49 protein-coding genes are annotated in these 55,826 nt (G+C 52.0%); 24 read left to right on the plus strand and 25 right to left on the minus strand.

What is annotated here, in order from left to right:
• The coding region (locus CKO12_RS09065) for a restriction endonuclease (RefSeq protein ID WP_207146321.1) at nucleotides 1–2,641 on the minus strand (2,641 nt) is incomplete at its 3' end.
• Between the two features lie 145 nt (nucleotides 2,642–2,786).
• Here CKO12_RS09065 and CKO12_RS09070 point away from each other — a divergent pair.
• On the plus strand, nucleotides 2,787–3,641 hold the full coding sequence (locus tag CKO12_RS09070) for an SDR family oxidoreductase (RefSeq protein ID WP_200154422.1): 855 nt from the start codon (nucleotides 2,787–2,789) through the stop codon (nucleotides 3,639–3,641).
• 58 nt (nucleotides 3,642–3,699) lie between these two features.
• Complete coding sequence (locus CKO12_RS09075; RefSeq protein WP_200154423.1) at nucleotides 3,700–4,035, plus strand: nucleotidyltransferase domain-containing protein; 336 nt, start codon at nucleotides 3,700–3,702, stop codon at nucleotides 4,033–4,035.
• 136 nt (nucleotides 4,036–4,171) lie between these two features.
• On the opposite strand, the gene CKO12_RS09080 is transcribed toward CKO12_RS09075, so the two are convergent.
• The 3 genes from CKO12_RS09080 to ispA form a co-directional block, all read right to left on the minus strand.
• Nucleotides 4,172–4,951 carry an alpha/beta fold hydrolase gene (locus CKO12_RS09080; RefSeq protein ID WP_242466279.1) on the minus strand — a complete coding sequence of 260 codons (780 nt, stop codon included), beginning with the start codon at nucleotides 4,949–4,951 and terminating at the stop codon, nucleotides 4,172–4,174.
• A gap of 20 nt (nucleotides 4,952–4,971) precedes the next feature.
• The gene (folE2, locus tag CKO12_RS09085; protein ID WP_200154424.1) at nucleotides 4,972–5,811 is read right to left on the minus strand and encodes a GTP cyclohydrolase FolE2; all 840 of its coding nucleotides are present in this window, start codon (nucleotides 5,809–5,811) and stop codon (nucleotides 4,972–4,974) included.
• Nucleotides 5,812–5,890: 79 nt separating this feature from the next.
• The gene (gene ispA / locus CKO12_RS09090; RefSeq protein WP_200154462.1) at nucleotides 5,891–6,784 is read right to left on the minus strand and encodes a (2E,6E)-farnesyl diphosphate synthase; all 894 of its coding nucleotides are present in this window, start codon (nucleotides 6,782–6,784) and stop codon (nucleotides 5,891–5,893) included.
• 185 nt (nucleotides 6,785–6,969) lie between these two features.
• Between ispA and CKO12_RS09095 the strand changes: the two genes are divergently transcribed.
• The 4 genes from CKO12_RS09095 (at nucleotide 6,970) to CKO12_RS09110 (ending at nucleotide 11,748) form a co-directional block, all read left to right on the plus strand.
• Entirely contained in the window at nucleotides 6,970–7,356 is a 387-nt protein-coding gene (locus CKO12_RS09095) for an Hpt domain-containing protein (protein ID WP_200154425.1), read from the plus strand.
• 166 nt (nucleotides 7,357–7,522) lie between these two features.
• Nucleotides 7,523–8,476 (plus strand): response regulator, encoded by a 954-nt coding sequence (locus CKO12_RS15245; RefSeq protein WP_200154426.1) that lies wholly within the window; start codon nucleotides 7,523–7,525, stop codon nucleotides 8,474–8,476.
• Between the two features lie 238 nt (nucleotides 8,477–8,714).
• The gene (ppdK, locus tag CKO12_RS09105) at nucleotides 8,715–11,480 is read left to right on the plus strand and encodes a pyruvate, phosphate dikinase (RefSeq protein ID WP_200154427.1); all 2,766 of its coding nucleotides are present in this window, start codon (nucleotides 8,715–8,717) and stop codon (nucleotides 11,478–11,480) included.
• 28 nt (nucleotides 11,481–11,508) lie between these two features.
• The gene (locus CKO12_RS09110; protein ID WP_242466280.1) at nucleotides 11,509–11,748 is read left to right on the plus strand and encodes a type II toxin-antitoxin system HicB family antitoxin; all 240 of its coding nucleotides are present in this window, start codon (nucleotides 11,509–11,511) and stop codon (nucleotides 11,746–11,748) included.
• A 53-nt stretch (nucleotides 11,749–11,801) separates the two neighbouring features.
• Here the strand turns inward: CKO12_RS09110 and CKO12_RS09115 are convergent, their stop codons facing one another.
• From CKO12_RS09115 to CKO12_RS09145, 7 genes are all read right to left on the minus strand, one after another.
• Nucleotides 11,802–12,413: a PEP-CTERM sorting domain-containing protein gene (locus tag CKO12_RS09115; RefSeq protein ID WP_207146322.1), complete on the minus strand. Its 612-nt coding sequence runs from the start codon at nucleotides 12,411–12,413 to the stop codon at nucleotides 11,802–11,804.
• Between the two features lie 99 nt (nucleotides 12,414–12,512).
• Nucleotides 12,513–14,384 (minus strand): nuclease domain-containing protein, encoded by a 1,872-nt coding sequence (locus CKO12_RS09120; protein WP_200154430.1) that lies wholly within the window; start codon nucleotides 14,382–14,384, stop codon nucleotides 12,513–12,515.
• A gap of 17 nt (nucleotides 14,385–14,401) precedes the next feature.
• Nucleotides 14,402–16,939 (minus strand): hypothetical protein, encoded by a 2,538-nt coding sequence (locus CKO12_RS09125; protein WP_200154431.1) that lies wholly within the window; start codon nucleotides 16,937–16,939, stop codon nucleotides 14,402–14,404.
• Nucleotides 16,940–16,951: 12 nt separating this feature from the next.
• The gene (locus CKO12_RS09130; RefSeq protein WP_200154432.1) at nucleotides 16,952–17,455 is read right to left on the minus strand and encodes a DUF29 domain-containing protein; all 504 of its coding nucleotides are present in this window, start codon (nucleotides 17,453–17,455) and stop codon (nucleotides 16,952–16,954) included.
• 71 nt (nucleotides 17,456–17,526) lie between these two features.
• The gene (lpdA, locus tag CKO12_RS09135; protein WP_200154433.1) at nucleotides 17,527–19,248 is read right to left on the minus strand and encodes a dihydrolipoyl dehydrogenase; all 1,722 of its coding nucleotides are present in this window, start codon (nucleotides 19,246–19,248) and stop codon (nucleotides 17,527–17,529) included.
• Nucleotides 19,249–19,418: 170 nt separating this feature from the next.
• On the minus strand, nucleotides 19,419–21,035 hold the full coding sequence (locus CKO12_RS09140; protein WP_200154434.1) for a methyl-accepting chemotaxis protein: 1,617 nt from the start codon (nucleotides 21,033–21,035) through the stop codon (nucleotides 19,419–19,421).
• Between the two features lie 171 nt (nucleotides 21,036–21,206).
• Nucleotides 21,207–21,428 carry a hypothetical protein gene (locus CKO12_RS09145; RefSeq protein ID WP_200154435.1) on the minus strand — a complete coding sequence of 74 codons (222 nt, stop codon included), beginning with the start codon at nucleotides 21,426–21,428 and terminating at the stop codon, nucleotides 21,207–21,209.
• On the opposite strand from CKO12_RS09145, the gene CKO12_RS09150 reads away from it, so the two are divergent.
• Complete coding sequence (locus tag CKO12_RS09150) at nucleotides 21,427–23,148, plus strand: AAA family ATPase (RefSeq protein WP_200154436.1); 1,722 nt, start codon at nucleotides 21,427–21,429, stop codon at nucleotides 23,146–23,148. The genes CKO12_RS09145 and CKO12_RS09150 overlap by 2 nt on opposite strands.
• Here CKO12_RS09150 and CKO12_RS09155 read toward each other — a convergent pair.
• The 8 genes from CKO12_RS09155 to CKO12_RS09190 form a co-directional block, all read right to left on the minus strand.
• A complete protein-coding gene (locus tag CKO12_RS09155; RefSeq protein ID WP_200154437.1) occupies nucleotides 23,145–24,032 on the minus strand; it encodes an HlyC/CorC family transporter in 888 nt (295 codons plus the stop codon). The genes CKO12_RS09150 and CKO12_RS09155 overlap by 4 nt on opposite strands.
• Nucleotides 24,033–24,040: 8 nt before the next feature.
• A complete protein-coding gene (gene ybeY, locus CKO12_RS09160) occupies nucleotides 24,041–24,517 on the minus strand; it encodes an rRNA maturation RNase YbeY (protein ID WP_200154438.1) in 477 nt (158 codons plus the stop codon).
• A gap of 8 nt (nucleotides 24,518–24,525) precedes the next feature.
• Complete coding sequence (locus CKO12_RS09165; RefSeq protein ID WP_338032727.1) at nucleotides 24,526–25,539, minus strand: PhoH family protein; 1,014 nt, start codon at nucleotides 25,537–25,539, stop codon at nucleotides 24,526–24,528.
• A gap of 126 nt (nucleotides 25,540–25,665) precedes the next feature.
• The gene (locus CKO12_RS09170; RefSeq protein WP_200154439.1) at nucleotides 25,666–27,093 is read right to left on the minus strand and encodes a WGR domain-containing protein; all 1,428 of its coding nucleotides are present in this window, start codon (nucleotides 27,091–27,093) and stop codon (nucleotides 25,666–25,668) included.
• Between the two features lie 103 nt (nucleotides 27,094–27,196).
• Nucleotides 27,197–28,552 carry a tRNA (N6-isopentenyl adenosine(37)-C2)-methylthiotransferase MiaB gene (gene miaB, locus CKO12_RS09175; RefSeq protein ID WP_200154440.1) on the minus strand — a complete coding sequence of 452 codons (1,356 nt, stop codon included), beginning with the start codon at nucleotides 28,550–28,552 and terminating at the stop codon, nucleotides 27,197–27,199.
• A gap of 109 nt (nucleotides 28,553–28,661) precedes the next feature.
• A complete protein-coding gene (gene mdoH, locus CKO12_RS09180) occupies nucleotides 28,662–30,719 on the minus strand; it encodes a glucans biosynthesis glucosyltransferase MdoH (RefSeq protein WP_200154441.1) in 2,058 nt (685 codons plus the stop codon).
• Complete coding sequence (locus CKO12_RS09185; RefSeq protein ID WP_200154442.1) at nucleotides 30,716–31,255, minus strand: hypothetical protein; 540 nt, start codon at nucleotides 31,253–31,255, stop codon at nucleotides 30,716–30,718. Before CKO12_RS09185 ends, mdoH begins: the two co-directional genes overlap by 4 nt.
• Before the next feature lie 5 nt (nucleotides 31,256–31,260).
• Nucleotides 31,261–32,811, minus strand: coding sequence for an OpgD/OpgG family glucan biosynthesis protein (locus tag CKO12_RS09190; RefSeq protein ID WP_242466281.1), 1,551 nt, complete (start codon nucleotides 32,809–32,811; stop codon nucleotides 31,261–31,263).
• A gap of 304 nt (nucleotides 32,812–33,115) precedes the next feature.
• Between CKO12_RS09190 and nifV the strand changes: the two genes are divergently transcribed.
• The 5 genes from nifV to nifM are packed head-to-tail and all read left to right on the plus strand — an operon-like array spanning nucleotide 33,116 to nucleotide 36,491.
• Nucleotides 33,116–34,273: a homocitrate synthase gene (gene nifV, locus CKO12_RS09195; RefSeq protein WP_200154444.1), complete on the plus strand. Its 1,158-nt coding sequence runs from the start codon at nucleotides 33,116–33,118 to the stop codon at nucleotides 34,271–34,273.
• An 11-nt stretch (nucleotides 34,274–34,284) separates the two neighbouring features.
• On the plus strand, nucleotides 34,285–34,827 hold the full coding sequence (locus CKO12_RS09200; protein ID WP_200154445.1) for a hypothetical protein: 543 nt from the start codon (nucleotides 34,285–34,287) through the stop codon (nucleotides 34,825–34,827).
• A 35-nt stretch (nucleotides 34,828–34,862) separates the two neighbouring features.
• Entirely contained in the window at nucleotides 34,863–35,207 is a 345-nt protein-coding gene (gene nifW, locus CKO12_RS09205; RefSeq protein WP_200154446.1) for a nitrogenase-stabilizing/protective protein NifW, read from the plus strand.
• Entirely contained in the window at nucleotides 35,191–35,649 is a 459-nt protein-coding gene (locus CKO12_RS09210) for a nitrogen fixation protein NifZ (protein ID WP_200154447.1), read from the plus strand. The genes nifW and CKO12_RS09210 overlap by 17 nt, the downstream gene beginning before the upstream one ends.
• An 8-nt stretch (nucleotides 35,650–35,657) precedes the next feature.
• A complete protein-coding gene (gene nifM / locus CKO12_RS09215; protein ID WP_200154448.1) occupies nucleotides 35,658–36,491 on the plus strand; it encodes a nitrogen fixation protein NifM in 834 nt (277 codons plus the stop codon).
• Between the two features lie 77 nt (nucleotides 36,492–36,568).
• Here nifM and CKO12_RS09220 read toward each other — a convergent pair whose 3' ends face one another.
• Both CKO12_RS09220 and CKO12_RS09225 read right to left on the minus strand, forming a co-directional pair.
• A complete protein-coding gene (locus tag CKO12_RS09220; RefSeq protein ID WP_200154449.1) occupies nucleotides 36,569–37,015 on the minus strand; it encodes a hypothetical protein in 447 nt (148 codons plus the stop codon).
• Between the two features lie 206 nt (nucleotides 37,016–37,221).
• Nucleotides 37,222–37,806: a hypothetical protein gene (locus CKO12_RS09225; RefSeq protein WP_200154450.1), complete on the minus strand. Its 585-nt coding sequence runs from the start codon at nucleotides 37,804–37,806 to the stop codon at nucleotides 37,222–37,224.
• A 151-nt stretch (nucleotides 37,807–37,957) separates the two neighbouring features.
• Here CKO12_RS09225 and CKO12_RS09230 point away from each other — a divergent pair, with 151 nt between their 5' ends.
• On the plus strand, nucleotides 37,958–38,446 hold the full coding sequence (locus CKO12_RS09230; RefSeq protein WP_200154451.1) for a L,D-transpeptidase: 489 nt from the start codon (nucleotides 37,958–37,960) through the stop codon (nucleotides 38,444–38,446).
• A gap of 58 nt (nucleotides 38,447–38,504) precedes the next feature.
• On the opposite strand, the gene CKO12_RS09235 is transcribed toward CKO12_RS09230, so the two are convergent.
• The 3 genes from CKO12_RS09235 to recJ all read right to left on the minus strand — a co-directional run bounded on the left by CKO12_RS09235 (nucleotide 38,505) and on the right by recJ (nucleotide 42,158).
• Nucleotides 38,505–39,767 carry a glucose-1-phosphate adenylyltransferase gene (locus CKO12_RS09235; RefSeq protein WP_200154452.1) on the minus strand — a complete coding sequence of 421 codons (1,263 nt, stop codon included), beginning with the start codon at nucleotides 39,765–39,767 and terminating at the stop codon, nucleotides 38,505–38,507.
• Nucleotides 39,768–39,831: 64 nt separating this feature from the next.
• Nucleotides 39,832–40,398, minus strand: coding sequence for a ribosome biogenesis factor YjgA (yjgA, locus tag CKO12_RS09240; protein WP_242466283.1), 567 nt, complete (start codon nucleotides 40,396–40,398; stop codon nucleotides 39,832–39,834).
• A gap of 2 nt (nucleotides 40,399–40,400) precedes the next feature.
• Complete coding sequence (gene recJ, locus CKO12_RS09245) at nucleotides 40,401–42,158, minus strand: single-stranded-DNA-specific exonuclease RecJ (RefSeq protein WP_338032728.1); 1,758 nt, start codon at nucleotides 42,156–42,158, stop codon at nucleotides 40,401–40,403.
• Between the two features lie 121 nt (nucleotides 42,159–42,279).
• On the opposite strand from recJ, the gene glmS reads away from it, so the two are divergent.
• The 11 genes from glmS to CKO12_RS09300 all read left to right on the plus strand — a co-directional run bounded on the left by glmS (nucleotide 42,280) and on the right by CKO12_RS09300 (nucleotide 54,747).
• Nucleotides 42,280–44,112, plus strand: a complete 1,833-nt coding sequence (glmS, locus tag CKO12_RS09250; RefSeq protein WP_200154453.1) for a glutamine--fructose-6-phosphate transaminase (isomerizing) — start codon at nucleotides 42,280–42,282, stop codon at nucleotides 44,110–44,112.
• A 148-nt stretch (nucleotides 44,113–44,260) separates the two neighbouring features.
• Nucleotides 44,261–46,546 (plus strand): DUF1631 domain-containing protein, encoded by a 2,286-nt coding sequence (locus tag CKO12_RS09255; RefSeq protein WP_200154454.1) that lies wholly within the window; start codon nucleotides 44,261–44,263, stop codon nucleotides 46,544–46,546.
• A 94-nt stretch (nucleotides 46,547–46,640) separates the two neighbouring features.
• The gene (locus CKO12_RS09260; protein WP_200154455.1) at nucleotides 46,641–47,207 is read left to right on the plus strand and encodes a tetratricopeptide repeat protein; all 567 of its coding nucleotides are present in this window, start codon (nucleotides 46,641–46,643) and stop codon (nucleotides 47,205–47,207) included.
• Between the two features lie 96 nt (nucleotides 47,208–47,303).
• Entirely contained in the window at nucleotides 47,304–48,266 is a 963-nt protein-coding gene (gene accA / locus CKO12_RS09265) for an acetyl-CoA carboxylase carboxyl transferase subunit alpha (protein WP_200154466.1), read from the plus strand.
• Between the two features lie 13 nt (nucleotides 48,267–48,279).
• Nucleotides 48,280–48,987, plus strand: a complete 708-nt coding sequence (locus CKO12_RS09270; protein WP_242466284.1) for a DUF3782 domain-containing protein — start codon at nucleotides 48,280–48,282, stop codon at nucleotides 48,985–48,987.
• On the plus strand, nucleotides 48,981–50,354 hold the full coding sequence (gene tilS / locus CKO12_RS09275) for a tRNA lysidine(34) synthetase TilS (protein WP_200154456.1): 1,374 nt from the start codon (nucleotides 48,981–48,983) through the stop codon (nucleotides 50,352–50,354). The genes CKO12_RS09270 and tilS overlap by 7 nt, the downstream gene beginning before the upstream one ends.
• A 32-nt stretch (nucleotides 50,355–50,386) precedes the next feature.
• Nucleotides 50,387–50,797, plus strand: a complete 411-nt coding sequence (locus CKO12_RS09280; RefSeq protein ID WP_200154457.1) for a hypothetical protein — start codon at nucleotides 50,387–50,389, stop codon at nucleotides 50,795–50,797.
• A 38-nt stretch (nucleotides 50,798–50,835) separates the two neighbouring features.
• On the plus strand, nucleotides 50,836–51,117 hold the full coding sequence (locus tag CKO12_RS09285; protein ID WP_200154458.1) for an HPr-rel-A system PqqD family peptide chaperone: 282 nt from the start codon (nucleotides 50,836–50,838) through the stop codon (nucleotides 51,115–51,117).
• Complete coding sequence (locus CKO12_RS09290) at nucleotides 51,107–52,012, plus strand: HprK-related kinase A (RefSeq protein ID WP_242466285.1); 906 nt, start codon at nucleotides 51,107–51,109, stop codon at nucleotides 52,010–52,012. Before CKO12_RS09285 ends, CKO12_RS09290 begins: the two co-directional genes overlap by 11 nt.
• 4 nt (nucleotides 52,013–52,016) lie before the next feature.
• Complete coding sequence (locus CKO12_RS09295) at nucleotides 52,017–53,168, plus strand: nucleotidyltransferase domain-containing protein (protein WP_200154459.1); 1,152 nt, start codon at nucleotides 52,017–52,019, stop codon at nucleotides 53,166–53,168.
• A gap of 223 nt (nucleotides 53,169–53,391) precedes the next feature.
• Nucleotides 53,392–54,747: a TIGR03013 family XrtA/PEP-CTERM system glycosyltransferase gene (locus tag CKO12_RS09300; protein ID WP_242466286.1), complete on the plus strand. Its 1,356-nt coding sequence runs from the start codon at nucleotides 53,392–53,394 to the stop codon at nucleotides 54,745–54,747.
• Nucleotides 54,748–54,750: 3 nt separating this feature from the next.
• Here CKO12_RS09300 and CKO12_RS09305 read toward each other — a convergent pair whose 3' ends face one another.
• Complete coding sequence (locus CKO12_RS09305) at nucleotides 54,751–55,644, minus strand: S1 family peptidase (protein WP_338032729.1); 894 nt, start codon at nucleotides 55,642–55,644, stop codon at nucleotides 54,751–54,753.
• Nucleotides 55,645–55,826: the final 182 nt, after the last annotated feature.

Consider the following 55,826-nt stretch of genomic DNA (forward strand, 5'->3'; position numbering starts at 1 on the left):
TGCCTAAGCGTTCAGTGAGTCGGGGAAACGCATTGCGGAAAAACTTATCATATAATTCAACGATGATTTTTTGTTTACCGGCAGCGTTATCAATGCCACTGGCTCGCAATTTCACACTGTCATAAAAGCCTTGCAACGTATCGGCTTCTTTTTCTAAATGATGCTCATGCAATACATCCAAAACCGCCTGCATTGCTTTTGACATCGGATTGTGTTGTGTAAACTGATAACCCTCAAATAACGCCGCAAATACCGGTTCAGTGACCAAATGCTGCGCCAACATTTCAATAATATCGCCATCGCTCAAACTATCATTCACATTTGCCCGCAATTCCCGCGTAAATGCTGCAAACGCCGTTTGCTCCACCGTATTTGCAGGATTGGCTAAAATGCTGGTGATGCGCTCAATATGCGTATTGGCAATTTTCGCAATATCATTGGCCCAATCTTCCCAATGATGGCGATTGCCGCATTTTTCTACCAACTTGGCATAAATCGCCCGCTCAATTTCGCCAATTTCAAATTGCAATTCACTTTGATCAGCCGCCGCTGATGATGGCGGTGCCGGGGTGCCAATCGTAAAATCATTGCGTCCGCTCTTCGTTTTTTTACCTTTTCCAGCGGCGCTTTTTTTACCAATTTTATCGGTGATCGCAATCACTTCCATTTTTTGCGGATCGTGCCCAATTAATTCCAATTTATTCACCAACGCATCAAAATGATCGTCATGCGAGCGCAGCGCCTGTAAAACCTGCCACACCACCGCAAAAGTTTTATTATCATTTAACGCTTCGTGCGGTTCCATTCCTGCCGGAATCACCACCGGCAAAATCACATAACCGCGTTGTTTACCGGGCGCAGTCCGCATTACTCGCCCAACGGATTGCACCACATCGACTTGCGATTGACGCGGCGTTAAAAACAACACTGCATCCAACGCCGGCACATCCACGCCTTCCGATAAACAACGGACATTACTTAAAATGCGGCAGGAATTCGCGGGTAAATCCGCTTTTAACCATTGCAATTTATCTTCTTTTTGCGCCGCGCCCATTGTGCCATCGACATGTTCCACTTCGCAGCACAAATTCACCGCGGCCGCAGTAGGTTCATGCGCCTGATATGCCGCCACCACTTGCTGAAACATTGCTTTAATTTGTTTCGAGCTGACTTTGTGGGTTTTAGCGGCTGTGGATTTTTCAATCACCTGACAAAATGCTACCGCTCGCTGCATCGCCGCGCCACCCGTGACTTCACGCCAATCTTGTTTTGACAATGCTTTCCAACAACCGATAATTTTCGCTGCATCATCGACTTTCAAATCGTTATCAGGACTTTTTAACAATTCCTGAATGCGCCGACTCACATAAACCTCATCAATTGAGAGCACAATCACTTTATAATCGACTAACAAACTGCGGCGCACAGCATCAGAAAATGTTAAAACAAAGAATTCTTTCCCATATAACGCTTCATCATCCATTGAACAGAGCGTGATCTTATCTTGTTCTGCTTTCGCTTTTGCCACATCCGCATAAATACGCGGCGTTGCCGTCATATACAACCGTTTCGCAGCGCGTAAATAATTGGCATCATGCACCCGCACAAAAGTACTTTCAGCGGCATCTTCAAAGATCGCGCCAGTGGTGCGATGCGCTTCATCACAAATCACTACATCAAACGCCGGCAATTGATACTGGTGTTGCGCCTGATGCACAACTTCCAGCGAGTGATAAGTGCTAAAAACGACGCTTAAATGCTGCGCATCGTGGCGTTTTATCATTTCCGCCGCCAAACGTTGCGCATTGGTGGTCGCCGGATACCGCAATTCATGCACCAACGTTTGCACTTGATCGGCATTTTTATCCCGTTTTTTGCCGATTTCACTATCCGAACAGACGGCAAAACTATGTAATGGCACCGCGCTTTCTTGTGTCCATTCCGTCAACGTTTGCGCCAATAAATTCAAACTCGGCACTAAAAACAATACACGCCCACCGGCACCAGCAATGGCTTCGGCAATTTTTAAGGAGGCAAACGTTTTGCCCGTGCCGCACGCCATAATTAACTTGCCGCGCTCGGCATGATGAAACCCATGCGTGACTGCTTTTAGTGCCGAGCTTTGATGATCTTTAATCGTTTTTTTGGGTTTTAATACCGGCGCGATGTCAGGATGATAACGGCTCCAATCAAGCTGACTGTTTTCTAGGTCATGTAAATCAATGGTGCTAACTGGTGGCTGCTGATTTTGAAATGCCGCAAATACATGATCGTTCCACTGCGCGGTCGTGGTCACAATCACACGATGCGTAAACGGTTTTTTCCCTGATGCAGTGAAAAAACTATCAATATCATGTTTGCAAATTGTATGATCTGCTGCATAAAATTTGCATTGGATTGCGTGATATTCATTGGTACCGCGAGTTTGCGCGACTAAATCAATGCCGGTATCACGGGCATCAAAATCTGGTCGCAGTTGCGCCCAATCTTTATAACGCCACACTTGGCAATATAAATCGTGATAGGTCGCTTCATGGCGCAAATAGCAAACCATCAATTCCTCAAAATAGGTGCCCTTTTCGCTTTCAGTGTGGGCAATGCTGCGATAATGTGCGAGTAAATTGGTGAGGGCGGACATCATGCAATTCCTGTAAAGTTGTCAATCAGCGCGGCATTAACTTATTTTGCAAAGTATGGTTGAAAAATATGATGCGTTTATGCTTAAATGATTCACCGCGTTGCCTATATCACTCAAATCAAAATTGTTTCACTGTTTATAAAATAACATGTCCACAAATCATCCCCGCTCCATTCTTATCACCGGCTGTTCCAGCGGCATCGGTTTACATTGCGCCCGCCGGTTGGCGACTCGCGGCTGGCAAGTAATCGCTTCCGCACGTCGCGCCGAGTCGGTGGCGCAATTACAACAGGAAGGTCTCACCGCCGTGCAACTGGATTTAGATGATTCGGCCAGCATTCGGGAGGCAGTGGCAGCAACGTTGGCGCTGACTGGTGGCCGCCTCGATGCGCTGTTTAACAACGGCGCGTATGGGCAGCCCGGCGCGGTGGAAGACCTGAGCCGGGCGGTGTTGCGGGCGCAGTTGGAAACCAATCTGCTCGGCACGCACGAGTTGACCTGTCTGGTATTGCCAATCATGCGCCAGCAGGGACACGGGCGCATCGTTCATAACAGTTCCGTGTTGGGATTTGTGCCGCTCGCTTATCGCGGGGCTTATGTTGCGAGTAAATATGCGCTGGAGGGATTGACCGATACGCTGCGTTTGGAACTGCGCGGCACGGGCATTGCGGTGGCGTTGATTGAACCCGGCCCGATTTTGAGCCAGTTTCGCGCCAATGCCCATCAGGCGCTGGTGGCCAACATTGATCGGCAGCACAGCCCACATTGCGCGGCGTATCTCCGCGCTGAGGCGCGATTGACCAAAGCAGGCGCGGCGCAGCCGTTTACGTTGTCGCCGGAGGCGGTGCTGCTCAAATTGATCCATGCGCTGGACAGTCCCCGCCCCCGCGCTCGTTATTATGTCACTGTTCCCACACATCTTTTTGGAGCACTCAAACGGATTTTATCGACGCGGGCGTTGGATTGGGTGCTCACGCAAATCTCAGGCGGCGGGGAGCGGTGATTACCGTTGAATAATTGTTCATCGTTTTTCAGTCATTACCACGACGGGATTTTGAGTGATGTTTCCTGATACTGAAACCACCGATGCGACACAGGCATTTATTAACAGAATTGCTGATCGCTATCCGATTAGCCACGTTATTTTGTTTGGAAGTCGCGCCCGTTTACAGCATCAACCAGAAAGTGATGTTGATCTTGCTATCGTGATGCGCGGCACACCGGAACCACGCACTGCAATTGCATTAGAAATGGCAGACGTAGCCTTTGCGGTTTTGTTAGAAACTGGGATATTGATTGAAGCATTACCGTTATGGGAAAACGAATTGCAATATCCCGATCAATTTAGCAATCCCGCGTTGATTCGGCGGATTTGTGAAGATGGTATTTGGTTATAAAGTTAGGAGTTACGCAGTTGGATGCTAAGTGCCTGATTTTATTGAAACTTGGTTTGTGCAGTGTATGATCGCGTTTTCATAAAAATCAATGACTTAACTTTCAACTGCGTAACTCCTAAAAGTTTATCTTTGTGTTCTAAAACTCTTTTTGCGCGTCACCAGCGCCGAGCAACTCACGCACCCGGTCGGGATGCTCTAACAGCAAATTGTGACCACCGCCTGCGATCACCGTCACTTCTGTTGCTGGGCGCAGCGTTTTCACCTGTTGTGCCAGCGCCACAAACTTCTGATCTGCGCCGCCCACGATCCAGCGCACCCGCCCCGGAAATCGCGCCAGCGCCTCCCAAGTACTCGGCATTGCCGCCAAACCAAACTGCTCCAAACAACGCGCCAATCCTTCCGCCCGCTGGCGCAACCGCCGCGCCCGTTGCTGCGCCACCACTGCTGGCGCGAGCTGGCGCTGCGTTGCAAACAAAGGTTGCTGTTCCCACGCCGTCACAAACGCCTCAATCCCCTGCTCGCGTAACAGCGTGATCCAGGCGCGATCTGCAACGCGGCGTTGATCGCGCTGTGCGGCAGTCGTTAAACCGGGATGGGCAGCAATGATGGTAATTGAACGGAATTGCGTTGGTGCTGCCATTAACAACACCAACGCCATACGCCCGCCGAATGAATAACCAATGAGATGTTCAATTCCGGCGAATTGCGCATTAAGAATTGCAGACTCAGCACTTTTTTTTGACGCCTTCTGCGCCGCAATCCATGCTGAGTAAAAAACAGCGTCTGGCAGTTGCCAGCGAGGAGAGGAACTAGATATTGATAATCCATGCCCCGGCAAATCAATTGCGCAATACGCCGGGTGATTACCAACAATTGGCTGCCAATCGGTATGATCGCCAGTAAAGCCGTGCAGCAACAAACAACGCGGCGCTGAATTCAGAACGCAGCCTCGGTCAATTTGTCGCGGGAAATCAGCGCATACGCAGAATGGTTGTGGATGGATTCAAAATTTTCTGCCTCAACGATATAGGCAGTAATCCGCTCATCTGCATTCAACCGCTTTGCCACATCGCGCACCATATCCTCAACAAACTTGGGATTTTCATACGCCCGTTCTGTCACAAACTTTTCATCAGGACGCTTCAGCAAGCCAAACAATTCTGAAGAGGCTTCTTTTTCCACCAATTCAATCAGTTCTTCCAACCACAGAAATGCTTGTGTCCGCACCTGCACCGTGACATGTGACCGCTGATTGTGAGCGCCATAACGCGAAATCTCTTTAGAACAGGGGCACAAACTGGTGACTGGAATCTGTACCTTCATTTCTAAAGTGGGCTGACCGTGACGAATTTCACCAATAAAGGTGACATCATAATCCAGCAGACTTTCAACCCCCGACACGGGCGCTTTTTTGGTGATGAAAAACGGAAACCGCATTTCAATATGTCCCGCTTCTGATTCCAAGCGTTCTGACATTTCCAGCAGCATTCCTTTGAAAGAATCAACGCTAATTTCGCGCTCGTGATTATTCAAAATCTGCACAAAACGCGACATGTGCGTGCCTTTGAAATCATGCGGCAAATACACATACATATTAAAGGTGGCGACGGTGTGCTGTTCATTGCCGGTGCGTTCGCGGACGCGCACCGGATGCCGAATATCTTTAATGCCAACCTTATCAATCGCAATATGACGGGTGTCGGCACTACCTTGCACATCTGCCATTTCTGGCGTTAAGGCAGGGCAACAAGGTGACGTTTCGAGCGCGTGCTCCATGACTATTTTATCCTGAAAAAAATCGATAGCATTCAGTTGGGGTTGATCGCTTCGCAATGCAAATCACACCTGCCGTTTGCTAATTTTTACGCCCATTTAATGCGCCCGCAATCCAACGTAATGGCTCGGCACTTGCTCCAAAAATCGTCACTGCTTCCAATGCTTGCGCGGTCAATTCCGTTACCATCGTTTTAGCAGTCGCCAGCCCCACTAAAGAGGGATAGGTTGCTTTATCCAACACCTGATCGCGCCCCGCCGTTTTGCCAATCGCTGCCGTTTCGCCTTCCACATCCAACACATCGTCCTGAATTTGGAACGCCAACCCCAAGCATTTGGCGTAGCGATCCAGCCGTTCCGTGCGGTCAGCATCAAGCGCCCCGTGCGCCAAAATGCCCATCTGCACCGCCGCCCGAATCAAGGCTCCGGTTTTGTGAATGTGAATATGCTCCAGCATCGTCACATCCAAAGTTTTCCCTTCTGCCTCTAAATCAAGGGCTTGCCCGCCCACCATGCCGCGAGAGCCGCTGGCACGAGCGAGATGTTCAATCATTGCCACTTGGCTGCGCGTGTCTAAATTCTCTGCCGCTGCCAGCGCCTGAAACGCCAACGTTTGCAGCGCATCGCCCGCCAAAATCGCCGTCGCCTCATCAAAAGCGCGATGACACGTCGGACGCCCGCGCCGCAGATCGTCATCATCCATCGCGGGCAAATCGTCGTGAATCAATGAATACGCGTGAATCAATTCCACCGCACTGGCGGGGCGATCCAGCGTGGCAGCTTCCAAACCGAGCGCCTCGCCGGTCGCATACGTCAACAGCGGGCGAATCCGTTTGCCGCCGCCGAGCACTGCATAGCGCATGGCCTCATGCAGGCGCATCGGCTGCACCGTCACGCGGGGCAACAGCTCATCAAGGCAAGATTCAAGACGCGCTTGGCAGTGCGTCCGATAAGCGTCTAAATTCGTAGCGATCATGGGAATCATCGGAGTGAGCAAAAAATAATGACAAGACAACGCGATATTGCAGATCATCCATTGTCTTGAATCTTGAAATCAACACGGTACCGTAGCCAGATTAGCCGGTCAAACCACCACCCGCCGTGTTGAAATCATGCGCTTGCCAACACACGACCGCAAACACTCAAACTGATTTCACTGATATGAAAGACTTACCGCTACCTGCCGCTTGTTCAAACACCACCACCGCCCTTGATGTCAGCATATTGGCGGCATTGATTGGAGAAAATGACCCGGCGCTGCTGCGCGAGTTGTTAGGCGTATTCCAACGCAGCGCAAGTGCCATTAGCTGTGAGCTGCTGGCAGCGGGAGCGGCTGGCGATATGGCGCAAGTGCATCATTTGGCACACAAATTGAAGTCTCCAGCACGTTCATCTGGAGCGCTGGCGCTGGGCGAATGCTGCGCCGCCTTAGAATTAGCCAGCAAACTGGGCGATGCCGCCGCGCTGACAACGTTATTGGCAGAATTCACGACCGAAATGACCGCAGTGGAGCAGGCATTAGCGCAATTCATTAGCGCCGCGCCTTAAAACAAAAAATTGCACTAATTCAATTTTTTCAATAGACAACTCTAAATAACGGCTTCTGTTTTTAACCGCATCACCTTGACACAGCAACGGACAGATCGTGCTAAACAAAAACTATACTCACTCTTCGATTTTAATAGCTACCGACGAACTTGCCCGTGCTAATTTAGTGAGAAATATCCTGCTGGATGAATTCAAAACAGTTGCCATATCACTTGATCCCAAAACGATTGTGCAAGATTTCAAACAAGCTCAACCGTCAATCCTGATATTAGCTTTTGGAACTTTAGAACAATGCGATCAGTATTATCAAAACTTACAGCAACAATCGAAATCCGTTGCGCGTCACCCGTATCGCACATTAGTATTATGTAATAATGCCGAATTAAAAGCAGTTTATGAATTATGTAAGCGCGACTATTTCAACGATTATGCGCTATTTTGGCCACGCCCAGAAGACCCTTGGCGCTTGTGTATGGCTATTCATCATTTATTGCGGGAATTAGACGCAATGAGTAGCACCGCACCAACTGCCGCACAATTAGCCTTTCCCACCCGGGCGCTGGCAGAGATGGAAAGTGTGGTGGAAAATTGGTTAGAAATGAATCAAACACCACAGATTAACGACACCATAACGCGCTGGCGCACCGAATTAAAAAACACCTTGCGACCATTTATGCTGCTACTGCGCACGCTCACTTCATTAGCGCAGCGCGTCCAAGCCACGATATTGGTTGTTGATGATGACGTGCTGCAATGCAAAATGATTGAAACGATGCTAAAAAATGAACCTTATCGGGTGGTGTTTGCCACCACAGGTTTAGAAGCCTTATCGGTATTGCGCTTGGTGCGTCCAGATGTCGTGTTAATGGACGTGATGATGCCAGAAATGGACGGCATTACCGCCACCCAACGGCTCAAATCCTTGCCACAATTTGCACAATTGCCCGTAATTATGGTGACAGGACGCAATGAAAAAACAGTGGTGTTTGATAGTGTAAAAGCGGGCGCAACTGGCTTTTTAGTCAAACCGTTTGGACGCGAAGCACTCATTACCAAACTGCACGATGCCTTATTAACACCCATCACGCGTCCGCCAAACCTTGATACAGATGAAGAGTGATTGATTGGCAAAAATCACAGCGCGACGCTGTACCGCCACCCGCGCTGCGCACCCGCCGCGCTTTTTTTATGCCCTGCAAACAGTGACTTAACCGCTGGGAAAGTGCGATACAACGCCCAGTCGCCGATTTCATGGTGAGCAACTGCGTCTGAGGTGACAAAATGACGCGCTCGCCTCCATCCGCCGGGTGCGGCGGCGAGCTTTCAGCAACTCCGACGAGAGAGGATCAATTCAACCAATGGCTAATACAAAACACGTTTTTGCATTTGAAGATGGCGATGGAAAAAACAAACATCTGCTCGGCGGCAAGGGCGCGAATCTGTGCGAAATGACGCAGATCGGCTTGAGTGTGCCGCCCGGTTTTGTGATTTCGACGGCAGCCTGTTTGGACTATCTCGCCGCGTCCACGCTGCCAACTGGCTTGATGGACGACGTGCAGGCGCAGATGCGGGCGCTGGAGCAGAAAACCGGCAAAGGTTTTGGCGATTCCGACAATCCGCTGCTGGTGTCGGTGCGCTCCGGCTCGGCGATGTCGATGCCGGGCATGATGGACACGATTTTGAATCTCGGCCTCAACGCCGAGACGTTGCAAGGCGTGATCTGCGCGACTGGCGACGCTCGGTTTGGTTACGACGCATATCGGCGTTTCATCCAACTGTTTGGCAAGGTCGCGCTCGGTGTGCCGGATGCCGCGTTTGATAAGGAATTCGACGCGATTAAGGAAGCCGCTCATGCCAAGCAAGACGTTGATTTATCAGCCAATGATCTGAAAGAAGTCAGCGAGCGCTTCCTCGCCGTCGTGCAAAACGTGACCGGGCATCCGTTCCCGTCCGATCCGTATCAACAGTTGGAAATTGCGATCAAAGCGGTATTCAACAGTTGGGGCGGCAAACGCGCCGTCGATTATCGCCGCCAGTTCCACATCACCCCGGACATGGCCAACGGCACTGCGGTCAATGTGGTGACGATGGTGTTCGGCAATCGCGGCGACGATTCCGCGACTGGCGTTGCCTTCACGCGCAATCCGGCGACCGGAGAAAACAAGCTCTACGGCGAATATCTGGTCAACGCGCAGGGCGAAGATGTCGTTGCTGGCATTCGCACGCCGAAGCCGCTGGATCGCCTGAAAGTGGAAATGCCAGAAATGGCGGATCAGCTTGATGCGCTGCGCGACAAGCTCGAAAGCCATTATCACGAAGTGCAGGATTTCGAGTTCACCATCGAACGCGGCCAGCTCTATTGCCTGCAAACCCGCAACGGCAAGATGAACACGGTGGCGATGGTGCGCACGTCGGTCGAAATGGAGCGCGAGGGCTTGATCACCAAAGAACAGGCGCTGCTGCGTATCGCGCCCGATTCGCTGGAGCAGATGCTGTTTCCGCGCCTTGATCCGACGATCAAAGCAGAAGCCGTCGCGCAGGGTTTGCCGGCATCGCCCGGCGCTGCATCTGGCATCGCGGTGTTTGATGCGGATCGCGCCGAGCAATACGGGCGCGAGCAGGGGCGCAAAGTCATTTTGGTGCGCGAGGAAACCAAGCCCGAAGATATTCACGGCTTTTTTGCTTCTGAAGGCATCTTGACTTCACGCGGCGGCAAAACCTCTCACGCCGCAGTCGTCGCTCGTGGCATGGGCAAGCCGTGCGTGGCTGGCGCAGAAGGCATCAGCGTTGATGTCAATCGGCGCGAGGCGCGAGTGGGGCTGACCAGTTTCAAAGAAGGTGACGTGATTACGCTCGACGGCACTTCCGGCAAGGTCTATCTCGGCGCAATTCCGACCGTTGAGCCAGATTTCACGCCAGAACTCAACGTGTTGCTGGGCTGGGCGGATGAACGGGCGCGGCTGAAAGTGATGGCAAATGCCGACACGCCAGATGATGCGCGTCGCGCTCGCAGCTACGGCGCAGTTGGAATCGGGCTGGCGCGGACGGAGCGGATGTTTAACGACGTGGAGCGGCTGCCGATTGTGATTGAGATGATCGTGGCCGATACGCCGGAGCAGCGCCAAGCTGCGCTGGATAAATTGCTGCCGCTGCAACGGCGCGATTTCCGCGAGCTGTTTGAAGTGATGTCGCCCAATCCGGTGACGATTCGCCTGCTTGATCCGCCGATTCACGAGTTCCTGCCGGATGAGCATGTGTTGGAGCGCGAGTTGTCCGAGCTGCGGGCGCTGGCGCAGAACGCTCGCGGCGTGACCGTGCTGGCTGGCGCGATGGGGCTGCTTCATGCGTCCGAAAGTGTGCGTCACGACATCGACATAGCGCGGCGGATGATTGATCCGGCGGTCGTTGAGGACGCGATTGGCAAGAAAGAGGCGATGCTCAAAAAGGTGCGGGCGCTGTACGAAACTAATCCGATGCTCGGTCATCGCGGAGTGCGGCTCGGCATCACCTTCCCTGAGATTTACCAGATGCAGGTGCGGGCGATTCTCGAAGCGGCGGCGGAATGCGCCAAGGCGGGGATTCAGGTCAAGCCGCAAATCAAGGTGCCGCAGGTGTGTACCGCTGAGGAACTGCGCAAGGTCAAGACCTTTGTCGATGATATTCACGCCGAAGTTGCTGAACGTTATGGCAAGCCGGTGAGCTTCAAATTCGGCACGATGATTGAGGTGGTGCGGGCGTGTATGCGGGCGGAATCGCTGGCGGAAGAAGCGGAGTTTTTCTCCTTCGGCACCAACGATTTAACGCAGGCGACGTTTTCATTCTCGCGGGAAGATGCGGAGAACAAATTCCTGCCGCTGTATAACCAATCGGGGATTTTGCAAGACAACCCGTTTGATGTCTTGGATGTGAAAGGCGTTGGTAAATTGATGCAATTGGCGGTTGAATGGGGTCGTTCAGTGAAACCGGATTTGCACGTCGGCATTTGCGGCGAGCACGGCGGACATCCAGCATCAATTGAATTCTGTCATAAAGCCAACTTGGATTATGTCAGTTGCTCCGGGCCGCGTGTGCCGGTGGCGCGATTGGCTGCGGCTCATGCAGCATTGAAGGCGGGCAATAAATAAGTTATTGCGGAATTGAAACTGCGGGTTGATGCTTTCAATCAACCCGCAGCGCGTTATTCAATTAAAAGGATCGCACACGATGAAATTAAAAGTGATTATTCATCCGGCAGAAGAAGGCGGGTTTTGGGCAGAAGTTCCAGCGATTCAAGGTTGCGCAACGCAAGGCGATAGCATTGAAGAACTGTTAAAAAATGTGCAGGAAGCGATAGAAGGCTGTTTGAAAGCTGGATTGGGTTGTTGCGTTACGAATCACAAAAACATCAATTAAGATTGCCGCAATCACAACCCAAATTGATGTTTCTATCTATTAGCTGGCGCTAATTAAGCTGCGCGGCGACGTGCAAAACCGAATAAACCGATTGCTAATAAACTGAGCAGGGCTGGTTCTGATACATTGACAGCAGTCATTTGAATGTTGTCAAGAAAAGAAGACGCATCTGCAGCAGTATAGATACCGCGAAATTCAAGCGTGTGACTACCCGCACCAACGATTAAATTATCTACGGTGTAGGTTGCCCAAAATGCAGTAGGGTCAATCGTTGTTTGTAATATACTGTCAACCCAAATTTGAACATTTTGATCTGCAGGGTAAAAAGGGCGATCTACCAAATCAAACGAAATGCTCAGGTTATAATTACCATTGCTAAAGAAGGTTTGACTCACCGAAGAATCTTGTTGCAAAAAGGCAAAATAACCGCCGCTGCTAGCAACGCCAAACCAAGCAGTATCGTTTTCTGAAATACCAGAAAGACCAGTAAATGACCAAGGTGCTGCATTCACGACACCTGCGTATTGGAACGCATTCATTCCCGAAAAACTTGTCACACTACTGACTTCAAAACTGGTGTTTTCTAAAATGGGGGCGGCATACGCCTGAGTGGTCGTCAAGCCAAACAATCCCAGTGACAGTGCGAGTATTTTCTTGTTCATCATTTATATTCCGCTTTGAATAGTTTGAGGATCAATACGATAGTTATCGACAATTGTAAATCAGGCTTAATTGTGTAACAACATCTGGTTCACATCGCTAATTCAAGCCGCCACCTCAATATCACATTCATCATCATGCAAGCGTCCGCGCAGTTCTGGAAAATCTAACCACCGCAGCAAACCGCCAATAAATTCTCGCGCCGCCGGACACACCGTCCCGCGTGGTGATTGCGGATCGGCAGCCATCGCCACCGCCCCCTGCAAAAACTCCAGCGTTCCCACCGGACGATCTGGCCCTTCTGGCGACCACGTCACCGACGGATCCCGAAAGCGCACCGCGCTGCCGCGTTCGGGCACAACCGGACTCGCCACCCACACCTGCCGCACAATCTGCGCCCCCGATTCAGTATCCCGAATCATCTGGTATTTACTCGTGCCTTCCCAATGATGGGTTTCGATCCGCGAGGTGTATTTCGCGTCAATCACAATCGCCAACGCCAGCCGCCCCACCCCACCGGGCGCTGGAGCATCAAAAAATTCCATGATCACGTCCGGCGACCACGGCGCTTCACCCTCGCGTCCTTGAAACAAACTGTCACCGCTGCGCTGCGCCAGCTCCCGCGACACAATCCAAGGTTCATACCGCAGCAACACCCGCCGACCATCCGCAGCCGTAAATCCCAAGCGCGTATCGCGGCGCAAATCCACCGTAAATAATTGCGAACCGAGGCGGCGAAACAAGCTGTCGTGACTGCTCGGACGCAGCCCGGCGTCTTCACACGCCGCCGCCACCTGCAAAAACACCCATTGCTCGTACATCCGCCACGTCGGTTTACTGCGCTCGTCCAAACTGTGCTCCAGCAGCAGCGTGGAGCGTTGCAAATAATCGCGCATCGACTCCCAAAAGCGGTGGTAATTCAACACATAACGAAAAATTGGCGTCGGTTCTCGCGGCGACACCGCCCGCTGCTGGCGCAGAAATGGCAGCTCCAACATCCCCCGCAGCGCCCGATCAATCCGCTGGGCACGCGCAATCGCATCGTTGAGCTTGTCCAATTTCGGCTGATCAAACGCCTCATACAGCGACGGATCCGTCCCAAAGCGCCGATTCCGATACGGTTTATCCGCCATGATGCTGGCGCGTTCGGCGCTGGCATGACGCGCACAATCTTTGGTGCGCTCGCGGATTAAATCGAGAAACCAACGAATCACGCCATGCTCAACGCATTGCGTGTGGGCGATGATCCGCAAACGCGGCCCGACCATCCCGCCCTCGGTGGACGGACGTCGCGGATCAATGCCCCGCGCCGCAAACCACGCCAGCCCATCGTTGGTCAGGCGCTCCGATCCCGTCCACGTCGTCACCCGCCGTTCCGAGCGCAGCGACACCTCCGGCTGCTGCGAAATTTGCAGCAGGCAAATTCCCAATTCCTGCACCAGCGCCTCAATCACGCCCAATTCCAACTGCGCCGAGCGCGGCGGCAAACGATTGGCAGCGCGACCCTTCGCCTTGGCGATGCCCGCGAACGATTTTGATGCTAAATCAAAGAGTAACCCGCTCGACAACGTCGCCAGATCGCCCACCATCGCATCAAACACCGCCTCGGTGATTTTCGACGCCACCACCGCAATCAGCAGCGTTCCGCGCAGATGCCACGCCGCCTCCGGCGCATGTTCAGGGCGCGTGAATACTTTGATGTCCACCAGCCCGCGAGCACTTTCAAAATACAGCGCCGCTGGCCACTCCACATGTCGCCGATACGCGCTGCCGATGGCGGTCGGCGGCGTCACATCGCCAATCTGCACCCGATATTCCAACCCCGCCTCACGCGGACTGACCTCGAACGTCAAGCGATCCGTTTCCTGACAGGTCGGCGGCACCGCGCCCGCGTTGGCACCATCCAGCGTCAATTCCGCCACGCAGTGATCGTGGTGATACACCGCAAAAGTTGGCAAATCATCAGTCGCTTTCATGCCCGCACTCCCGCCACTCAGTTTTCGACTTCAAAGGCATCGAAATCAATCGCTTGCGAACTTTCTACCGCAATGCGATCCAACATCTGCAACGCGCCGGTAAACGCCGTGCCATGACTGTCGAGAATCGTGCGCAGCTCATCGAGCGCCCGCCGCGCCTCCGCCCGGAAAATCCCCCGCACCTGACTGAGCACCCGCTGCCGCAACTGCATATCGAACGCCTCCTCTGCCGAACACAAGGTCCCGGCGCTGGCGACAAACCGCGCAATCGCCTGATAACGGCGCGGCGTCAACGGACTGCCGAGCACCGCCAGCGGCTGCAACATCGCATCAATCACCGACGCCGCCTGCCCGGTCAGCGTCATATCCCGCGTCCACGAATCAAAACTGGCGACCGTCACCGGCGCACCAGTTGGCGGCGCGACCGAGGTTGACGCCGTGCGCTGCAAACTGCCAAACGGCACCGCCTCTAATCGCAATTCATTAGCGCGATCCCGCAACCGTTGACTTAATGGCTTCGTGGTTTCGTCATAATTCACCGTGCCAATAAAACGCAAATTGCTATTCAATGGCACTCGCGCCCAATCGCGCCAAGGATCAGCGCGATCCACTGCCGAAGGTGAAAACACACCAATTGAACGCTGCTGTCCCGCACGCGGCAATGCCTGTAAAAAGCCACTGAAATAATGCTCTGGCTGCGCCAAATTCATTTCATCTAAACAGACAATCCACAAGCCACTATCGCGCCCATTTTTTTCAGTTTCCATTGCCGCCCAAACTAAATGCTCAAATAAGCCAGTTGCTGCCGGTTGGAATTTTTCCTCTAATAAATTGGCGCGACCTAATAAATCACCCGGTTCTAACCACGACGGACTAACATCGACTGCTAAATAACGCGCCTCATCGCCCGCCAATGCCTGCGCATATAACACCGGCAAGGAAGATTTACCGGTGCCAGAATAACCACCGAGAATGGTTAAATCGCCGCATTTCACACTGAGATGAAATGCCACCAAATCGAGCGGACGGAAACGAAACCCCGCATTAGCGACATGTTCCTTAAAGCGATTAAAAAAGGCTTCTTCATCATCCATGCCGCGTCCATTGCTAATCGCTTGTAAAAAAGCGGGCGGCTCTAAAATCATTGGCGTCGTTGTTGCAACCGCTGCCGTAAACAGCGGCTTTTCTGAGGTCGTGCTGGGACGTTCGACTGGAGTTGCCAAGACACCGATTTGCGTTAAAAACGGACTCATCGACAAGAAATTCTGTAATAACTCTTGGCGATTCTCAACAAAGCGCGTCGCAACTTCTTTTAATCCTTCTTCTAATACTTGGCGCTGCTGATCAATATCAGCGCGAGCCTGCTCAATTGACGCGCTTTCAGTTGCTTGCCACTGTTCAAAGACTTGGCGTTGTTGCTTCAAATCCGCCTCAAGCTGCGCTTCTTCCTGCCGACGCTGGCGCTCTAAATCATTCGCCAAACGCCCAATTTGATGAATAAAATTCTGCTCTTGCTGGCGCAAATCATTGATCTTGCCCTCAACTTCAGCGGTCAACTTGGCGGTATGCGTTTCAATATGTGCTTGCGCCCGCGCTGCAATCGCGGTTTCAAGACGTTGTTCTAAAACCCCAGATTCCAAAATGCTCTGCAATAATTCTTCAATGGCTTCATTTTGTCCCGATAAATGAGAACTCAATACTTTGAAAACATCGACGATTTCATCCGCATTTAACGCATCTTGTGCCGTTAAATAAATTTGGCTGAGGTCTTTCCATTCCTGCATGAAATCGCGTAAGCGTTTACGCGGTAAAACCTGTTTGGCGACTTGCCGCACCACTTCTTCATCGCTATACAAGCGCACATGTTCCAGCGCATCTTCTTGCTGCAAGACTTCAAAGCGTTCCCAAGTTAATAATTGATAACTGGGAGAAAAGGTATCAGATGATTTATTTAAGGGTTGATCGCAAGCTGATAATAAAATGCGATGGCGGATAATAAAACCGGGGTCTTTTTGCACCCGCGCCGCACTAAAAACGACGGTATCAACGCTAGAAATCGGTTTCGAGAGCGTCACAAAATAACGATTGCGATATTCCCATTCCGCTTTGAATGGTCCATAAATCCGATCACCGAGGCGCACTAATACGAGTGAGGTGGGCGGATGATCCATTTCAATCGCATGGGGGCGATTGATGAGATCACGGCGTTCTAAATTTTTAGTGCCGTCGAGAATTTCAATCACGTTGCGCACGCCGCCGAGCCGCACCGAATCCCATTCAAATTGGTATTTATCTTTATCGCCATCTTTGGGATCAAATTGGGCGGCTTCTTCCACGCGCCCCACAATTAAACGTCCCGGCGTTAATTCCTGCTGCGGTGAAATCCCACGAATGAGCCACCAACATAATTCACGATTGGGATAATCACCTTCTCTGACGGGGCCTAAGCGATCATTTTCAATCACTGCAATTGGTCTGACGGTCACAAATTGATTGTCATTTAACCAAAACGGCTGTTGGGCAATTGCCGCAACAATTTCTGTACCACGCGCCATGTTATACGCTCCTTATTTTGAGGTTTGGTCGGGCATTAAGCTATCGTGAGATGCAGCAGGATAATACTCTTCATCTAACAATTGCGTTGGTGAATAGGGACAAGTTGAGGGAAATGTGGTGAGTGCTAAATGCGTTTCTTTACTGGCAAGCTGGGTTGCATCAGCATACGCTTCGGTAAGAATTGCGGCGAATTGCGATTTTAAGCCCGGAGATTTTTTTAGTCGCTTCTGAATGCGCTCACGTTGCGCAATGATGGTGGCACGCCAACTGTCTCCTTTGCATTCGCGCCAGCGTTCTGACAGCGTTTGATATTGATATTGCCATTTGAGTAAATGCGCGAGCAAAATAACGAGGCGGTTTTCAAGTTCATCTCGTTCACTTTTACCCATATCAGTGAGTTCTGCAATCAAGTGTTCAATATCTAGTTCTGCATAACAACCGCTGCGTAATAGTTCTGCGGTGCGTTGCGCCCAAGCAGGGTAATCGGCGTGATACAGCGTGTTTAATTCAATCATGGCAATGCTCACTGCGGTGCAGAACGCATTGGCAGTTAATGCGTTAATTACAATTAACTGCCAATGGTGATTTAACTGCGTTTTTTCGGCGGCAATAGATCAGTGATGGAACCATGCGCCATTTCTGCTGCTAAACCAATGGTTTCGCACAGCGTCGGATGCGGATGAATGGTCAAGCCGAGGTCTTCCATATCCGCGCCCATTTCCAGCGCCAGCACCGCCTCGCCAATCAATTCGCCGGCATTCGGGCCGGCAATGCCTGCGCCTAAAATGCGTTTGGTTTCAGGATCAAACAACAATTTCGTCATGCCCTCCTCGCGGTGAATGCCGAGCGCCCGCCCGCTGGCTGCCCACGGAAACACGCCTTTTTCATACGCAATGCCATCCGCCTTCGCCTTGGTTTCGGTCAAACCCATCCACGCCACTTCGGGATCGGTATAGGCGACCGACGGAATCGTCAGCGGATCAAATCGCGCTGGCAGCCCGGCGATCACCTCGGCAGCAACCTTCGCTTCGTGCGTCGCTTTATGCGCCAGCATCGGTCCGCCCACCACGTCGCCAATGGCAAAAATGTTGGGGATATTGGTGCGCTGGTGCGCGTCAACCTTGATAAAACCATGCTGATCGACGGCGACGCCAGCGGCTTCAGCGTTAATCAGCTTGCCATTCGGCAGCCGTCCCACCGCCACCAGCACCTTGTCGTACACCTCCTCGCCGGGCTGTTTGCCTTCAAATACCGCTTTAATACCCGCCGCAGTCGCAGTCAGGCTGGCAACCTTGGTTTCCAAGCGGATCGTTTCGTAGCGTTTCTTGATGATCTTTTCGACGCAGCGCACCAGATCGGGATCGCAGCCGGGCATCAATTGATCTTTGAATTCCACCACGTCGATGCGCGTGCCTAACGCACTGTAAACGCTCGCCATTTCCAGTCCGATGATGCCGCCGCCCACAATCAACATCCGCCCCGGCACGTCAGCAAGCGCCAGCGCGTCGGTGGAATCCATCACTCGCGGGTCATCGTGCGGAAAGCCGGGGATTTTGATCGAAGACGAGCCGCAGGCGATGATTGCCTGATCAAACTGCACCCGCACCCGCCCTTCTTTGGTGTCAATGCCGAGCCGATTCCGCGCTTCAAATTGCCCAACACCTTGAATCACCTTGACTTTACGCTGCTTCGCCATCGCCGCCAGCCCGCCGGTCAACTTGGCGACGACCTGCTCCTTGCCGCTGCGCATCTGGTCAAGATCAACCTCTGGTGCTGCGTAGGTCACGCCCATCACGCCGAGCGTTTTCACCTCTTCCATAATCAACGCCGTGTGCAGCAGCGCCTTCGACGGAATGCAGCCGACATTGAGACACACGCCGCCGAGCGTCTCGTACCGCTCAACCAGCGTCACCTGTTTGCCGAGATCGGCAGCGCGAAACGCAGCGGTATAACCACCGGGACCGCCGCCGAGCACCAGCACTTCTGTCATCACATCAATCGCTTGCGCGGGAGCGCCGATTTTTTCCAGATTCGCCTCCAGCGCCCGCATTCGCGCTGCCGAGGCGCTGTCCACTTCCAGCGTCAGAATCACGTCACCCTGCGCCACCTTGTCACCCACGTTCACGCTCACCGCGTTGACCACGCCCAAACTTGGCGCGGGAATATCGAGCGTGGTTTTATCGCTCTCCACCGTGATCAGCGATTGTTCTTCAATCACCGCCATGCCGGGCGTCACCAGCACTGCGATGACATCTAAGTCTTTGAATTCGCCAACATTAGGCACTCGAATCTCAATAATTTCGTTCATAACGTCACGGTCTCGAAGCGCCCAGCCGGGCGCAGTGAAAGAGAAGAAAGCATCTGCTTAGATGCTAAACGATCCGGGGAAGCGAGGCGATGTTGGCTGGGGATTCGCGCCGCTGGCAGCCAGTCGGCGCGTGGTCAACAGAAATGACCGCCGGGCGGCGGTCAACAGGCTTACACGCGAAAATGTCCAACTAATTCTTGCAGTTCGGCAGCGAGGCGAGCGAGTTGTTCGGAAGCGTCAGTGGTTTGACGCGCCCCCTGCGCGTTGCCTTCGGCAGCATCGGAAATGCTGGTCACATTGCGATTCATCTCTTCAGCGACTGCGCTTTGTTCCTCAGCGGCACTGGCGACCTGCGCATTCACATCATTGATTGTGATGACCGCTGCCGTGATCGCATCCAACGACTGCGCAGCTTCAGTGGCGCTGGCGCGACTGGATTGGGCGTAATTCTGGCTCTCTTCCATCACCCCGACGGCGCGACGGCTGGCGCTTTGCAACCGCTCAATCATCGCCTGAATCTCTTGGGTAGAACTTTGGGTGCGGGTGGCCAGCGAGCGCACCTCATCCGCCACCACCGCAAAACCGCGTCCCGCCTCACCAGCACGAGCAGCCTCAATCGCCGCGTTGAGCGCGAGCAAATTGGTTTGCTCGGCGATGCTGCGGATCACATCCAACACCTTGCCGATTTCCTGACTATCGCGCCCCAATTCCCGAATCACATTCGCAGCTTTTTGTACTTCCTGCGCCAACTGTTCGATGCGATTCAAGGTGCCAGCGACGACCTGTTTGCCCGCCAGCGCGGCAGTGTGAGCACCTGAAGTAGCCACCGCACCGTTCTGGGCGTTATGCGCCACTTCCTGCGCGGTGGCGCTCATCTCGTGCATGGCGGAGGCGAGTTGATCGACCTCATTGCGCTGGCGACTGACGCCAGCATTGGTGCGTTCCGTCACAGCAGCCAAATCACCCGCAGCGCGTGCCAATTGCGTGGTTGATTCCAAAACGCGCCGAATTAACTCACGGAAATTATCCATCATGGAATTAAACGCGGTAGAAGCGCGGCCAATTTCATCATTACCATTGATTGGCAAACGATGGGTTAAATCGCCATCACCGTGCGCAATGCCTTCTAAACCAAACGTCATTTGTTGCAAAGGGCGTGTCACAAAACGTCCGGTAAAGAAATACAAAAAGACCAATACGGGAATGCTCAACACAGTGGCAAACACAAAAATTTTAATCCCAAATAACCGCACATCCGCATTCACTTGATCGAGATTAATTTCCATGCTCACTGCACCCAAGACGCCATCAACTGGTGCGAGAGCATGACAAGAAGTGCAATCTTTGCCGAGGTAATTTTTACGCGCAAAAGCGGGAGCAACAGCGCGTAACACATTGCCATCTTCACTCAAGGAGAGATACGGCTGACCGGTTTCTAATACGGCGCGTTCAACGTCATCATGGGGTTTTTCTGCGTCTTTGCCGGGACCAAATTGTTTACTGACGTTTTCTCCGCGCAAGACGCGCAAATCTTTGACGTTTTGTAATTCAATAATTTGATCTAAAAACGCAGCACGCTGGGAAATAGTGCCGGTAATCATCATGGTGGTTAAACCAGCCAGCGTCATTTCGTGCAAAGTGCTGGTGAAGGCTTCGGCTTGATCAATTGCCGTTTGGCGTTGTTCATGCGCCGCCCACAGAATTAAACCCGTCCACGCGGGCATTAAAATCAGCCACATTGCGCCGATCAAGCGCACCCAGATCGGCAGGTCATTGATACGTCGCATCGCGGTTCTCGATAATTCAAATAAACAACATTGGCAGGAGTGACGCAGTTGCGATACAAGCGATTGATTGAGTTATCAGTTGTCGGTAGCAACCGTGCTTTTTACTGACAACCGCCAACTGACAACTGACAACTTTTTTTAACTGCGCCACTTCTAATTAGATTAAATCAACTATACCGTCATCAAGATCGTCTCGCAAAGCAGGCGATATTGGCATTGACAGTGCTTAAATTTGCACTGATAAGTGTGGCACACGCGGGGCACGAGCGCCGCTAAAACGGTTTGCTTGATCCCAGTCGGCACGGCATTTGCGCAACGTGCCAAGCTGTCGTTGCTGGGTTGTCGTGCAGCGACTAATAGCGCAGAACCATTTGATTCTAAAAGTGAAATCATGTCTTTGACTCCCGATTGCCTCGCCCAGCTCAAGCTGCGCCAAGCCCCTTTTGAGGCGCTACCCAACCAAGATTTTTTATACACCGATCCGCTGCTCGACAGCTTGGTGGAAACGGCGGTGCGGGCGCTCACCACGCCGGGTGCAATCGTCATCGTCGCCGGAGTCAGCGGCGCGGGACGCAGCATTCATTTGATGCGGCTACTCGGCGGGCTGGGTGAACAGTTTGAAATCATCGCGTTTCGTGGACGCGCCAACATTCCTTTTGCTGCGGTGGAAGCCACCATCCGCAGTCATTTAGCCGCGCACGGTGCCGATGATCCCAATCAGTCGCTGCGGGAGCTGTTTGCCATGCGCGGGCGCAGCGGCATGACGGCCGTGTTGGCGATTGATGATGCACATTTGCTCGGCATGGAACTGATCGACCACTTGCTGGAATTGCGGGCGGAGATGTTGGAAATTGACGGCGCGAGCCTGCAACTGGTTTTAGTCGGCGCTCCCGAATTGAATCGCAACCGTCTGCGGCTGCCTGATCCCGAAGATGAACATCAAGTGGTGCGGCTGAATTTGCGCCCCTTCAATTTGGAACAAGCAGGCGCGTATTTGCGGCATCGGCTGCGGGTAGCGGGGATTGACAATCCCGACGCTTTTTTGTCATCCGGTGACATCGCCGTGCTGCAATCCAGCGCCAAAGGCATCCCCGCGGCGTTGAATGCTCAAGCGAATGCGTGGCTGGTGCGGCGTTGTCTCAGCGCCAACGGCGTGCGCCAGTCCATCGTTGGTAAAATCAGCAGTTTGATTGCGCCAGCCGCCCCGGCAGCCGCAGCGAGCGTGGAAGAAGTGCCATTCACGCCGAGCCGGTTGGCGGCAGTGGACAACGCGCCCGCGCCAGAATTAGACCTCAGCCCGCCATCTGCGCCAGCAGATTGGGCATCTCCCGCGCCACCGCTGAATCCTGAGTTATCGCAGTTTTTGGTGCGCGAGGAAAAACGCACGGAAACCACTGATTTTGATCGCGTACTCAATCAAATTCGCAAAACGCAGTTGCCACCGTTGACGCCACCTCCGCCGGCGAGCGCCGCCGCCGCCACACCCAAACCGCCCGTCGCTGCGCTGCTGGAGATGATGAATCGACCTTGGTTTATTCCGGCGATTGTCGGAGTGGTGGTGCTGGCCATCGTGGTGCCGGTGGTGCTGCAACTACAGGAACCCGCGCCACCGACTGCACCGTCTTTGCTGGTCGCAGCGCCGCGTCCAGAGCCAATTCCACCCGCGCTTCCGGTCGAACCAGTGCCGGTCGTCGCGCCAACGGTGGCGGCACCTGCGCCGCAAAATGCACCGCCGCCGTCAACGCTCGCCGCGCTGACACCGGAGCCAGAACCGCCGCCGGAGGTCATCGCCACGCCGGAACCGACACCGCCCGCATCTCCACCCGCGCTTGATTTTGCTGCTGATCGCGCTTGGCTGGAACGCCAAGAAAACAATCGCTTCACCGTGCAATTATTGGCGGCGCGTAATATGTCAAAAGTTAATGAATTCATGGAAAGCAATACGGTGGAAGGCATTCACACCATTAAAACCCGTTCTTTTTATGTGATTTTAGTTGGCAGTTATCCCAATCGCCGCGCCGCAGAAGCAGCGATTGACGCACTGCCAAACGCGGTGCGAGTGAATGGCCCTTGGATTCGCACCATTGGCTCAGTGGTGGATTCAATCCGCTAAAGTTTTGTGCGCATCAATTCGCCCGGCGGCAATTCATCACTGGGTTCGCAATACGCCACATTTAACAAATACACCCGCCGACTATCCGCCCGCATTACCGTAAAGCGAAACTGTCCCAATTCAACAACTTCACCGCGTTTGGGTAAATGACCAAGCGCGTTGACCACCAAACCACCAATCGTATCGAATTCATCACTGGCGAAATCACTACCGAAGTATTCATTAAAATCTTCAATAGTGGTACGCGCTTTGGCGCTGAATTCGTTTTTATCACGGCGAAAAACACCAGAGCCTTCATCATAATCATGCTCGTCGTCGATTTCTCCCACGATCTGCTCTAACACATCTTCAATCGTGACTAACCCCGCCGCACTGCCGTATTCATCAACCACAATTGCCATGTGATTCCGGCTGGCGCGAAATTCTTTTAAGAGCACATTGAGCCGTTTACTATCAGGAACGAATACTGCCGAGCGCAGCAAATCGCGGATATTAAATGCCCGCCGACCATTTTCAACACAGAATGTTAATAAGTCTTTGGCTAATAAAATTCCCACCACTTCGCCTTTATCATCGCCACTCACGGGAAACCGAGAATGCGCTGATTTCACCGCAATTTGGAGAATTTTTTCCAACGGATCATCACGGCGCAATACGACCATTTCAGCGCGTGGAATCATAATATCGCGCACCCGCAAATCAGCGACTTGCAATACGCCTTCCATCATACTCAACGCATCGGCATCTAAAATTTCCCGCTGCCGCGCATCCTTTAATTGTTCAATCAACTGCTCTCGATTTTGTGGTTCGCATTTCCACCGCTGCGCCATACGCTTCAACCAACGATGAGGGTGCGAACCTCGACTAGATCGCTCAGTGGTCATAATAAACTTCAAAGCTCCGCATCATAAGGAGGTGGAAATCCCAAGGCGCAAATCAGGCGCGTTTCCAATGCTTCCATTGCCTCAGCGTCACTATCATCGAGATGATCGTAGCCGCGCAAATGTAATACCCCATGCACGATTAAATGCGCCCAATGCGCCGCAAGGGTTTTATTCTGTTCTTGCGCTTCCCGGGCGACGACTTCAGCACAAATCACCAAATCACCGAGTAAATTTTGAATTGGATCATCGGCATCAATACCGGGCGGCACTTCAAATGGGAATGACAAGATATTGGTGGGACGATCAATGCCACGATACTGTTGATTTAATGCCGCACTTTCTGCTTCGCTCACAACGCGAATGGTTAATTCAGCGCAAGCACGGCTGTCAGCAAGTGCCGCAGTCACCCATTGCTCTAATTGCGATAACGGCGGTAAATGTGTGCATTCAGTCGCTAATTGCACATCAAGGTCTATTTGTGTCATTGCAGAATTCAACTATTTGCACTGGCGGTGAGGCGAGCTTTTTTCGCCTGTTCAAAGGTTTCATACGCATTCACAATCTGCTGCACCAGCGCATGTCGCACCACGTCACGCGAATGAAACAAGGTAAAACTAATTCCTTTTACCGTGCGCAAAATATCCACCGCTTGCTGTAAACCCGACGGCTGTCCACGCGGTAAATCAACTTGGGTTAAATCGCCAGTAATTACAGCAGTTGCACCAAAACCTAAACGGGTTAAAAACATCTTCATTTGTTCCGGCGTGGTGTTTTGCGCTTCATCTAAAATCACAAACGCATTATTCAAAGTGCGTCCGCGCATAAAAGCCAATGGCGCAACTTCAATCACGTTGCGTTCTAATAACTTGGTGACTTTTTCAAAGCCCATCATTTCAAACAGTGCGTCATATAACGGGCGCAAATAAGGATCAATTTTTTGCGCTAAATCACCGGGTAAAAAGCCCAAACGTTCGCCCGCTTCTACTGCCGGTCGCACCAATAACAAACGCCGCACCCGTTCCGTTTCTAAGGCTTCAATCGCGCTGGCAACCGCCAAATAGGTTTTACCCGTTCCCGCTGGACCAATACCAAAGTTAATGTCGTGGTGTTGAATGGCGTGTAAATACGCTTGTTGATTCGCACCGCGAGCGCGAATTAAACCGCGTTTGGTTTTAATCACGATTTCAGGTAAATGATCTACCGTTGCCTCGCGGACAGCATCCGCCCCAGCGACTTGCAACGCTAAATGAATGATGTCAGCAGTGATGCCACTATCAACAGTTTCTGTATACAGTTGGCGCAAAATGTCAGCACCTAATCGCACCGCTTCTGCGTTACCAATTAAGCGAAAACAACTCCCGCGTGAATTGATTTCAATCCCCAAGCCACGCTCTAATTGGCGCAGATGTTGATCAAATTGACCGCAGAGATTCGCAATCCGCAGGTTATCTTCTGGTTGGAGTTCCAGATCAAGATGTTGGTCGAGCAGTTGGAATGAGTTTGGCACGCTAATTGATAATGCTCCGATTTGTGGGATAGTATTCTCGTAGTTTATTGAGTAAAAATTGAAGAATTCACTTCAATCCTGTTGATTCGGATGATTACCAATGTATCAAGAATCATGCAAAACTTCTCAATTTTGCGCATAGATATTGCCAATCACACGATAAAAACCGCCTGTTGATGCTTCTTCAATTCTATCCACGAGATAGAATTGTCCTTCCTGTCGTAAATTGCGCGGGAATTGCACATACCACATTTGGTAGCCGGGCGAAACCACTTTAATTCGTAACTTTGAACCTTCTTTAATACACTGCAAAACGACTCCTGACGCATTCACTGGAGCAGCTTCGAGAATATCACTTGCGACTAATGTGGCTTGCTTGACTGGCGCTTTCATCTCACGAGAGGTCATTACTTGACCGTTCATTGCAGCTTGAATAGCGGCTTCGCTTGCATCAATACACGCTAAAAAACCATCAGTTGTAACGATGTAGAGCTTTTCATCAAGATACTGCATCGAATACGCTGAACCACAGCCCGTAGCCAATTTCCACAACCGTTCACCGGTATTTCTAAAGCAATAAAGAGAAGAATAACTATCTCCTGCAAAAATATACTGTTCATCTGGTGACGCGGCACACGAAAAAACCGCGTTATCTGCTCTACAGATTTGCTTTTCTTCTCCCTGCTTAGTCATTATTGTGACGTTATCATTTCCCATTCCAGCATAAACGTATTCTTGACCCAACCAGCCAAATAATACGTTCCCAACAGATTTTTTCCAAACAGCAGTACCGTTGCCCCAACCGTCAAAACAACTCACGCCTTTTGAATCACCATAGAAAATTCGACCATCTTCATCACAGCGCACCATCCACGCGGATACTCCCGCACTCTTTGCTGACCATTGACACTCATTTTCGTAGTTAATTGTGGTTAGCGTTCCACCTGAATCTGAAACGCCCAAAAATCCATTACGAATATCTAACCAAAAAATATCAATATGCTCATTGATTTCGTATGCCAAGCGCGGAATTTTTCCCGATAAATCATACACGTTTCCATCATCGCAACCGACATAAATCCAATGCGTGTCGGCAACAATACATTTAACGCCTTCTCCAAAACGATATTGATTGATGATTTCGCCTTCTGGAGTGAGTTTGTATACCAAACCTGCTTGATTGCCGACCCAACACGTTTGTTGGTCAATAAAAATTCCAAACGCTCCCGAACCAGAGCTAAATTTCCATAATGTTGGAACAGTGGTTTTAATCGTTGATGGTTGGCTCACAATGTTGCGACGGGTGATGGTGCGTTTTTTTCGCACACCTTTAACCGCCTCAGCATAACCTTTGCGTTTTTTCTCATTGACTTTTTTCAAAGCCAATTTCTCTGCTTCCTGCGGAGTAGCACAGAAAGAGATGCTTTTTGAGCCATCGGTTCCAATGCGACCGTATTGAATGGTAACGCTGCAATCTTCTACTGTAATTGCGTAAAATTTATGGGAAATGCCGTTACTTTCTTCTTCGGATAGTTCCAAATAATACTGAGTCATCGCATAGCCCCTGTTGCAGGAAATTTCAAGACCGTGGAATCATTGACAGTGTTAACATTGCGGATAATGCTGACCAAACTATTTTATCCTACGCATCGGATCACTATTCGCTAATTGAAGCAGTTATCACAGGAGAGGTGAGTTGGGCGCGGAGTGAATTCGGCAACGCTTCAGTAATGGTGACTTCAACAAAGTTGCCAATTAAATCAGGAGTTCCGGTGAAATTGACAACGCGATTATTTTCAGTACGCCCGGCAAGTTGATTCATATCTTTTCTGGCGTGTCCTTCCACTAAAATGCGTTGGGTGGTGCCAATCATGTGGCGACTAATCCGTTGTGCGTGATGATTTAAGCGGTGTTGTAATTGTTCTAAACGCGCCTTTTTTTCATTCAAGGTGACATCGTCTGGGTATTCAGCAGCAGGCGTATTCGGACGGCGGCTATAAATGAAACTGTAGCTGTGATCGAATTCAAGCCGTTCTACCAGCGCCAGCGTGGCGGCAAAATCATCTGCCGTTTCGCCCGGAAAACCAACAATAAAATCAGATGACAGCGTTAAATGCGGGCGTACCTGCCGCAGCCGTTCAATTTTGGTGCAATAGTCGGCGACCGTGTGCCCGCGCCGCATCGCCGCTAATATCCGATCCGAGCCGGATTGCACCGGTAAATGCAAAAAATCGACCAATTGCGGCACGTCAGCAAAGGCATCAATTAAACGCTCAGAAAATGCCATTGGATGGCTGGTGGTAAAACGAATTCGTTCAATTCCCGCAATTGCAGCGACGGCGCGAATTAAATCAGCCAAATCAACACGTTCTGCCGCTGCGTCCGCCGTCCGTCCGCGATAGGCGTTGACGTTTTGTCCCAATAAATTGATCTCGCGCACGCCTTGCGCAGCTAAGGCGCTCACTTCGGTTAAAACGTCAGCGACGGGGCGGCTGAGTTCGCGCCCGCGAGTGTAGGGGACGACGCAGTAGGTGCAGAACCGCGAGCAGCCTTCCATGACGGTCACAAAGGCGGTCGCGCTGCTGGCGCGGGGTGTGGGCAAACAGTCGAATTTTTCGATTTTAGGAAAGGAAACATCAACTTGCGGGCGCTTCTCGCTGGCAAGATCGCGCAGCATTTGCGGTAAACGGTGCAGCGTTTGCGGGCCAAACACTATATCAACGAAGGGAGCGCGTTCTCGAATGGCGGCACCATCTTGGCTGGCAACGCAGCCGCCGACGCCAATAATTAAGTCGGGGCGGGCGAGTTTCCACGGACGCCAACGTCCGAGTTGAGAATAGACTTTTTCTTGGGCTTTTTCACGAATGGCGCAGGTATTTAATAACAATACGTCAGCGTCTTCCGCAGTCTCAATTAATTCTAAACCGGCGGTCTCACGCAATAAATCAGCAATACGCGCCGAATCATGTACGTTCATTTGACAGCCATACGTTTGAATATACAGTTTACGCATGAGCAAAGATACTTCGTTTGGCAAATAAAGATGACGTTGAATTGTGAAATAGTCACGCAGTTGTATTCAACTGATAACCGATAACGCAATTCAACGTCACCATAATGAATTAACGCGCTGGCGGCTGGAGCGGCGGTTTTGCGCCCGCCCATAGCAACGTGTGCAATTCCGCCAAGCCGTCGCGGTGCGAAATCAGCGCCCGTTTTTCGCGGGTGCTCAAACCGTTGAGACCGGCATCTTGGAGCTTGAAAATCAGCCCTTCCAGCGCGTGCCGCCGCCGCCGACTCGGGGCTTCATCCGGCAATTGCGCGGCGTGCAGCGCGTAAGTACACGGATTGACTACCGCCCGCAGCCAGAAATCGCCGCTCGCAGCACCGGCTGGCGCTGCCGTTTGTTGGAGCTGCTGTTCCAGCAACGCCAACACTCGCGGCTCGGCAGATTCTTCTGGCGTCAAAAATAAACCCAAGCGCCGCGCCCATTGTCCCAGCGCGATGCGGCTGGTGAGCATCGAGACCGGAATTGACAGCGCCAGCCCCGCGAGCACCGGCGTAAACCACCAAAAGAAATCAGGCACATATAAATAAGTCGCCGTGCCCGTCACCACCGCAACCAAGGTGTGGACGCTGTGCGCTCCCACTGCTTCGGCAAAACCGGTTTGATGATCGCCGCGTTCCTGCGTCGGCCAGCCCACGGTGGTGCGCAGCAGAATTGCCGCTACGAATTTGCTTTGAAACAGCATCAACACTGGCGCAAGCAGCACCGAAAAGAAACTTTCAATCAACACGCTGAGTGCCGCTTTTGGCAGTCCGCCAAAACGTCGCGCCAGCGCCGGATCAAACGCCAATAACACCAGCGATAACACCTTGGGTAAAAACAGCAGCGTCAGCGTCACCCACAGCACGGTCGCCATTTCCACCGCATACGATTGCGGCCACACCGGCAGCACGTTATCGCCAAAGAAATACACCGGCACCGTCAAACTGTGGAAATACGCCTCGATGCCGGTTGCGATCAGAAAGAGCAGCCACAACGGCGAGGCCAGATACGACATCACGCCCATGATGAAATGGATACGGCTCGCGCCCTTGAATCCCCGCGCCAGCACCAGCCGCGAATGCTGCAAATTGCCCTGACACCAGCGCCGATCCCGTTTGGCGTAATCAATCAACGTCGGCGGGATTTCCTCATAACTGCCGCCGAGATCGTCAGCAAGCTGCACCTTCCAACCCGCTCGCGCCAGCAACGCCGCTTCCACAAAATCATGGCTGAGAATCTCGCCGCCAAACGGCTCATTGCCCGGCAACTGCGGCAGCCCGCAGTGCTCAGTGAACGGGCGCACGCGGATGATGGCGTTATGTCCCCAGAAATTGGCGGTATTTTGCTGCCAATACGACAAACCAGCGGCAAACATGCTGCCGTACAAACTGCCAGCAAATTGCAGCATCCGCGCAAATAATGACGAGCGATTGACCGGCACCGGCGGCACCTGCACCAGCGCGAGACGCGGATCCGCTTCCATCCGCCGCACCATCTCCACCAGCGTCTCTCCCGCCATGATGCTATCGGCGTCGAGCACGATCATGTAGCGATAACGCCCGCCCCAATTGCGGCAAAATTCGGCGAGATTGCCGCTTTTACGCGCCGTGTTTTCCACCCGATTGCGATAAAAAATCCGCGCCGGTTCGCCCACTTCTCGCGCCCACCGCCGCCACTGCATTTCTTCCTGCACCCAGACATCGGGATCGCGGGTATCGCTCAGAACAAACACCTCAAAACTGTCCGCCTGCCCCGTTTCCACCAACGATTGATAGGTCGCCCGCAGCCCCGCAAACACGCGCTCAGGGTCTTCGTTGTACACCGGCATCACAATCGCAGTGCGAAATGGTTCATTGAGATCGTTGAGCAACGGCGCGGTTTTGCTCACCGCCGGCTGGCGCTGCCGGCGCAGGATGCGCACAAAACCGAGCGCTGCCGTCCAAAAGGAAGCCGTGATCCACAGCATCAAAATTGCGTACAAAATCAACAGCGCCAGCTCCAACGGCGTGATGCCACCGTCCTGAATTGCCGCCGATAACAGCGACATCGCGCCGAGCGTGGTGAGCATCGTGAGCAGGAAAAAGATCGGGCGATGGAAATAGCGCCCTAAGCCGAAAAAATGGCGACTCATGCAGATTCTCCGGGCGCTGGCACACGCGCATCGGGTTGACAAAACCAGCGGCAGATCGCGCCGGAAAATTGCCGCCGCGCTCGCTGACAACATAAATCAATGGTGCTGGTCGGCATCGGCAGCGGCGCCAATGGTGGCACGGCAGTCAGTTGGAGCGCCCGCAATTGCGGCGCCAGCGTGTCCGATTCCGCTGCCGCGCCGTCAAGCCACCGCTGCGTCCAGCCCGGTACCTCGCCACTGAGCACGGCAGCGCGAGCAGCCGCCAACGCGTTGGGATCCGCCTCGCCCAATTCCGTCAGCAGCCACGCATCCAGCAGCGCCAAAGTCGCCTCAATCGCCGCCTCAATCGTGTCTTCTAACGGCGCAGCGGCGGCGCGACTCGCCACTTGCTGGCGCACCTGTTCCGTTAATTGCGCCACCTCGGCAGCGTCAGTAACGCCGAGCGCGGCAAGATACACGGTCAAACGTGCGGCAGTTGGCGGCCACCAGTCGGCGCTGACCAACGCGAGATCAGAATCAACATGAGAAGTTGGCATAATTGTTATTCCCGCACCCAGCGAAAACTCCAAGTTTCACTCAACACATCATTACCGTTGCGTAAAAATGCGCGTAAATCAGCAGGCTGATTGCCATTCGGCGTTAATTCAAAAAACAGCCGCCAACCATTATTCGCAGGATTGGCTTGCACAATTGGTTTGGAGACCTGCCCAGAAGTGGTAAACACCTGCGCTTCTACTGGCGTATTCGGATCAAGTTTTGCCAAGGTTTCACCAGTGAAATCAACGACAAACTTGCGCACATTCGGATCAAGAATATCGGTGCCACCTGCGCCAATTCGCGTTGCACTCACGCGCCCGCCGAGCATTGCCGCTTCTGGGTCTTTCGTAAAGCGCAGCCGATACGCAAAGTTTAATTCTTGTCCCGCTTCAGTCGGTTGCGCGGGAATCCAATACGCGCCGATATTGTCATAGCGTTCCGCATTGCTGGGAATTTCCACTAATTCAACGACACCCTTGCCCCAATTACCAATGGGTTCTACCACCGCGCTGGGGCGATTGTGATAATGCGCTTCTAAATCTTCATAATTGGTAAAGTTGCGATCACGTTGCAATAACGCGAATGAACGCGGATTTTCAACTTGGAAATTGCTCACCCGCAGCCCAATCGGATTGGCTAATGGACGCCAAATGCGCTCGCCATAATTGGTTTCCACTAACAAACCATCAGAATCATGCACTTCAGGGCGAAAATCATCAATAAAGCGGTCGCTGTTTTCACCGTGAAAAAACATGCTGGTCAAGGGCGCAATACCCAGTTTTTGCACAGATTTACGGAAAAACAATTTCGCTTTGACATCAATGACCGTTTCCACGCCGGGATGAATCACAAACCGATAGGCACCAGCGACGCTATCGCTATCCAGCAAGCCGTACAGTGTGATTTCAGACGCATTCGGCACCGGCTGGCGCAGCCAAAATTCACGGAAAACGGGGAATTCTTCGCGGCTCGGTAAGCCAGTATCAATCGCTAATCCTCGCGCTGATAATCCATAATTCAAATCTTTGCCCAAAGCGCGGAAATAGCTGGCACCTTGAAAGACGGCAAGATCATCAAACACGTCGGCGCGATTCAACGGGTGCATGATGCGCAAACCGGCATAACCCAGATTGGTGGGCATGTCATCAGGAACTAAGTTTTTTCCATAATTAAATAAATCATGGTGAAACGTCACCGGAGCGGCTTGACCAGCGGCATCAACTAAATTGATGGTGACGCGATCTTGCGATAAAAACCCGCGATGAAAAAAGTTGACTTGAAACGGCAACGTTTCATTGCGCCATAAATTATGCGCGGGATCAAAACGAATATCCCGATAATGATCGTAATCCAAATTGGCTAAATAATGCGGCAACGCGGGACGATCCGGTTGATATGGATTAGCCGCTAATTCAGCAGCGCGGCGAGTGACCGTTGCAAATGTGAATTTATCGGAATTAACGTCATTCGCATCGGGATCAACCGTATTGGTTTCCGCAGCGGCAATGCTGCTCGTTAATACCACAGCGAGGGTAAAAGGAAGTACGCGCATCATTCGGGGACTCATTGATGAACTCTCGATAAAGAACTGAATGCGAAAAGGTGAAGGAGAGATGCGGATTTTAAGAAGACGACCGTCAATCCGCCGCAATCATAGTCAGGTTTAAGTCATAACGCACCATTGCCGCGCCGTTGCATTGCCAAAGAATACCGCATCTTGCTGATGCCGTTGTCGCAAAACCCGCAGCCTGCGGGCGCTCTGTGCGGGCGTAACGTGTTGATTTATTTGCTAACTCTTTGCTGGCATTAAATTTGCTTTTTTCTCCACAAAATGCACTTTATCGCCATTGAGAGCCGCTATGACCACTCCCATTTCCCATCACGTCATTATTAACGACACCACGTTACGCGATGGCGAACAATCCGCTGGCGTTGCCTTTTCGCTGGAGGAAAAACTGGCGATTGCACAAGGACTTGCTGCGATTGGGGTGCCGGAGTTGGAGATCGGCATTCCGGCGATGGGTGAGGAAGAGCGCGAGTCCATTCGCGCTGTGGCGGCGCTCAAATTGCCAGCGCGGTTGATGGTGTGGACGCGGATGTTGCCGGCAGACATCGCGCAATGTCGCGGCTTAGGCGTTGATTATGTTGATTTATCTATGCCGGTCTCCGATCAGCAAATTGCCCGCAAGTTGGGACGTGATCGCGCTTGGGCGCTGGCGCAGATTCGCTACCAAGTCCGCGCCGCACAGGATTTGGGGCTGGAGGTGTGCGTCGGCGCGGAAGACGCGTCGCGGGCCGATCCCGAATTTTTATGGCTGGCAGCGGAAGCGGCGCAGGAAGCCGGAGCGCGGCGCTTTCGTTTCGCCGACACGGTGGGCATTCTCGATCCGTTTGCGGTATTTGAACGCCTCCGCGATCTGCGCTCCATCGTTGATTTAGAACTCGAAATGCACGCTCACGATGATCTGGGATTGGCGACCGCCAACACGCTGGCGGCAGTGCGCGGCGGTGCGACTCACGTCAACACGACCGTACACGGTCTCGGCGAACGGGCGGGCAATGCCGCGCTGGAAGAGGTGGTGATGGGGCTGCGCCACCTGCATCAGTGCGACTGCGGCGTTGATTTGAAACGCTTTGACGGCTTATCGCGGCTGGTCGCCCGCGCTTCTGGCAAGCCGGTCGCGTGGCATAAAAGTCTCGTCGGCGCGGGCGCGTTCACCCACGAGGCGGGGATTCATATCGACGGTTTACTGAAAGACCCCCTGAATTATCAAGGAGTTGATCCCGCCGATGTCGGACGGCGGCATCGGATGGTGCTCGGCAAACATTCGGGCACGCACGCGGTGCGGCAGGTGTACGCCGAACAATTGCGCTTTGATCTCAATCAGGCGCAGGCCGAGCGGGTGCTGCCGTTGGTGCGGCGATTTGTTACGACCACCAAACGCTCGCCGGAAGCGGTGGAATTGCAGCAATTTTTAGCTGAGATCAATTCAATGTCGCCTACTGTCTATCAATAACGGAGTGCGCAATGGATGCGTTTGCACACAGCAGCGGTGAATTCTATTTTGATGAAGCAATTACGCCAAGCGTTGCCGAGTTATTAGCCACTGCCGCGCAGCATTATGGCACCGAGATTGCCGAATTAAAGTTATTGCAAGCCTATTTCTATGCGCCAGAACAATTAACGGTGTTGGTGGCATTATATCGCTATTTTTATTATCAACAGCGGTATCAAGATGCCTTAATCATTGCCGAACGCGCAATTGCGCTGGTGCTCGCACGGCTGGACTTGCCAGCGCAGTGGCAGGAATTAACCGAATTAGAATTGAGTCCAGCATTATCACAGTCGATGACCTTGACGCGCTTTTTATTATTAGCCTTCAAAGGCGCAGGTTATCTATTATTGCGTTTAGGTGATTATCCGCAGGCGCTACAGTATTTTGAAAAGATCGCAGAAATTGACACCAGCAACCGTTTGGGAATTACAGAATTGCTGGCAATCGCTCGCGCTGAAGTGGCCAAAATGGCGGTACAACAAGCGGGCGCTAATGTGCGATTCCTGCGTTCATAATGTTGGGAATTAACCATTTTTTGGAGTGAAAGAAGATGACTGCTGCCGACTTTACCGATGATTTAAGTGAACTCAGCACTGCCGAAGATTTTTTAGAATACTTCGGCGTGCCTTTTGATCCCGCAGTGGTGCAAGTCAATCGGCTGCATATTTTGCAACGCTTTCACGACTATTTAGCACAAGCTGCTGAAATGCCAGCAGAAGTGAAGTTTCGCTGGCAATTACACGCCGAGTTATTAACAGCGGCGTATCAAGATTTTGTGACATCCAATGCACAAACTGAAAAGGTGTTTCGCGTGTTTCGTATGAATGAACCGCGCACGGTTACGGTGGCATTAACCGAATTAACGCAGCAGGCAGTGTATGCGCCCGCAATATGAATACGGCGACGCGGTGCGGATAATTCGCAATGTGCGCAATGATGGCACCTATCCGGGTGAAAAAACCGGCACCTTATTAATTCGGCGCGGCAGCGTTGGTTATGTGCGCGATGTCGGCACTTTTTTACAAGATCAACTCATTTATTCGGTGCATTTTCTCGATGCAGATCGCATCGTGGGCTGCCGTGAAGAAGAATTGCAACCGGAGTCGGCGTTGTGGATTCCAAGTCAATTTGAATTCCATGATCGCGTCGCCACCGTATTGCCGTTGGGAATTCAAGGACGGGTATTGGTGCAGGTCGGCGAAATCGGTGAGGTGCTGCGCGTGCTCCGCGATCCAGACACGGGCGTGAGTTATCACGTTCATTTTCCCGACCGTAACACTTTGATTGTGCCGGAAAATGCGCTGACGGCAGCGCCTGCTGCGGCTCCAACTGCGTGAGGGCTAAAATGGACGTGACGGCTGACCGTTATCACTTGCTGCGGGCGGCAACGGAGCGGTTTCACGCCGCGCCAGCCGCGTTGACGGCAGCGCAATTGGCGCAGGCGCAACGGGTGGCGCAACAGACACTGGCTTTGGAACGGCGGGTGTTAGCGAGTCCAGAAGCGAGCGCGGTGGTGATTGCGGAGGCGCATGTGGCGGCGGCGCTGGCGGCGATTGCGCAGCGTTATGCCGATGCTGAGGCGTTGCAAAATGATTTAGAAAACAACGGTTTGACGCATGAGGCGCTGCGGCTGGCGCTGTGGCGGGAGTTGGTGTTTGACGCGGTGATGCAGCGCGTGGGCGCTCAGGCGGCGGCGGTCAGTGCGATTGACGCGCAACTGTTTTATGAGCTGCACCGCGACCGTTTTACCGCTCCAGAACGGCGCACGGCGCGGCATATTTTGCTCACGATTAACGCCGAATTTGTGGAAAATCAACGCGAGCAGGCGCGGGCGCGATTGGAACAGGTGGCGGCGCTGTGGAATGGAGAAATTGCGCATTTTGGGCAATTGGCGGCGCAGCATTCGGAATGTCCAACTGCGTTGGAAGCGGGGCAATTAGGCAGCGTTGTGGCTGGGCAATTATATCCCGCTTTAGATGCCGCGTTATTCACGTTGGCGGCGGGGGCAATGAGTGAGATTTTAGAATCTGAATTGGGTTTTCATCTCGTGTTATGTGAGGCAATTGTTCCAGCAACGGTGCTCGATTTTGCACAAGCGCAGCCGAAAATTGAGGCGTTATTAACAGCGCGGCAACAGCGTGAGATGCAAAAACAATGGCTGGCTACTTTGTCGCCATAATCAATTGCAGCCATTAAAAAAGCCCCGCTGCGTGTATTCACCGCAGCGGGGCTTTTTTTATGCGTAAAACGCTAAAATCAAGCGACCTGTTTTTCCCAACCTTCCAAGCGTCGAATCAACGGATAAAGGTATTCAGTTTCGCGTTGAATGCGATCCATCACTAATGCAAACATCTGTTCTGTATCTTTCACAAATGCGGTGTGATCGTTGATGGTCAAGGAGTGCCGCTTGTGCGAACACCATTGTTTTACATAGGTATTAAAAATGCGTTTGATTTCAGTAGAGCCAGATAAAAAGCGGTTGGCGGTATTCTTGACTGTCTGATCTTGATGCGAAATCAATTGGCTGCACAGTTCCCGATCCACCAATTCCATGTGTTCTTTAATACGATTGGTGAGATCAAAAAACACATCGCAAGCAACATCTGTATCGCACATGGCGCGTTCACGCACCAGATAAAGAAAGACATTCGATAGCTCAGTAATTTTGTGGTTTTGAGCGTGTAATTGTGCAAAAGCGACCATGTGATGAGTCCTCCAAAAACGGGTCGGCAAGTCAGTGTGCTTTGATGGTATTCCGCCAGAACGGGCGAACAGGTGACGTTCACCTTCGGTACAGGCCGTGTTACAACGCACGGCTCAAGTAAAACCCAAGGCGGTGTGGGCAGTTTACGCGAAGTTGGACAGTTATTAAAGATTGCGGATCGTCAATGATTCATATCAACCAAAATTTATTTGATGACATCGAGTATTAGCAAACGGTAAAGAAAGACATCGCCATTGTGATTGCGCAACACGAGGCGTCCTTGATCGAGTGCGAATTCAAAGCTCTGGGTAAAGTTCTCGCGCTGATTGGTCAAGGCGACGCGCCCATTGCCAACCACAATGTCACCATCAATCGCGCCCTGACAGGAGGCATACAGTCGATAACGCTGGCGCTGCACAATCAACAAACCGCCTTGATTATCCTCCCAAATTCCTTCTAACGCGGTGGTCTGCGCCGCCACTCCGCCTGCTGACCACGCTTGATTGAACTGCGCCAACACTTGCTGCAACGGGACGGCGGTGGACATGCTGCCGCTCACCGCTGGCGGCGTCGGCAGTGCGGGTAACGTGCTGAATGCAGAAGGAAAACCCGTGAGCGGCGGCGCACCCATGCCCAACGGTGGCACGCTTGAATTGGCAAATCCCATCATTTCCATCATCCGCGCAATTGCGTTGGCCATCGCCAATGCCATCGTTTCCTGCGCGAGCGCGGGCGGGATCACGCACCAGCTCCAGCCAACAATGAGCAATAGGCGCAGAGTGAACGACATAAAATTGCGCAACGCAGTACATCCATCAATTTAACGAAAGCAGGTGACAGACAGCGCCTTGCCGAGAAAAATGCGCCATGAATGCAAGTTGGCAGTCTAACAGAGGTCGCACGAGTCGCCGTCAATCCCCGGTCAATTGCGCATTTTACCCATGAATTCACACGATAAACTTTTGATTCAATTGCGTTTACAAACGCTGGCGCTGCATCGCGGCGGGCAGGTGCTGGCGCATTTTCCGGTTTCCACCGCTCGCAACGGCGCGGGTGAACAGCGCGGCAGCGGCTGCACCCCACGCGGGCAGCATCGGATTCGGCTGCGGATTGGCGCGGGATGTCCGCTCGGCACCGTGTTTCGCGGGCGGCGTCCGACCGGCGAACGCTATGACGCCGCGCTGGCAGCGGCGCAGCCGGAGCGCGATTGGATTTTGACGCGGATTTTGTGGCTGACGGGGTGCGAAGTGGGCATTAATCGCGGCGGGACGGTCGATACGTTGCGGCGCTACATTTACATTCACGGCTGCCCGGAGAGCGAGCCAATGGGAGAACCGCGCTCACACGGTTGTATTCGGATGCGCAATCACGATCTGATTGCATTATTTGCGCAAACAACAATCGGAATGTGCGTTGAGATTTGTGAATAATGCAAGTGCAAACGCCGCCAACTTTTTATAATGCAGCAAGCGGCGTTTTCATTAACGGTTATTCAGAATAACCACCGCGTCCAGAACCGCGATTATCCCGTGCAAAATAATTCACACGCCCCATTGGGATCACCGTCACGCCGCCTTCACTGACATGAAACCGCTGCCGATCTTGCACCGAATCAAAGCCAATTTGTTCACCAGCAGCAATCACATTGTGACGATCCACAATCACGCGCCGTAACCGCGCTCCGCGACACACCCGCGCATAATCCATAATCACGCAATCTTCCAACACCACATCTTCTTCAATCACGGCCTCGCGGCGAATAATTGAATTACTGATCTTGGCACCCTCGTGAATCATGGTCGCAGCAGCCAATAAACTATTGCGGATTTCACCGCCAAGAATACGCGCTACTGGCCCCTGATAACCGCTGGAAAAAATCGGCCAATCGGGATTAAACATATCAAAAACCGGTTGATGCCCCAGCACATCTTGATGCGCTTCAAAATACGCATCAATCGTCCCCAAATCACGCCAATACATCCGATTTTCATACGGCAAAATGCCCGGCACTTCATTGGTCGCAAAATCGTATGCAAATAAACGATGGGTGCGCAATAAACGCGGCAAAACATGTTGACCGAAATCTGTTTCACCAGCTTCTTGCGCTTCTTTCAATGCCTTCACTAAAACGTCAGCATTAAAAATGTAATTTCCCATTGACGCGAAGGCTTGCGAAGGGTCGGCTGCCATTGGCGTCGGATGTTCAGGTTTTTCTTCAAATGCCTGAATTTGTCCATTGCTATCAGCCGCAATCACGCCAAAACCTTGCGCATCACGCAGCGGCACCGGCAACGCAGCAATGGTGACATCAGCGTTGCGTTCCTGATGAAAATCAACCATCTGGCGGATATCCATCCGATAAATGTGATCGGCACCGAATACCGCCACCAAATTCGGGCGATGCTCTTCAATTAAATTGATATTTTGATTGATCGCATCTGCTGTGCCTTGAAACCAATTCTCGCCCGTCATCATTTGCGGCGGCACCACCGTCACAAATTGGCTTTGTAATAATGGAGAAATTGTCCATGCCTTGCGCACATGTTCAATCAACGCCTGTGATTTGTATTGCACCAGCAAATAAATGGTTGAAATCTGCGAATTGACTAAATTACTTAATACAAAATCGACGATCCGATAGCGGGCACCAAAGGGCACCGACGGCTTGGAACGTCCGGTCGTGAGTGGTTGCAGCCGTGCGCCTTGGCCACCGGCCATAACAAAGGCAATGATCCGTTCGTTGTGGTGCATAAAAAATCTCCGCAAGCCCCTAATTGGGGCGGTTAGTGGAACGTACTGGCTCTTGCGCTGCGCATCATAAACCGCTCGCCTCAGTTTGGGGCGGGAAATCCGCACCTTCGGCGATCTCTCGCAGCGCCCGAAATAATTTGCGCGGCGCGTCCGGTTTGCCGCGTTCCGTATCGCGCTGCGCGGCACGAATTAAGCTGCGCAATGCTTGGCGATCCACGTCGGGATATTGCGCGATGAATTCTGCCAACGCGGCATCGCCTTCAATAATGAAGCGTTCGCGCCAGCGTTCCAGCGCGTGAAAATGCGCAGTCTGGGCGCGTTCACGATCACCATTGTCGGTCATCAATAATTGCACTGCCGCCATATCTTCGCGTTCTAATAAATTTGCAATGCGTTTCCAATGCCGACCGCGAGCACGGGAATCTTTAATACGCGGTGTTTCATCAATCGCAAGCCACGTTGCCGCACTTAAATTCAGTTGTTCCAATTCGCGGCGTGGGAGTGATACCAAGCGTTCTGCTAAAGTTTGCAGCGCCAGCTTGTCGCGTTTGATTTGACTTTTACTCGGTCCAGCAAATGCAACCGGATCATCCAGCATTTCAGTAGCACTATCATATTGAAATATCGTCATCTTCATTCACTCATTTGTATCGCTTTCACTAATAACTGCGGCGAGCGCACCCCGCGATATTCATTCACATCGAATTGATACACCAAACGCACTGCTTGCCCTACGCTCGGCAATGATGCAATGAGATTGAAGCCAATCGCATTCAATTCTTCTCCGCTCGCAGTGCTGACTTGTAATTTCACATGCTGCTCTTTTAATACGCGCACCTGTTGCACCGTAAACACATCATCAAAACACGGTTCCGCAAAACCTTTGCCCCACGGTCCAGCAGTGCGCAGTGCCTCGGCAGTCTCCAGCGTCAATAACTGCGGCGGCAGCGCCCCGTCTGAATTCCATTCCGGCTGCGGTGGCACGTCGCCAATTTGCAGCCGCACCGCGTCAATAAATGCCGCATGAAACCGGTCGTAATCGGCAGCGCGAATCGTCAGTCCCGCCGCTTGCGCGTGTCCGCCAAAATGTTCAATCAGCTCCGGCTGATCACGCTTGACCTGCGCGAGCGCGTCGCGGAGATGCACGCTATCAATTGAACGTCCCGACCCGCGCAGGCGTCCCTCATTCGCAGCGGCAAACGCCAGCACCGGACGGTGATATTGCTCCCGAATCCGCGCCGCCACGATGCCGGTCACGCCTTGATGCCAGTCATCACCGCGCAAACACAGCGCCGCTGGCAACTGCGCTCCGTCCAGCACCAGCGTGTCCAGCAACCACTCCGCGTCTGCCTGCATTTCCGTTTGCAGCTCATGGCGGCTGCGATTCAACGCATCCAACCGCTGCGCCAGCGCCAGCGCCTGCGTGAAATCGTCAGCCAGCAGACACTCCACGCCGAGCGTCATTTCCTCCAATCGCCCAGCGGCATTCAAACGCGGCGCGATGCCAAAGCCAAAATCACTCGCAGCGGCCTGACTGAGAGCACGACCGGCAGTTTGAAACAGCGCCTGAATGCCGGCGCTGGAGTGTCCGGCACGAATTCGCCGCAGCCCTTGATCCACTAAAATCCGGTTATTGCGATCCAGCGGCACCACATCGGCGACCGTGCCGAGTGCCACCAAATCGAGCAATTCATTCACGTTTGGTTCCGGGCGCTGGGCGTCAAACCAGCCGCTGGCGCGGAGTTGCGAGCGCAGCGCAGCGAGGAGATAAAACATCACGCCGACGCCGGCCAGATGTTTGCTGGGAAACGCGCAGCCCGGCTGATTCGGATTCACAATCGCCACCGCCGCTGGCAACTGCTCGCCGGGCAAATGATGGTCAGTAATCAGCACCGCGATGCCCAATTCCTGCGCCCGCGCCACTGCCGCCACGCTGGTGATGCCGTTATCGACGGTGATAATGAGCGACGGCTGCTGCGCGGCTGCCAATTCCACCACTTCGGGACTCAAGCCATAACCAAAGCGAAACCGGCTCGGCAGCAGATATGACACCTGCGCTGCGCCCAGCGCCCGCAGCCCGCGCACCGCCACTGCGCAAGCCGTCGCGCCGTCGGCGTCATAATCACCAATCACCATCAAATGACCGCCGCGGCGCAATTCCAGCTCCAGCCGCTCTAACGCTGCGGGCAGTCCGTGCAGTAATTGTGCGGGAGCCAGCGCCGCCAAGCCGGGCGTCGCCTCGGTGTCCGCAGCGATGCCGCGATTGGCATATAACGCTCGCAGCAGCGCAGTCGGCGTGGTCGCAGCGGCAATGTCGGCGTGATGGGGAAGGCGGCGAATGTGCATGAGTTGTCGCTTGTCGGTTGGCAGTTGTCGGTTAAATTCTGCCACAGCAGATGCCGCATAATTCAATAACTACGTTTTATCAACGCACTGCAACCGATAAACAGACACCATTTCAGCATTGCGCTGATCACTGCCAACTTTTTTCAACCCAACGGAGAACCTCGCCATGTGCGGCATCGTCGGTGCTATCGCTCAACGTCCCGTCGCAGCCATCCTTTTGGAAGGCTTACGGCGGCTGGAATATCGCGGTTATGACTCCGCCGGCATCGCGGTGTTAAATCCCGATGGTCAACTCAACCGCGCTCGCACGCTCGGCAAAGTCGCACGGCTGGCGGAAGCCGTCGCTGCGCAGCCACTGCCCGGCTTGCTCGGCATCGCCCACACGCGCTGGGCAACGCACGGCGAACCCGCCACTCATAACGCGCATCCGCACATTTGCCGCGACCGCTGCGCGGTGGTTCACAACGGCATCATCGAAAATCACGAACTGCTGCGGGCGGAGCAACGCGCCGCTGGACATCGCTTCACTTCCGAGACCGACACCGAAGTCATCGTCCACGCGCTGTATGACGCGCTCGCCGCTGGCTTATCGTTGATTGATGCCGTGCGGCAGACGACCGCGCAGTTGCAAGGCGCGTATGCGCTCGGCGTGCTGGATCGCCACGATCCTGAGCATCTGGTGGCAGCGCGACAAGGCAGTCCGCTGGTGATTGGGATCGGCTTTGGTGAGCACTTCATCGCCTCTGACGTGTTCGCGCTGCTGCCCGTCACCAATCGCTTTATCTTTTTAGAAGAGGGCGATCTCGCCGAATTGACCCGCGAGACGGTGCGGATTTGGAACGCCGCCGGTGAACTGGTGGAGCGCCCGCTGAAAACCTCGCAAGTCACCGCCGAAGCTGCCGAGCGCGGCAGTTATCGCCATTTCATGTTGAAAGAAATTTTTGAGCAGCCGCAGGCGCTGGCAGCCACGCTCGAAGGGCGGCTGTTGGCAGATCGCGTGCTGCCAGAAAGTTTTGGCTCGCAAGCCGCCGCGTTGTTCAGCCAGATTCAAGCCGTGACCATCGTCGCCTGCGGCACCAGTTTTCACGCAGCACTGGTCGCCCGGCACTGGCTGGAGGCAATCGCCGGCTTGCCGTGTCAGGTCGAAGTCGCCAGCGAATATCGCTATCGCGCCCATGTCGTGCCGGCGCAGGCGCTGTTTGTGACCATTTCTCAATCGGGCGAAACCGCCGACACGCTCGCGGCGCTGCGGCTGGCGCAAGCCTCGGGTTACGCCGCCACGCTGGCGATTTGCAACGTGCCGGAAAGCTCGCTGGTGCGCGAGTCGGATTTGGTGCTGCTGACTCGCGCCGGGCCGGAAATTGGCGTCGCCTCCACCAAAGCCTTCACCACGCAATTGACCGCGCTGCTGCTGCTGACCATTGCGTTGGGACGCTTGCACCGCTTGGATGCAACCGAAGAAGCGCGTTTAGTCACGTTGCTGCGCAGCGTGCCGAAACAGTTGGAAGCGGTGCTGGCGTTGGATGCGCAGATCGCCGCGTTAGCAGAACAATTTGTGGATAAACAGCACACCTTATTTCTGGGGCGCGGGACGCAATATCCGATTGCGTTGGAGGGCGCACTGAAACTCAAAGAAATTTCTTATATTCACGCTGAAGCGTATCCCGCCGGTGAATTGAAACACGGGCCGCTGGCGCTGATTGATGAAGAAATGCCGGTGGTGGTGGTGGCACCGAATAACGCGCTATTGGAAAAACTCAAATCGAATTTAGAAGAAGTGCGGGCGCGTGGTGGGCAATTATTCGTCTTTGCGGATTCGCAAGTCGCGCTGACTGCCACTGCGGGAGTGACGGTGATTCGGCTCCCGGAAACGGATGATCTGCTCGCGCCACTGATTTTTACCGTCCCGCTGCAATTATTGGCATATCACGTCGCCGTATTAAAAGGTACCGACGTTGATCAGCCGCGCAATCTTGCCAAATCGGTGACAGTGGAATAAATACTAACCCGCAGTGACCGTTTAATAAAATTCTCCAACTGTTTTATCAAGGGATATGAAATCACTCTGCTGCGGAGCACCAGAAAGTTGGAGGAGAGTTGAAACACCGAGCACTTATTTACAGCCAAAACATCGCGTCGTTGTGCCCATGTTAGAAGCCGCCGTGCTTGCTCTTCTCACTGCCTGCCGTGATCGCCTCGCCCAAGGCGTCATGGCGGCGTTTATGCAACATCTTGATCGCGTTAAGGATGAATTCCTCAGCATGGCGGATCACGCCGCCACGTTAGAACAGCAACAAATTTGTTTCGCCGCCCTCAACCTGCTTGCCAACCGTGCGCCCGCGCTGGTGGAACGTTTCCAGCGGGTGTACGCCGCCCGTTTCGATGCCAGCGTCACCGCCCTTCACACGCCGCCGCCCGCTGCCGCTGAATTCACTTTGCCGGATGAATTGAGTTTGATTGATCCTGATGATTTTGAACGGGATTTAGCGATCAATAAATTATCCAGCCGCGCTGCGTTTCACTGTTCTCAACATCTCGTCGCGCTGGATCGGCGGCTGGCGATCTTGTTGCAAATGCAGCGGCTGAGTCAGGACGATAACCCCTTGTATCCCGCAACGATTTTTAACGCGCTGTTACAAACGCTCATCGAGCTGGATTTGGAGCGAACGCTGGCGCTGCCGGTGCTGCAAGCCTTTGAACGCCACACCGCTGCCGCGTTGCCGGAGCTGTACGCCGCGCTCAATCGTCATCTTGCCGCTGCCGGCGTGTTGCCGATGATGCCCGAAGCTGCGCCAGCGCCAGCTTCTGCGACAAGTAGCACGACGGCGTTGCCAACCGGATCACGACCCAGCGCCAGCACCGCAAGTGGCGCTGCGCCGCCAGCACGGGTTGGACACGGTGCGAGCAGCGGCAGTTCTGCATTCAGCGGCGCGGGCGAGGTGGCTGAGGCCAGCGAGGATGTGTTTAGCCAATTGTTGCAAGCGATTCAGGTCGCCAATCGCACTGGAGCTGCATTTGCGCCCGCGCCAGCGGTGAATACGCGGATGAATATGACGGCAGCAGCCGCGCCACTTGCGCCGCCGCGTCGCAGTGGCGTGGCAACTACCGTCAGCGTTCATCAACTGCTGGATGCGTTGGGACAGATGCAACACGGGCGGGCGGAAGTGCGCACGGTGCCGAGCGTGGAACCCATCGCGCTGGCGCTGGAACAGGACGATGTGTTGCAACAATTTCGTGCCACGCCGCTGGCGCAGTGGTCGCATCCGCTTGATGCGATGACGATTGACATCGTGTCGATGCTGTTTGAAGCCATTTTTAATGATCCCGAATTACCTGCGCCGCTGCGGGCTGAAATTGCCAAATTGCAGATTCCGGTGCTCAAGGTGGCGCTGTTGGATAAACGCTTTTTTTCGGAGCGCAAACATCCCGCCCGCCGGCTGCTCGACACCATCGCCACCGCCGGGCTGGGGCGCGGTCAAGAAGATGAGGCGCGGTTGACGGCGGAAATTGGCGCGGTGGTGGAAGCGGTAGTGAGTGGATTTGATGTTGATATTCAAGTATTTAGCGAACAGGTGCAGCGCCTAGAAACTTTTTTACACGCGGAGGAACAGCGGGCGCAGGCAAAGGCGCAGCCGGTGGTGGCGCAGTTGGCGACGGCGGAACATCACGAGACGGCACTCCAGCACGCGGTGGCGGTGTTGCAGCCCCGGCGGGCGCAGACGATGCCGCCGTTAATCGCGGATTTTTTGGAGCGGCATTGGCGATTGGTGTTGGCGGCAATTGCGCTGCAACACGGCACCACGAGCGCGGCTTGGCAAGAAGCGGTGACGTTGATGGATGAGTTGATTTGGAGCGTCACGCCGAAAACGACCGCCGTAGACCGGGAACGACTGCTCAAATTGCTGCCCAATTTGCTGAAACGGCTGCGGCAAAATCTTGAGCAACTACAATTAGATGAAGCATGGGAGGCGTTTTTTAGCGAATTGATCCGGCTGCACATGGCCGCGCTGCGACCTGATCCGGTGCCACCACCGCCGGCAACGCGCCCGCCACCGGCGGCGGCGATGAACGGAGCGGCGAGCGTTGCGCCAGCAGTCATCACCTCGCCTGCCGCTGTACCGCCGCCCGCTGCGGAAGAGACGGTACCAGCAGATAGTGATCCACAACTGCAATTGGTGCAGGCATTGGAAGTTGGCGCATGGTTTGAATTTCACAGTGAACGCGGCACCCGTAAAACGTTGCGCTTAAATTGGATTAGCGAATTAAAGCGCGTGTATTTATTCACCAATCGTCAAGGAGAAAATGCGATGACGTTGGCGGTAGAAAGTTTGGCAGAACATTTGCGCAAAGGCACGGCACGTTTATTGAGTCAAAATCCACTAACAGATCGTGCGGTGGCGCAGGTGTTTGAAAAAATCAAACCGCCAGTATAATGCAATCAACATGCTGTCATAGAAAGCAAGAACCTGTGTAAACTGGTTTATAATCACAACATAAAAAATAGATTATCAAGTGAGGATCATTGCTATGCCATCAATTAGTTTAAATACCGCGACCGCAATTACTGGTCTGAGCAAACGCACGTTGTGGCGACATATTCATCGCGGCAGTCTTGCGGTGGTGAGCATCAATGACAGCGGAGAAAAAACGCAAGTGAAGTTAATTGATATATTGCCATTATCCTGTTTGCCGTTGAGTGAGATTGAGCAAAAAGTGGTGATTGATGCTGATGCAGGTGAGGCCGTCGCCCAAACCGATTTGGCGTTATTATTTTTTGCGGCCGCCCGCCCCAACGAAGCGGTCGCGTGGTTAATGCGCGCTGCCGAACAGCATTATCCCGATGCCATGTGTTATCTGGGGCGCTGTTATTTGACCGGCACCGGCGTGACATCTGATGCTGACAGCGGCGCGTTGTGGCTCAGTCATGCCGCCATCAAAGGGCATCCGCTGGCGCAAGCCTTGACGCAATGGCTGCAAAGTGCGGCTGGGCAAGCGGTGCAAGCGGCAGCAGATCAAATCACCTTAGATGCCGCGTTGGATCAGATTGAACGGAACACGCTATTGCGCTGGTTGCAATCGTTATCGGCGCATTGATTTGATAGATTATTTGAATGAGATTATCATCGCTTATAACCTGCCGGTGATTGTACACAATCACCGCTTTTTTTATCTGTGGAGCATAGAATGAGCTTGAATTTAAATTTTCTGGATTTTGAACAACCAATTGCGGAATTGGAAGCAAAAATTGAAGAGTTGCGTTTAGTTGGGTTTGATAACGAAATCAATTTACAGGAAGAAATTGAACGGCTGCATACCAAGTGTGTTGCGATGACGGAATCAATTTTTTCGGCATTAAATCCTTGGCAGATTTCACAATTATCTCGTCATCCGCAGCGCCCGTATTTATTGGATTATACGCGCCGGATTTTTGATGATTTTTACGAATTGCACGGGGATCGCGCTTTTGCAGATGATCGGGCAATTGTGGGTGGATTAGCGCGGATTGATGGACGTCCGGTGATGGTGATTGGTCATCAAAAAGGACGCGATACGAAAGAGAAAATTTTGCGCAATTTTGGAATGCCGCGCCCAGAAGGGTATCGCAAAGCCTTGCGGTTAATGGAAATGGCAGAGCGGTTTGGATTACCGATTTTAACGTTTATTGATACGCCCGGTGCTTATCCCGGTATTGGTGCCGAAGAACGCGGGCAAAGTGAAGCAATTGCGCGTAATTTGCGCGAGATGTCGCGGTTGCGGACGCCAATTCTATGCACTGTCGTTGGTGAAGGTGGATCGGGCGGAGCGCTGGCAATTGGTGTTGGCGATTGGTTGGGAATGCTGCAATTCAGCACCTATTCTGTGATTTCCCCGGAAGGCTGCGCGTCTATTTTATGGAAAAGTGCTGATAAAGCGCAATTGGCTGCAGAAGCAATGGCGATTACATCAGAAAAATTGCTGGATCAAGGTTTAGTCGATCAGGTGATTAAAGAGCCATTGGGTGGCGCTCATCGGGATGTGGATGCCGTCGCAAAATCACTAAAAGCGGTATTGATTGAACGGATTGATGCGTTGAATACAATTCCTGTGGAAACACTCATTGCTACACGTTATAAACGCTTGATGGCATACGGGCGCTTTAAGGAAACATCTTAACTTGAAGAGGTGAATGATGACGGCGACCTATGAAGAATTATTAACGCTATTTCAAGAAGTCGCAGTTGCGCAACGAGAATTAACGACTACACAACGGGAAATGGCGGTTGCTCGCGCACTTGACCGACAGAAATCCGAACAAGAATGGCAGGAATTGCGCCAGATGTTTCGGGAAACTGATTTGAAATTTCAAGCGACTGATTTGAAGTTTCAAGCAACTGATTTGAAGTTTCGGGAAACCGACGAGCGTATTCAAGCAATGGAACGTTCGGTGAAGGAATTGAGTCGCACCTTCGGCAGTTGGCATAATCGCTTGGGCGAATTTGTGGAAGAAATGGTGCGTCCGGCGGTGATTCGTTTATTCCGGCAGCGTGGTTTAGAAGTGCATCAAGTCACCCGCGATTTGTCAGCAATCAATCTCCAAGATAAAGAGGGAATTGAAATTGATTTGTTAGTGACAAATGCAACGATTGCGATTGCAGTAGAATGTAAAAGTCGCTTGACGGTGGAAGATGTCCAAGAGCATTTGTCACGGCTGGATAAATTCAAACGGTTGTTTCCGAAATATGCCAATTATCAGTTATTGGGTGCGGTGGCGGCGATGGTATTACCAGATGAGATTGCGCGTTTTGCTTATCGTCAAAGGTTATTCGTATTGGCGCAAAGTGGCGATGGAGTGTTAATTTGTAATGATGCACGTTTCATTCCTAAACAATGGTAAACACGGAATTAAACCATCATTTCGATCCCACATTACTTGCTACAGTTTTGCGGGCGCTGCGTCCGGCACCGCAGTATTGGATTGCTTATAGTGGCGGGCTTGATTCTACGGCGTTGTTATTTGCCGCTGCTGCAATTCGGCAGCACTTGTCGGGGACATTAAATGCTATTCATCTCAATCACGGTTTACAACCAGATGCGGTCGATTGGGAGGCGCATTGTCAAAAGCATTGCGCGGCGCTCGCTATTCCTTTAACTATTCGACATTTGGAATTACAACCGCGTTCCGGTGAAAGTGTGGAGGCGGTGGCGCGGGCGGCGCGTTATCAGGCATTTTCTGAAGTATTACAAGCAGATGCGGTATTATTGACGGCGCATCATGCTGATGATCAGGCGGAAACGTTATTATTGGCGCTGCTGCGCGGCAGTGGTGTGCAGGGCTTGGCGGCGATGCCGCTGGAGATGGCGCTGGGCGCGGGGCGTTTGGTGCGCCCGCTGTTGGCGGTGACACGAGCGGCATTATTGGCGTATGCTCAGACGCAACAGCTTGATTGGATTGATGATCCAAGTAACGCGCTGCCGCGATTTGATCGTAATTTTTTGCGGCAGAAGGTGGTACCGTTGCTGCGGGAACGGTGGCCGGCGGTGACGGCAACGTTGACGCGCAGCGCCAGCCATTGTGCGACGGCGGCGCGGGTGGTGGAGCAGGTGGCGGCGCAACAGTTGGCGACGCTCGGCGGGACGCGGCTGGGGACGCTCGATATTGGTGGATTGCGCCAGTTGGAGTCGTCATTACAACAGGCTGTGTTGCGTTTGTGGCTGAAAAACAACGGATTTCGAGCGCCGGATACGCGACAGTTGTTGCGGATCAGTACGGAGATGTTGACGGCTCGCGCCGATGCCAGACCGCTGGTGACGTGGACGGGCTGCGAGATTCGCCGTTATCGGCTGGATTTATTTGCGCTGCCGCCGTTGCCACCGCCGCCAACGGCAACGTTGCTGTGGACGGTGGGCGCGACGAATATGCCGCTGGAATTGCCGCTCGAATTGGGGCAATTACACTGGTTGCCAGCGTCTGACGCGGCGAGTCGTGATTGGACGCTGCGGGTACAATTTGGCAAGTCGGGAATACGTTGTGAGCGTGGGGCGGGGCAGAGCGGGGAATTAAAACGCTTATATCAAGCGCATGGAGTGCCAGAATGGTGGCGACCGTATGTGCCATTAGTATTTAATGGCGAGCAATTATTGGCGGTAGCGGGGGTGTGTCATTGTCAAACACTTGCAGCGCCTGCCGGTACCGTGCAATGGATGGCAGGTCAATTGCAGTATCCTACAGCATCAATACAACAAAAGACGACTATTTTTTAATCGTGCGTGATTGCAAAAATGGAGTATTTTATATGAATAACGACACTAAACATCAATCAACGTTACCTGAAGTTCAATCTGCATTGAATGCAGGAACAACCCGGCGGCGTTTGCTCAAAGGTGTGGCGCTGGGTGCGCCCGCTATTTTGACTTTGCGGAGCGGAGCGGTGATGGCAGTTTCTTCATGTAATACCGGAATCAAGGGCTGGGTTTATAATGGCGATAAACCGGAAGCTGGTGATTATTGCGTTCGATCCAGTGTTACCACCTGTGATAGTGAAGGAAAAAAAGTCGATTCCAGCGACATTGGCACCGGCGATCCAGCAATATTCAACGAAGCTGATGGCACATACACCTGCCCAATTCCGAAAGATGATCAAACTTTATACAGTATTATTCTCAGTTCAAATGCGTATACTTCATTAACAACGCCGCAACGGTAGTTGACACTTGCACAGATTGGGGTTGTCTTGATCTCACTATGGACATTTGGCAACTGCATTCACAGGGTGCATTACATTGGGAACAGTGGGAAGACCAATTTGCACTTTATCAAGTGGCTTCTGGCGAAACCCACTTTCTGAATGCTTTTGGGGCTGCAATTTTGCAGCAATTGATTGCAGCACCGCAATCACTTGACGCTATCTGTGCGCACCTCGCTATAGAGTTTGATTGTATGCCGGATGCCGAGCTGTGCGCACAAGTTAGCGCATTATTAACACGCTTCGACGAACTTGGCTTAATTCAACGCCATGATGATTAGTGAATTAACCGCAACTGAATTACAAGCTCGGCTAACTACCGCAGGCTTGTGTTTTGGTTGCGGGCCATTTCGTCTGCGCTTAAACAGTTCGTTGCGATTGCTATTTCCGGTTTTACACAAACTCTATGCGCATTATCCCGTTTATGATCATTCGGGTGTTGATGATTACCGCATGACATTAGATTGGGCATCACCATTACGACGTTGGCTGCGTCCGGTAGTGCGTTTTAGTGCCGATGGTCCGGCACCATTTACTGATGTTTCTATAGAGCAGGCATTTCCAACGTTGGAATGGGGGATGAATTGGTGTATTGCAGTTCGCGCCCATCATGTCTTAATGCTACACGCTGCTGTAGTCGAGCGTCACGGACGGGTATTGGTTTTGCCAGCCGCGCCAGGGAGCGGCAAATCCACGCTGTGCGCTGCATTATCTCATTCTGGTTGGCGACTTTTTTCTGATGAGTTTGGGTTAGTGCAACCAGAAGATGCGACATTCATTCCTATTCCACGTTTAATCTCATTAAAAAATCAATCAATTAACGTTATTCGTCAATTCAGCGCCACTGCCCATATTGGTTCGACTTATCACGGCACACATAAAGGTTCGGTTGCACACATTCGCCCACCATTAGCAAGTATTACCCGCATGAAAGAATCAGCGCCTGCTGGTTGGGTAATTTTTCCACGTTGGCAAGCGGGCGCTGCATTAACGCTTCAACCTATTGCGAAAGATCGTGCGTTTATGATGATTGCAAGCAATGCTTTTAATTATGAAGTGCTGGGTGAACTCGCATTTAAAGCTGTTGCGCACATAGTAAAAAACTGCGAGATTTATTCGCTAGTTTATTCAGATTTAGCGCAAGCAATTCACACACTTGATGACTTAACACAATAAATATATGTTGCAGAATCAATCACCAGCGCAATATGCCAGCGCACTGCTTATCAACGCAGTGTGTGAACCGCAACAATTGTCAAAATTGAGCGATTGTGATTGGGATTTATTGCTGCAAGTCGCACGACAAAAACGCTTGCTTGGTCGTCTTTATATGGAACTCAAACGGCTGTGCTTATTGAGTTCTGTCCCAGAAAATGTAGCGGCACAATTGCGTGCTGCAAATAACTTAGTGACACATCGTCAAACCGTATTAGCTTGGGAACTTAATCGCATTTTATGGGCATTAAAAGGTTTAGATGTCCCTGTGATCGCACTCAAAGGAATTGCGTATGTGATCGCTGATTTACCGCCAGCTTCTGGGCGATTCTTTGCTGATTTAGATATTCTTGTACCGCTAGAACACATTACAGTGGTTGAGCAACGATTGTTAGATCGTGGTTGGTTAAAAACAACTTTAAGTCCTTATGATGAGCGATATTATCGGTTGTGGATGCACGAAATTCCTCCTTTACGTCATCGAGAACGTGAAAGTGAAATTGATATTCACCACACGTTATTACCGCGAACGCACCGGTTTAATTTTCATGCGATTACTGCATCATTGTTTACAGAAGCACACACTGTTCCAAACTCAGAAGCGCAAATACTCGCAGCGCCTGATATGGTGTTACACGTATTAGTACATTTATTATTTGAAGGAAATCCAGAAGAAGGATTGCGCTTACGCGATTTGATAGATATTGCTGATTTATTGCGTTATTTTGGTTCTGAGATGACATTTTGGTCGCAATTGGTACAGCGTGCAGAACAATTGAACCTAGGACGCCCTCTTTATTATGGATTTCGTTATTTGCAGCGGTTGCTAGGCATTAAAGTACCCGCATTTGCTATACAAACCACTGCCAGATTTGCACCAATTGCACCAATACAATGGTTAATGGATTGGTTGGTGCCACTTGCAATTCTTCCAGAGCATCCGGCTTATCCGCGCTATCGTGCCCGCTTGGCGCGGCAATTATTATATTTGCGAGCGCACTGGTTAAGAATGCCACCATTATTACTGATACGACATCTCAGCTATAAAATGTGGTTGCGTTTACGAAAGGTGCCTCGTTATATTGACATTAAACCTCAAGATTTACAGCAGCTTTGAACTTACCCTAAGTATTGAGTAGCTTAGAGATTATAGTTGTCCGCAAAACTAGCTATAGTATAAAAGCAGGCGGATCAGTCACAATCTAGCCATGCGCTGCCGGTAGTTAATACTTGCCACACTCTTTTGTATGGAACTTTTTGCGGACAACTATAAATAACTGGAATCGTTAAATTGTTACAGTAGGTTTTATATGCACTCTATTCGGATATTTCGTCACTACATGCGGGTACCATTTATATTTTTAGCAGGAATAGAAAGTATTATTTTTGCTGTGTCTTTTCATGCAGCGGTTCATATACGGTGGTGGTTTCTTGACGGTGAAGCTACTCTGGAACCAACGATATTATTTACGTTAATTGTGGCATTTGTCTTTGTGCTCACTATGGCAGCAACAGGACTGTATGAAGCAAGTTTGCGTGAAGGATTAACGGGTTCATTGGTCAGGATTGCACTATCTTTTTTTCTGGGCTCTATTCTGTTATCCGCGCTGTCATTTTTGTTTCCACCACTAGGGCTTTGGCGGAGTATTTTATCACTCACAATTCTATTTTCTTTTATTTTAGTTGTACTTTTACGCTTGGCTTTTTTTCGCGCCAATCCCAGTATTTTTAAGCGTAGGGCACTCGTGTTAGGCGATTCTCCGTTAGCCGATCAATTAATGATTGCTAACCAAAAACGTCTCGATATTGTTGGGTTTATTCCTACCGCTTTGGATGATCAAAAGACCCAGCCTAATATGCCAATAATCCCTTACAATAAACCACTGGTGCAGATTGCTGTTGAATATCACGTTGATGAGATTGTTTTAGCACTGAAGGATCGGCGGGGTAAATTGCCAATCACCGAATTGCTGGAATGTCGCATGTGCGGAATTCAAGTTTTAGAACAGCAGGATTTTTTTGAACGCGAGCTTGGGGTACTTAAACTAGATTTACTGACGCCGAGCTGGCTGATTCACTCTGATGGGTTTCAAAACCATTTACTGACAACTTTAATTAAACGGTTTTTTGATATTTTATTTTCGCTGATTTTTATTATTGTATTGTGGCCGGTAATGCTATTGACTGCCGCGCTTATTTTTATTGAAAGTGGATTTCGTCACTCGGTGCTGTATCGTCAAGTGCGCGTAGGTGAGAATGGCGAACCTTTTTCTGTGATCAAGTTTCGGAGTATGCGCGTTAATGCTGAAGCAGATGGCAAAGCGCGTTGGGCAACTACAAACGATCCACGCATTACTTATATCGGGCGGTTTATTCGGAAAACGCGGATTGATGAATTGCCACAAATTTTTAACATTTTGAAAGGAGAAATGAGTTTTGTTGGCCCGCGTCCAGAACGTCCTGAATTCGTTGTTGATCTAACGCGAAAATATGAACATTATGCAACACGTCATCGCTTGAAACCAGGTCTGACAGGATGGGCGCAAATTTCTTATCCTTATGGCAGCACGGAGGAAGATGCGTTGCGCAAATTGGAATACGATTTGTATTACATTAAAAACCATAGCACCTTTCTCGATTTGCTTATTTTGGTTGAAACCGTTGAAGTAGTTTTATTTGGGAAAGGTGCTGTTTAATGATTAACGCCAACATTCAACCCGCGCAACAAACAAACTTGCGTCATCAAGGAGAGAGTGTTGCTCTGCTGTTTTCGGTGCTGGCAGTATAGTAGGCGTAATGGAGTTGCGTTCTAAAAACTTAAAGGTAAGATGATTCGGTATTGCTACGCCAATATCGCGGACAATTCGACCTGTGTGTTTATAAACGGCGGGAGTGTCAACTGCCGCAAAGATAACGCCGATCACTCGCCCCAATTCATCAAGTGCTGGTCCACCGCTGTTGCCCGGTCGGACGTCGGCTTGAATTGAAATCGGACGAGGAATACTTGATGTTGATTCTAACTTTGATGGCAAAATGACACCAGAGGTACGCAAGGGACGAATTGGTGGGAGTCCTTGATTTGGATAACCAACAATCGTTACTGTATTAGGCAGGGGGGTATCTAATGGCGCAAACGCAGCACTTTTTTCTGGGTGAAAATCCGTAGTAATCAATGCCAAATCAATTCCGGGTTCAGTAGCAGTAATATGTGCAGGTATCATTTCACCGCCGGCACGCGAAATGATGAGCGTGTCGCAATTTTTAACAACATGCGCATTCGTTAATACGGCTCCGGTCACATTCACAAAAAAACCTGCACCTACGCTTATTAACCGTTTTCCAATAATCATTGGATTGTCATCGGCTTTTAATGAATTTTGGATGTATGCCCGACGTCGCTCCCTGATTGCATTCGCTTCATCATCACTAATCGCCCGCCCTTGACAGTTATCAGAAGACGTTTGAGTCACCATCTCGCGGGTGTCATCGTAACAATTGATGAGAGTAGCGGCGGTTGCATTCGCTGAAATTGCCATTTCAACCAAAATCAGCAATAAAACCATGTGCTTATAATGTGTAAAAAATTCTGACACGAGAAAATGTCCTGTTGAAATTGAGCTTTAGTACGATATAGTAACGTTGTGAGGATTATAGTTATCCGCAAAACATACTATACTATAAGAGAAAATGTAGGAGCTTACGACAGTGAAACTGTGCAACGAAGACCAACTTTTGAATTTCTTAAGACGTGAAGAAGACAGTTCAGTTAAGTATA

The organism is Chromatium okenii, assembly GCF_016583745.1.
GTDB classification, from domain to species: Bacteria; Pseudomonadota; Gammaproteobacteria; order Chromatiales; family Chromatiaceae; genus Chromatium; species Chromatium okenii.

Bases quoted from the DNA above. Each gene is read 5' to 3' on its own strand.
- CKO12_RS09070 (WP_200154422.1), top strand. From the start codon at position 2,787: ATGTCCACAAATCATCCCCGCTCCATTCTTATCACCGGCTGTTCCAGC.
- CKO12_RS09075 (WP_200154423.1), top strand. From the start codon at position 3,700: ATGTTTCCTGATACTGAAACCACCGATGCGACACAGGCATTTATTAAC.
- folE2 (WP_200154424.1), bottom strand. From the start codon at position 5,811: ATGGAGCACGCGCTCGAAACGTCACCTTGTTGCCCTGCCTTAACGCCA.
- ispA (WP_200154462.1), bottom strand. From the start codon at position 6,784: ATGATCGCTACGAATTTAGACGCTTATCGGACGCACTGCCAAGCGCGT.
- CKO12_RS09095 (WP_200154425.1), top strand. From the start codon at position 6,970: ATGAAAGACTTACCGCTACCTGCCGCTTGTTCAAACACCACCACCGCC.
- ppdK (WP_200154427.1), top strand. From the start codon at position 8,715: ATGGCTAATACAAAACACGTTTTTGCATTTGAAGATGGCGATGGAAAA.
- CKO12_RS09110 (WP_242466280.1), top strand. From the start codon at position 11,509: ATGCTTTCAATCAACCCGCAGCGCGTTATTCAATTAAAAGGATCGCAC.
- CKO12_RS09115 (WP_207146322.1), bottom strand. From the start codon at position 12,413: ATGATGAACAAGAAAATACTCGCACTGTCACTGGGATTGTTTGGCTTG.
- CKO12_RS09120 (WP_200154430.1), bottom strand. From the start codon at position 14,384: ATGAAAGCGACTGATGATTTGCCAACTTTTGCGGTGTATCACCACGAT.
- CKO12_RS09125 (WP_200154431.1), bottom strand. From the start codon at position 16,939: ATGGCGCGTGGTACAGAAATTGTTGCGGCAATTGCCCAACAGCCGTTT.
- CKO12_RS09130 (WP_200154432.1), bottom strand. From the start codon at position 17,455: ATGATTGAATTAAACACGCTGTATCACGCCGATTACCCTGCTTGGGCG.
- lpdA (WP_200154433.1), bottom strand. From the start codon at position 19,248: ATGAACGAAATTATTGAGATTCGAGTGCCTAATGTTGGCGAATTCAAA.
- CKO12_RS09140 (WP_200154434.1), bottom strand. From the start codon at position 21,035: ATGCGACGTATCAATGACCTGCCGATCTGGGTGCGCTTGATCGGCGCA.
- CKO12_RS09150 (WP_200154436.1), top strand. From the start codon at position 21,427: ATGTCTTTGACTCCCGATTGCCTCGCCCAGCTCAAGCTGCGCCAAGCC.
- CKO12_RS09145 (WP_200154435.1), bottom strand. From the start codon at position 21,428: ATGATTTCACTTTTAGAATCAAATGGTTCTGCGCTATTAGTCGCTGCA.
- CKO12_RS09155 (WP_200154437.1), bottom strand. From the start codon at position 24,032: ATGACCACTGAGCGATCTAGTCGAGGTTCGCACCCTCATCGTTGGTTG.
- ybeY (WP_200154438.1), bottom strand. From the start codon at position 24,517: ATGACACAAATAGACCTTGATGTGCAATTAGCGACTGAATGCACACAT.
- CKO12_RS09170 (WP_200154439.1), bottom strand. From the start codon at position 27,093: ATGACTCAGTATTATTTGGAACTATCCGAAGAAGAAAGTAACGGCATT.
- miaB (WP_200154440.1), bottom strand. From the start codon at position 28,552: ATGCGTAAACTGTATATTCAAACGTATGGCTGTCAAATGAACGTACAT.
- mdoH (WP_200154441.1), bottom strand. From the start codon at position 30,719: ATGAGTCGCCATTTTTTCGGCTTAGGGCGCTATTTCCATCGCCCGATC.
- CKO12_RS09185 (WP_200154442.1), bottom strand. From the start codon at position 31,255: ATGCCAACTTCTCATGTTGATTCTGATCTCGCGTTGGTCAGCGCCGAC.
- CKO12_RS09190 (WP_242466281.1), bottom strand. From the start codon at position 32,811: ATGATGCGCGTACTTCCTTTTACCCTCGCTGTGGTATTAACGAGCAGC.
- nifV (WP_200154444.1), top strand. From the start codon at position 33,116: ATGACCACTCCCATTTCCCATCACGTCATTATTAACGACACCACGTTA.
- CKO12_RS09200 (WP_200154445.1), top strand. From the start codon at position 34,285: ATGGATGCGTTTGCACACAGCAGCGGTGAATTCTATTTTGATGAAGCA.
- nifW (WP_200154446.1), top strand. From the start codon at position 34,863: ATGACTGCTGCCGACTTTACCGATGATTTAAGTGAACTCAGCACTGCC.
- CKO12_RS09210 (WP_200154447.1), top strand. From the start codon at position 35,191: ATGCGCCCGCAATATGAATACGGCGACGCGGTGCGGATAATTCGCAAT.
- nifM (WP_200154448.1), top strand. From the start codon at position 35,658: ATGGACGTGACGGCTGACCGTTATCACTTGCTGCGGGCGGCAACGGAG.
- CKO12_RS09220 (WP_200154449.1), bottom strand. From the start codon at position 37,015: ATGGTCGCTTTTGCACAATTACACGCTCAAAACCACAAAATTACTGAG.
- CKO12_RS09225 (WP_200154450.1), bottom strand. From the start codon at position 37,806: ATGTCGTTCACTCTGCGCCTATTGCTCATTGTTGGCTGGAGCTGGTGC.
- CKO12_RS09230 (WP_200154451.1), top strand. From the start codon at position 37,958: ATGAATTCACACGATAAACTTTTGATTCAATTGCGTTTACAAACGCTG.
- CKO12_RS09235 (WP_200154452.1), bottom strand. From the start codon at position 39,767: ATGCACCACAACGAACGGATCATTGCCTTTGTTATGGCCGGTGGCCAA.
- yjgA (WP_242466283.1), bottom strand. From the start codon at position 40,398: ATGACGATATTTCAATATGATAGTGCTACTGAAATGCTGGATGATCCG.
- glmS (WP_200154453.1), top strand. From the start codon at position 42,280: ATGTGCGGCATCGTCGGTGCTATCGCTCAACGTCCCGTCGCAGCCATC.
- CKO12_RS09255 (WP_200154454.1), top strand. From the start codon at position 44,261: ATGTTAGAAGCCGCCGTGCTTGCTCTTCTCACTGCCTGCCGTGATCGC.
- CKO12_RS09260 (WP_200154455.1), top strand. From the start codon at position 46,641: ATGCCATCAATTAGTTTAAATACCGCGACCGCAATTACTGGTCTGAGC.
- CKO12_RS09270 (WP_242466284.1), top strand. From the start codon at position 48,280: ATGATGACGGCGACCTATGAAGAATTATTAACGCTATTTCAAGAAGTC.
- tilS (WP_200154456.1), top strand. From the start codon at position 48,981: ATGGTAAACACGGAATTAAACCATCATTTCGATCCCACATTACTTGCT.
- CKO12_RS09280 (WP_200154457.1), top strand. From the start codon at position 50,387: ATGAATAACGACACTAAACATCAATCAACGTTACCTGAAGTTCAATCT.
- CKO12_RS09285 (WP_200154458.1), top strand. From the start codon at position 50,836: ATGGACATTTGGCAACTGCATTCACAGGGTGCATTACATTGGGAACAG.
- CKO12_RS09290 (WP_242466285.1), top strand. From the start codon at position 51,107: ATGATGATTAGTGAATTAACCGCAACTGAATTACAAGCTCGGCTAACT.
- CKO12_RS09295 (WP_200154459.1), top strand. From the start codon at position 52,017: ATGTTGCAGAATCAATCACCAGCGCAATATGCCAGCGCACTGCTTATC.
- CKO12_RS09300 (WP_242466286.1), top strand. From the start codon at position 53,392: ATGCGGGTACCATTTATATTTTTAGCAGGAATAGAAAGTATTATTTTT.